Genomic DNA, 42,606 nt, shown 5'->3' on the forward strand with positions numbered 1-42,606 from the left:
AAATATATTACGTCGGGGGCGGCTGCGGTGATTGTGGCTACTGAACCGCTCTGGTTTGTTCTGCTGGACTATTCGCGCTGGAAGCTGTATTTCAGCGATAAAAAGGTAATTTCGGGTCTCTTACTTGGCTTCGTGGGTATCGTTTTATTCACCCGCTTTTCGCCTGCTGGTCCGCACGTAAATCAATCCGAGAACTTACTCTTAGGCACAGCCCTTGTACTGGCGGCTTCGGTTCTGTGGGTGGTCGGCACTTTGTTTGCGGCACGCCGGATAAAGCCGGGTCGCTATACGTTTTGGCATCCCACGATTCAGCTACTGGCCGCTTCTTGTTTTGCGGGACTGGTTGCTTTAGTCAATGGAGAATGGTTGGGCTTTGATCTGCAAGCGGTACCGTTGCTAGCCTGGGGCGGACTGGGTTTTCTAATCATCTTTGGTTCGCTCATTGCCTATTTGGCCTTTGGCTGGCTGGTTACGGTTCAGCCGCCTGCCTTAGTCAGTACGCACACGTATGTCAATCCGATTGTTGCCGTATTCATCGGTTGGCTCGCGGCCGGTGAGCCGGTTGCAGGCCAGCAGCTAATTGCCCTCGCTGTGGTGTTAACGGGAGTAGTGCTGACCCAACTGAGCCAGGTTCGGGCGGAAGCATAGCTGTAGGCGAAGTCGCGATCAGAAACCGGAATGCGTTCACAAGTTGGGCAAACCTGTTTTTTTAGCCCTCAACCATTTCAGATCAATTAAAATTAAACCATTTTTGATTTTGAGATAACTGATCCGGCTTACTTTGCTTCCTACCTATACAAATCATGAAACAATTCGTCTTTTGCTTGCTGGTCCTGTTGTTGGCAGGAGCTTGTCAGCGCATGTCTATTCCAGCGACAAAACGGGTAGTCATCACCGGTATCGATGCCTCTAAAAAACCCGGAGATGATTTCTTTGCGTACGCCAACGGCATTTGGTACGATACGGCCCGCATACCAGCCTCCCAGGCCGGTGTTGGTTCATATTCCTTTTTGAATTATCCGCAACGCATACGGCTACAGGCGATTCTGGACAGCGTTTCCGCAGGTCGTAATTCGCCGGGGAGCCTTGAGCAAAAGGTAGGTGATTTTTATGCGTCGGGCATGGATACCACGGCCATCAACAAACGCGGGTACGAACCAATCAAGCCGCTACTGGCCCGAATCGATGCCGTCAGCGACGTAACGTCACTGTTGACGCTGGTCGCCGAAGAACAAAAAGCGGGAAATGGCTCAATCATTGGCTTTTACGTTGGTCCCGATCAGAAAAAGAGTACGGTGAATATTGCTCAGTTTCGCCAGACCGGAATTGGCCTGCCCGAACGTGCGTATTATTTCAAGACCGATTCGTCAACTCTCGGCATTCAAACGGCTTATAAAAATTACCTGACCCGCTTGTTTGAACTGATTGGCACTGCGCCGACTACTGCCGCCCAGAATGCTACAATTGCGTATACGATTGAGAAGCAATTGGCTACGGCCCATCGAACCAACATTGAACTCAGGGACGTAAAGGCCAACTACAATAAGTTGGCGGTGGCTACCCTGAGCCAGAAACAGCCTACTCTCCACTGGACAACGTTGTTAACCAACTTAGGTCTTCAGGTCGATTCAGTTAACGTAGGGCAACCGGCTTATTATGACCAATTGAACACGATGTTGACCTCTGTTGCCATCGACGACTGGAAGGTTTATCTGAAAGCCCGCGCCTTAACCAATTACGCCAATTTTCTGAGTCAACCGTTTGTGGATGCTACGTTCACTTACGGCAAAGTGCTGACCGGGCAGGCGGTTAAGCAGACCCGCGCCGAAGAAATGACCCAGGCCGTTGACCGCTCGCTCGGCGATGCGCTGGCCCAGTTGTACGTAAAGAAATATTTCCCCGAATCGGCCCGACAACGGATGGCGGTCCTGGTCGAAAACCTCAAAAAAGCATTCGAAACCCGCATCAACCGCCTGGACTGGATGAGTGATTCGACTAAGGCTAAAGCGAAAGATAAACTGTACGCCTTCTCGCAAAAAATCGGTTATCCGGATAAATGGCGGGATTACTCCAGGGTGGCCATACAACGAGACGCCTACTTTGAAAACCGGTTGGCGGCTACGAAACATGACTACCAGGATCGGCTGGCCAGAGTCGGTCAACCCGTCGACAGAACGGAATGGCACACCACGCCACCGACCGTAACGGCGTATAACAATCCTCCGCTCAACGAGATTGTGTTTCCGGCTGGCATCCTGCAACCGCCTTATTTCGACGTAAATGCCGATGATGCCCTGAACTATGGCGGCATCGGGATGGTCATTGGCCACGAAATTACCCACTCGTTCGATGATCAGGGTGCCCAATACGACAAATATGGCAACGTAACCAACTGGTGGGCCCCGGCAGACTACGCCAAATTCAAAGCAAAAACGCAACAGGTGATTGACCAGTACAATTCGTTTACGGTGCTGGATTCAGTGCACGTAAAGGGGGCTTTAACGGTGGGCGAAAACACGGCTGACATTGCGGGGGTTGCCATTGCCTATGACGCCTTTAAATTGACCGAGCAAGGCAGAGACACGACAAAGCTGGATGGGTTTACCCCCGACCAGCGCTTCTTCATTTCGATAGCCCGTATCTGGCGCGTCAAAACAAGAGATGCTTACATGGGCATGTACGTTAATACTAATCCGCATTCGCCGGCTCGGTGGCGCGTGAACGGGCCGCTGATGAATTTCACGCCTTTTTACAAAGCCTTTAATGTACAGCCCGGCGACAAAATGTATAAACCCGAAACGGATCGGATAAGTGTTTGGTAACGTAGGTTAGATCATGGGTAAAAGCTGATGCGAAGTCTCACCACGGGGGCTTCGCATCGGCTTTTTATTCATGATTCGCGTAGTATACGCACAACACTTGTGCTACGTATTAGCCTTCGATTAGCCGGTAAAACGCTTCGCGGTACGTATCGCCGATGGGGATAACGGCTTTACCGATGTAGATCCGGTTACGTTCCACCGATTCAATGCGGTTCAGGGCAACAATGTAAGACTTGTGCACCCGCACGAATCGGTTAGCCGGAAGCTTCTCTTCCATACTTTTCATCGTCTGCAAAGCCAGAATCCGCTCGGTCTCTGTATACACCGATACGTAGTCTTTCAGGCCTTCGCAGTACAGCACCTCGGCCATACTAACCCGTTGCAGGCGGTATTCGGTTTTGATAAACATAAAGTCTTTGGTACCCTCATTACCCGATGCAGGCGGATGGGAGCCGGCCAAGGACTGGTCAGAAGATTCGGCTACCGGGCGTTGGCTGACCGGGCCGTTTGAAATTAACTTTTGCACCGCGCGATAAAACCGCTCGAACGACACGGGCTTAAGCAGATAATCGACGACTTCATGTTCGTATCCTTCCAGCGCGTATTCAGAATAAGCAGTTGTCAGAATAACCCGGCATTGCATCCCGACAACTCCGCGCCGGACCAGATTCAGGAACTGCATACCCGTGAGCTCCGGCATTTGGATATCCAGAAACACCACGTCTACCTCGCCCCGCTGCACCTGCGTCAGGGCGTCGATAGGGCTCGTCGTAGCTCCGACCAGTTCCAGAAAAGGCACTTTGCGGATATAATCGCTCAGGATGTCGTGGGCTAGCGGTTCGTCGTCAACAATCAGGCAGCGCATAGGCATGGCAGGCTACAAGTTTAACTCCAGTGAACAGGCGTAACTGGTAGGCTCGTCGGTGATGTGTAAACTGTGCCGGTTGGGATACAGCAGGGCGAGTCGGCGCTGTACGTTGGCCATTCCGATGCCCCCGGTTGCGTCGGTTTGCCGACTCGTCTTTTTGTTCAGCGTATCAAACCGAAGGATGCCATTCCGCACGCTAAGATCCAGTACCAGCGGGTGGCTCGGATCGCTCAGATCGCCGTGTTTAAACGCATTTTCGACGAACGATACCAGCAGTAACGGCTCAATCCGGAACAAATCCGTATTGCCCTCCACATTGAACTGGACCTGCGGATTCGCCACCCGGAGTTTCTCCAGTTCAACAAAGTGCTCCAGATACGCAACCTCTTTGGCGAGCGGCACCCGAACGGACCCATCCACACCCGGCGACCGCTCAGCCGCGTTGCTCTCGTATAACATATAGCGCATTAGCTCCGACAACTTCAGAATGGCCCCCGGTGCCGCGTCCGATTTGGTATAGGCCAGCGCATAAATGTTGTTCAGGGTGTTGAACAGAAAATGCGGATTAACCTGCGACTTCAAAAAAGCCAGTTCGGCGGTATTCCGTTCGCTCAGGAGAGCGGTACGTTCCTGCTGATGCACAAACCAGTCTTCCACAATCTTAAACACCAGCCCAACCAGCACCGAAGGCACAGCGTAGTACAGATTATCGATCACGAAATGACTGAACGGCGTACCCGGAAAGTAGTTCTGAATACCGAACAAGGCCAACGACAGCACCTGGTCGATCAGATACCGAATCCCAATAAAGGAAGCGATACAGCCCAGCATACCCAGCATAGCCCAACCGTATTTCCTCCGGGCAAACAACGGATTCAGCACCACCACATGCGTCAGGTAGATGGTCAGCCATTGGTAAACGACCGACAAAACCGCGTAGACAGCATAAAAATGTGGCTTGCCAGAGGTCAAAAATTGCGTAATGCTGAGGGCCAGGTACAGCACCAGACCACCCAGGTAAAGCAAGGTACGGGTACGATGTTTCATAGTGCAAAAAACAAAGGACATGCGTTGGTCGGCAAATCGGTTCGACCAACGCCCCGTTTTAACCGACCAACGGGTTCAGAACTGTTTATGCCTGTTGATCGGTGCCGCGGCCCGTTAGCCGATATGTTGAGCAGGTTGGTCGAATAGAGTAGGCGAAGGCTGAACCGAGGCTACACCTTTGTCCCATTCTTAGCGCAACAGCACCAAAACCATGAAAACAATACTCTCTGTTCTTCTTCTGTTAACGCCCGTATTCAGGAGTCAGGCGCAAAAAGCGACCAATCAGCCACTCGAAATTCTCCTGATCGGTGCAGCGCATAATTACGGAAAAACGCCGGTCGAACACTTCGATTACCCGCTGAATAAAGCCCTGGCCTTCCGACCAGACGCCGTTTTTGGAGAAGACTTGTCGCCCGAAGATTACGACGCGCTCACCGACTATTGGAACAAGGCCGCCGTTGAAAAACGACTGGCGTATATCAAGCAACATACGTATGCAGACCCCAACCAGCCGGATCTGTTCATCCAGCAAACCTATGAGCGCCTGCGGGCGCAGCCAGCACTGCATCGGGAGCGCATGAAACTGGCCCGGGCGCTCTACCTTAACCACGATTTTGGCAACGCTCGCTACCAGCTCTACCGGCTTGATCTGGCCCGGCCTCAGTTTACCAACGACGACGACGTAACGTACCGCAGCGTCCTGGGTGAACCCGATTCACTGTATCGCTCCCGATCCAGCGAGTACCACAACATCTTTTTCCCCCTGCTGGATAAACTGCACCAGGACCGAATTCTACCCATGGACAACCAGCAGTATGACCTGCCCTGGCAGGCAGCCTGGGATTCAGTGGCCACAAAGACCGAGCGAGCCGTTGCCGCCGAGAAAGACACGACCTCTGCCAATTATCAGGTATGGAAATCGTTCCTGGACTGGCAAACTTCGTTTTTTAAGCGGGAGAATCAAATGCAGCAGGCCGGTCAGATTACCCGCAATAGCAATACGGATTTGTATAGCGCCCGCGTGGACTCCATAAATTTTGGGGGCGACCTACTGCTCAAACAGCTTAAAGGCTTCCCCGCTCAGGAAGCGGCTCAGATGCGCCACTACTGGCAACTGCGCAACGATGCGATGTGTCGCAACATCGTCAATCGCGCCCGGGGCGGTTGGAGCCCGGCGGGTTGTGGTGGGCGTTGGGTCGGCCCATCGCAAAACCATGATCGACATTCTGCGTACCATGCCCAACGTTACGGTCTATACCCTGAACGAGTACGAGCCCGAACGGGCGCAGAATAAATAAGCCGTCAATCCTAGCTAACTGGTCAACAGTGCCGACGTGCTACGCCCTCTATCGCTTTCTTATTCATTCCATAAAATCCAATCACCAGTAAACCAATTCATCCCATGAAACCAATTCGTTTTACCCAGATTACCTGTATTGCTTTGTTCATGACGCTTTCGTTTGCCGCCTGCAAGAAAGAAGCCGACCCCAATCCTGAATTATCCGCTAAAGTGGTTGGCAATTATACCCTGACGGGCATAAAGCAAAACGGAACGTTATACAACGTGAACGCGAAAACAACCGGCCGACTGAATGTCGTTCGCGAATCCGCTACGTCCGTGCAGATGACGGTTGATGTTACCAATGGTAATGCCGCCGACGATATTCGGTTCACCGTCAACAACGTTACCGTACAGGATGCGGGGAATGGCGAAGTCAATTTACTTAAAGACAATTCGGCCTTTGCGAAAGGAGGTAATAACAAATTGTCCATCAGCGTAGCTCCCACGGATGGCAGCACACCTTACGAATTAATCGGTACGAAATAAGCACTCGTAATTGACAGGCACTTTTCCAGAGTGCCTGTCAATTATGTATCGTGTACAGCTTCGTCTATTCACCCAGCTTTCTATCAAGCGTATGTTCTCAACCGACACCCTCCTGCTCCCTCATTTCACCAGCAAGCGTTACGTGCCTATTTCGTCCATCGAATATTTAGAAGCGATGGGTAACTACACGACCGTTTACCTGACCGACCAGAAACCGATGCTGGTCGCCATTACGTTGAAACGGTTGGCCGAACGCTTACCTACATTCGTACGGATTCATAAAGGAACGCTGGTCAATCCGACCCATATTGTTGCATTCCGAATTCGCTACGAGGTTCCCTGCGTTGAGCTGTCTCAGGCCCGGCAACTCCCCATATCCCGTCGGCAGGCCAAACGACTTCGGCCAATCTTAATCGCCCGGGCGGTATAAAGTGTTTGGGGACGGAAAATCTGACGTAGTTTTGCAGGGTCTGGCGAATGCATTACTACGTCAGATTTATTACAGCAGCATTGAATGACAGACTATCGGCCACTTTCCATCCTGTACCAATCCGCCGATCTGGTTGCGATTAACAAACCGCATGGCTTACTCGTACACCGCTCGCCCATCGCCAGCGATGCCAGCGAGTTTGCCGTCCAGCTTCTCCGCGATCAGTTGGGCCAACGGGTCTATCCCGTCCACCGGCTCGATCGCAAAACGGGCGGTGTGCTTTTGTTTGCGCTGAACGAAGCCATGAATGCGGCTATGCAGCAGCAGTTTGCCGATGGGCTGGTCGATAAAACCTATCTGGCCATAGTTCGGGGCTATACCGATGACACGTTTGACATTGACTACCCACTGCGTCGCGACGATGGTACGGTACAGGACGCCTTTACGGCCGTAAAAACCCTGCAACGTACCGAAGTTCCGATTCCACTCGGTAAACACGCTACGTCCCGTTATTCGCTCGTTGCGTTAACGCCGACCAGGGGCCGGATGCACCAACTTCGCAAGCACATGGCGCATGTTCTGCATCCGATTATTGGCGACCGACCGCATGGCTGCAACAAGCAGAACAAGCTCTTCACCGAACGATTCGGCATGAACACCATGCTCCTGCACGCGCATCAGATCGCCTTTCGGTATCCCGTCACGCACGAACTCATACGTATTACGGCTCCGTGGCAGGATGAGTTTGCCCGTATGCTCACGACGTTATTTGCTACCGCTACCATCGACACATCGCTTATTCCAGCCTGATTGGCTTTATATTGCCGCTTCACGAACTAAAGCTCATTGATGGAAAACCGACCACCCGAAACTGTTACCGGCCCCGTTACGGATACTGAACGTACCTACGCCATCGATGCGTTGAGAACAACCCAGGCTCATTTACATCAGTCGCTCGAAAACCTGTCTCCCGCACAACTTGCTCATAAGCCCAGCGCTGATCGGTGGTCAATTGGCGAATGCGTAGAACACATTGCGCTAGTGGAAAAAGGCATTGCGAATGCTATCCTCACCAGCATGAGATTACCCGAAGATCCAGACCGGAGAGCGGCTATTCGGGTGTCCGATGTTGATGTGATCAAAGCGGTACGCAGCCGAAAAGTAACCCTGCCCGCGCCAGCCCCCTTCGTTCCGACCGGTCGCTTTGCCACGACTGACGCGGCTTTGCAGGCATTTGACGAACAACGTAACGCCGTGATCGACTACGTTCAGCATGTGCAGGGGAATCTTCGTCTGCATTACTTTGAACACCCGGCCCTGGGCACGCTGGATGCGTATCAGGCAGTTCTGGTGATGGCTTCTCACGCGGAACGTCACCGAAAGCAGATTGAGGAGTTAAAAGCCGCTGTGGACTTTCCCCAATAAACACGGTTTATGGTGTCTATCGGGGAAGGTGTCTTTGCGCGATCTACCACGTAATGGCCTTCAATCGAACGCCCTGTGGGGCTTCGGCATCCGATAGCTTAATTCCTGTTTTTCCAGCTTCAACCTGGTAGTTCATTTGCTCCTGCTTCAGTTCATTAGACTTGGCCGCCCGGTCGATGTTACTCTTCGGCGCACAGGCGTAAAACCCACGATACCGACCGCTGGTGGGCGTAATCACAAATGACTGATTGGCTGCATTGACGGTTACCTTTCCTTTGAAGTACGTGTAGGCTTCGGTCCGGCAATTGTAGCTGGTGGTCGAGTTTATAACATACTCCTCGTACGTACCGTCGGCATGAAATTCAAAAACCAGCGCCTGCTCGTAGGCATTCCCGGCATACGTACCATTGTAATTCCAGAAGTTGGTTGGCGAGAATGTACCGTATGACCACTTACCGACGAGCTCGGCCGGAATTTTGCCTCCTGAAGAAGGGGAATCGGCGGGTGAATTTTCAACCGGATCAATTCCAGCTGTTTCATTTTTCTTGCAGGCGGCAGATACCATCATTAATCCGAAGAGAGCCATAAAAAGCGTTTTCATCAGCATGTTGTCGTTTTGTTTAGTCCTTAATGGTACTCACAAAACAAAGCAAGACGCGCCCCCTGGCCTACAAGCGTACTAACCAACGGGCTAAACCAACGCCTGAGTTGACCGAAACAACACCTGAGTTGTCGAGCGACGCGCGTTATATACCAGCGTTTCAGCTATACGCCCGCATTAGTCATATACTTGAGTAGACTATTTACTCAATCAGCCGGTAAATAAACCCGTCGGTATTCTTTTGTAAGCGAATTGCAAAGCTCAACGAGCAGATCGTTTACATGACATTCTTTTCAAGCGTACGAGTAACCGCGGTTTTACTTGGTCTGGCGACTTTTCTGTCGATGACCAAGGTGCCCTATTGGGACAAACCTGAAGACAATCGATTTAGCCGGGTCGTGCTGGCCGAGAAACTGGACGAGCCTATGGCATTAGCTCCGTTAGCTGACGGTCGCATGCTGTTTATCGAACGGAAAGGCGCTATTTACCTCTTCAATCCGGCCACGAATCAACGGAAACGCATCGCAAGCATCCCGGTAAGCACGAAATACACCAATCGCGAAGGTAAAGTACGGGAAGCCGAAGATGGGCTAATGGGCATTGTCCCTGATCCGAAGTTCGAGCAGAATCATTGGCTTTACGTGTATTATTCGCAGGAAGGCGAGAAAGCGCAGAATGCAATTGCCCGGTACGAAATGCGTGGGGATACCCTGCTGATGGACTCTCAGAAAATTCTGCTGGAGATTCCGACTCAACGTGAAGAGTGCTGCCATACGGGTGGCGGCATGGTATTCGACCCGCAGGGCAACCTGTATCTGCTTACCGGCGATAACACCAGTCCGTTCAGTAGCCTGGTAGCTGGTTATGCTCCCATTGACGAACGGCCGGGCCGGAGTCCCTGGGATGCCCAGAAATCAGCGTCGAATACCAACGATTTACGAGGAAAACTAATCCGCATTCATCCTGAGCCAGACGGTACGTATACCATTCCCGAAGGAAATTTATTCGCAAAAGGGACCGACCCGTCGGACCGTGCCAAAACCCGTCCGGAAATTTACGCCATGGGGCTACGTAATCCCTGGCGACTTTCGCGCGACAGCCGAACGGGCTATTTGTACTGGGGCGAAGTTGGACCGGACATGAAAGATTCCGTTGGGCTGGGTCCCTATGGGTACGATGAATTTAATCAGGCCCGGAAAGCTGGGAATTTCGGATGGCCTTACTTCGTCGGTAATAATGCCGCTTACTGGGATCGGGATTACGAAACGGGCAAAGCGGGCGAACAATTCAATCCAGCCAAACCGATTAACGACTCCCCCAACAACACCGGTTTACGCGAATTGCCACCGGCCCAAAAATCCCTGATCTGGTATTCATACCGGGCGTCGGATGAGTTTCCGCTCATGGGCAATGGCGGACGTAGCGCCGTGGGCGGCCCTATCTACCATAAAGCCGACTTCACAAATCCACAACGGCCGTTTCCTGATTATTACGAAGGCAAATGGTTTATCACGGACTTCATGCGGGGCTGGATCATGGCCGTAACCCTGGATGAACAAAGTAATTATGTGTCGATGGAGCGGTTTCTACCAAACGAACGCTTCGACAGCCCCATCGACATGAAGTTTGCGGCCAATGGCGATCTGTATCTGCTGGAATACGGAAGTGCCTGGTTCCGGGGTAACGACAATGCCCGGTTGATTCGAATTGAATACAATAGCGGTAATCGCAAACCGATTGCGCAGGCCACGGTCGATAAAACAACTGGAGCGATTCCGTTTAAAGTTGCTTTTTCATCGGCTGGCTCAACGGATTTTGACCATGATGCCCTGACCTACAACTGGACCATTACGCCAAACGCAGGTGGTTCAGCCCAGACCTTTACCACGGCTAATCCTACAGTTACGTTCACCAAAGCAGGTCTGTACACTGCACAGTTAACCGTAACTGACGCTAAGAGTGCGAAAGCCAGTAAGACCCTAGAGATAAAAGCCGGTAACGAACCACCTCAGGTAACGTTCGACATCCGACGGGGCAACAAAACTTTCTTCCTGCCTGGTCAAACGCTCGACTATGCCGTTCAGGTAACCGACAAGGAAGATGGAAGCCTCGCTAATGGCAAGATTCAACCCAACCAGGTAGCGGTGAGCATCGATTACATGCCCGAAAGTTTCGACCGGGTGGCCGTTGCCATGAACCACCGCAGTGCCGATGCTTCGGCAGGCTATGCCACGGGCCAAAAGCTCATGGCGGAGAGCGACTGTCCGGCCTGTCATACGCTCAACAAAACATCAGTCGGGCCGGCCTACCAACGTATCGCGCAGAAGTATAAAGGTGATCAGGGTGCCGTTGGCCGCTTAGCCCGGAAAGTAATTTCAGGAGGCAGTGGTGTATGGGGCGAAGCCAGTATGAGCGCCCACCCTCAATTTTCGGTCGACGATGCCTCCGCTATGGTGAAATACATCCTAAGCCTTTCGCAGGAAAACAAGGTAACGAAATCACTGCCTGTAGCGGGTACATATACGACGAACATTCCCCAGGGTGAGAGCGATAAAGGCTACTTTATCGTACGAGCAGCCTATGCCGACAAAGGCACAAAGGCCTTGCCTTCCATTACGTCGGAGAAAGTCCTGTACCTGCGCAGTCCGGTTATTTCGCCCGAACAGGCCGATCATGCCAAGGGGACCGAGGTGACACCCGCACAGAGCCGGCCCTTTTATATGATTGGTTCTGACTCGTATCTAGGCTATTCGCAGCTCGACCTGACAGGCATTGGTCAGATTAACTTCGCAGCCCAGGCACCGGTCCGGGCCGATGCCGCTGGTGGCACCATTGAAATACGACTGGACTCTCCAACGGGTAAACTGATTGGTGAAACCTCATTCATCAGTGATCGATCACCTGCTCCTTCAACCGGCGCTCAAACCGCGGGAGGCACTGGTCGCCGACGCGCTCCGGGTGCAACGGCTACGCTGATACCAACAACCGGTACACATGACGTTTATTTCGTCTTTAAAAACCCAAAAGCCAACCCCAGGCAGATACTGGTGCAGGTAAGTTCCATTGAATTTAAACCATCCGAATCAACTCACTCAACCCGATAATCATCATGAAATTCGCTCTGTTAACCGTTTCGTATTCTGGCCTTTTCTACAAAGGGAAAGCGTTATCTCTTGAAGAACAAATCCATAAGGCTAAAGAACTTGGTTTCGACGCCCTATCAATCGAAACGAAACGGCCGGTAGCCTCGCCACTCGATCTGAGCAAAGCCGATCGGGAGCGGATCAAAGAAGTTGCCGCTGAGGAAGGCATTGCTCTTTGCGCAGTCGAAAGCATGTCCAATTTTGCGAGTCGACTTATGGAAGATCGGGAGAACAATCTGGCCATGATGCGTATGGTGCTTGAACTGGCTCGTGATCTGGGCATTGACCTTGTCAAGGTGTTTGCGGCCTGGCCAGGTATTATTAACGACGAAGAGGAAATTGCGCTTTACGCACCCTACGAAAAGGGGTATTACTACAAAAAGCTTTACCCAGCCGATTTGCGTAAATGGCATCATGCCGTTAATGGTATCCGCGAAGTAGCCGCGTGGGCCGCCGATATGGGCATTACGTTGGCGTTGCAGAATCACGCACCCGTACTGACACCAGGATACGAAGATTTACTGGCCATGACGCAGGAAATTGACCGGAACAATGTGAAACTATGCCTGGATGTTCCCCTCTTTCAGGAGCGTCAAAGCGATGAATACATCCGGGAGGCTGTACAGAAATGTGCTCCTTACACCGTGCTGTCGCACTTCGGTGCCTGGAATTTTAGCGAGAACAGTAGAGGAGAAGTTGTGCAGGACCCAGCCCCTTCGTTCGGTGGCAAAACCAATTACAAAACCTTCCTGGCTGAACTGCAGCGAAATGATTATTCGGGGTATCTGGTCTCGGAATGCTGCCTGCCCGTACTACGTAATCACCAGATCGGCGGCATTGAAGAGGTGGATTACCTGACCCGTATCTCGCTGGACTACATGAAAGGGTTAGTTCGCAGCTTCGAGCCGATGCCTGTCTAACACCCAGTGATGCGGTGACTTTTCGGTAGCCTATTTTCTTTACAGGCTACCGAGATTCAGATGCCTGATGAATCACGATTTGTAAGCCTACCTCACCTGTTCTCTATGCCTGGTTTTCTGAAAGGTCGCCTGCGGCTGATGATGTTTCTTCAGTTTTTCATCTGGGGTTCCTGGTACGCCACCGCCGGGAACTTCATGAAAAACAACGGCATGACCGAGCTTATTTATCTGGCCTATGTCGTGAGCCCGATCGGATCAATCGTAGCTCCATTTTTCATGGGCTTACTGGCCGATCGTTTTTTTGCCGTACAGAAGGTGATGGGTGTCATGCATATACTCAGTGGTTTATTTGTGTTCTGTGCGCCTTTTGTGGTTGCCTCTCCCCCATTGTTTCTGGCGTTTCTGTTGTTCCATATGCTCTGCTACATGCCTACGCTGGGACTCGCGACCGCCACTGCCTTCCATTTGCTCAATGATCGCGAAAAAGAGTTTCCGCTCGTTCGGGTCTTCGGAACCATCGGTTGGATTGCGGCAGGTATTCTCGTTAGCCGGGTGTTGCAGGGCGATACAACGGGCATTCCTATGCGAGTTGCCGGAACAGCCGGTATTCTGATGGGACTGTACAGCTTTACGTTGCCCAACATACCTCCACAGAGCGCGATCAAGAAGGTATCGTTTCGGGACATCCTGGGTGTCAATGCAATCCGGCAGCTGAACTCGCGCCCATTCATCGTTTTTATGATCAGTGTGTTGCTGACCAGTATTCCGCTGGCGACGTATTTCTCCTACGTCCCTGTTTTTCTAAAAGCAGCCAACGTGTCGGAACCAGCCTTTAAGATGACCTTTGGTAATATGTCGGAAGCTATATTCCTGCTTTTACTGCCCTGGTTTTTCCGCAAGCTCGGTGTGAAGTGGGTACTGATCATTGGCATGACGGCCTGGGTTCTCCGGTATACGTTATTTGCCTTGGCCGCCCCCGATGCGGTGCTGTGGATGATGATGACCGGCATTTTACTGCATGGCCTTTGCTACGACTTTGTCTACGTGGCTGGTCAGATTTACACCGATCAGGTTGCGCCCGTGTCGATTCGTGCGCAGGCGCAGGGGCTGTTTGTCCTGGTTTCCTACGGCATTGGGCATGGGTTAGGCGCTCTGGCCGCGGGCTGGGCCTTCAACCGGATTGTGACGGGCGAAGGCAGTCAAGTACTTCACCAGTGGCAAACCTTCTGGACTGTCCCGATCATCTTTGCGACCGTCGTTACCATTGCCTTTGTCTTGGGCTCTCGATCAAAACCCGCATTAACTGCATCCGAAGCCCCGGCACCAATATCTTAAGAACAAGTCACGTATCGCTTAAAAACCTGTCATTATGAATAGCAATCGTCGTGAGTTTATAAAAAATCTTAGCCTGACAACCGCTGGCTTAGGTCTGGTTACCAGCCTTCCGTCCGAGTTACTAGCCGCCACCAACGCGAAGAAACCGTTTTTCAACATTTCGCTAGCCGAATGGTCGCTGAATCGAACCATAAAAGCGGGCAAGCTGACGAACATGGAGTTTCCGGCCAAAGCCAAAAATGACTTTGGCATCAGCGCCGTTGAATACGTCGATCAGTTTTTCCGTGATAAGGCCACTGATCAACAGTACCTCAGCGAATTAAAGAAGCGAGCCGACGATCTGGGCGTACGAAATGTCCTGATTATGGTCGATACAGCGGGCCCATTAGCCGAACCCGACGATGCCAAGCGCAAAGCAGGCGTTGAAAGCCATTACCAGTGGATCGACGCGGCTAAGTTTCTCGGCTGTCATTCGATTCGGGTTAACCTACGCGGGAATGGCACTGCCGAAGACGTTGCCAAAGCGGCTATCGACGGCTTAGGTCGGCTCTCGGAGTACGGCGCTAAAAACAAAATTGGTGTGATTGTTGAAAACCACGGCGGCTACTCATCCGACGGCAAATGGATTGTTAATGTAATGCGCCAGGTAAATAATCCGTACTGCGGCACCCTACCCGATCTGGATAATTTCTGCCTCGTCCGGGATACCAATGGCCCAAACCCACAAGCCTGCATTAAGCAATATGACCGCTACGAAGGCACCGAGGAGATGATGCCGTTTGCCAAAGGGGTAAGCGCCAAAAGCCGTGCGTTTGATGCCGAAGGAAATGAAACAACTATCGACTATCAGCGTATGCTCCAGATCATCAAAAAAGGCAAAACAGCGGCTTTTCTCGGCTATTTAGGCATCGAATACAGCGGCAACACGCTCAGCGAAGACGAAGGCATCCGGGCCACCAAGCAATTGCTGGAGCGAGTAGGCCAAATGGTTTCCTAGATCAATCAATTCCATGAGATTAAAGCTCCTAACGCTACTGCTCCTTGCAATCGGATTGATACCTGACGGCCATGCCCAACGCGTATTTATTCAACAAACCGAACCGTCTCCACAAACCCAGTACGCAACCGAGCAGTTGACGAAGGCATTGACCGCTCATAAGTACGTTATTAAAACGGATGCGAAATCGGTAAATTACACGATACGTCTGGCACCGGTCAACCAGCAGCTGGGCTCAGAGTCCTACTCCATTGAGCGGAAAGGCAATCAACTTATTATTACGGGCGGTGATGCCAGAGGGCTGATCTATGGATGTCTTTCTCTGGTCGAAGACATCCAGAACGGGATAACTGTCCAGAAGTTAACCGCACGAAAGGAGCAGCCGCATTTTGCGCTACGTGCTATAAAGTTTGACCTGCCCTGGGACACGTATCGACATAGCTACGCATTTGATCTGCATTACGAAACCTGCCGCGATACGTTGTACTGGAAAGCGTTTCTGGATATGATGGCGGCCAACCGCTTCAATGCGCTGAGTCTGTGGAATCTGCATCCGTATACATTCATGATCAGGCCAACTAACTTCCCAGCCGCTACTCCGTTCAATGATCAGCAGCTACGCGAATGGCAGACGCTGTTCCATGCAATTTTTCGAATGGCGAAAGAGCGGGCGATTGATACGTATCTGATTCCGTTTAACATCTTCACCAGTCCCGAATTTTCAAAAGCATACAACGTAAATCCAAAGCTAAACAACCTAACTCACCACCATTTTATCGATGGTGATACGTCGGCCATTGTCAAACGCTATACCCGTGAGTGCGTAACGCAGGTGCTACAGGAATACCCTGATCTAACCGGGTTTGGTCTGACGTTAGGTGAGGCTATGGGCGGTATGACGCCCCAACAGCGCGAAGACTGGATGAAGGCAACCATCATTGAGGGCATGCGGCTGGCCGGACGAAAAACGAAACTGGTTCACCGCATTCCGTTTTCCAGTACGACCGGTTCACTCGGCATTACCAGCGTTGACACCGAAAAGCTGACCCGAAAATCGATAGAAAGCGAAGGCGCTTTACCGTTTATAGAAGGGCCGATCTGGGCGGACCTGAAATACAACTGGTCGCACGCGCATTCAACGCCTACCTTAGTAAAAGTGCATGGCGGCAAGCTCTTCGATACGTATTTTAAACCTGATCCTAAAGCGTATAAAATCACATGGACAGTTCGCAACGAAGACTTCTTTTGCTTGCGGTGGGGCGTACCTGATTTTGTGCGAGCGCATATTGCTGCCAACAATCAGTCGTACGTAGGCGGTTATTTTCTGGGGTCGGAAACGTACATTCCAGCTAAAGATTACTTCACACAACCCGGCGCTTCCGTCGACTGGAGGTATGCCTTTGAGCGGCAATGGCTGTTTTACAAGCTGTGGGGGCGGATGCAATACAATCCGCAAACGCCCGACGCAGTTTTCAAGGCTGAATTTGTTCGTCGGTACGGTCCACCGGCTACTAATCTGCTGGAAGCGTATGCACTAGCCTCCTCAACTCCGTTACGGTTGGCTTCGGCTTTCGACTTTACCTGGGATTTTTCGCTGTACAGCGAGGGCATGATGGCGCACGATGCCAACAAGAACGTTTCCTACATTTCGGTCAATCAGCAGATCACACAGCCAACGCTTGACCCAAACTACGTATCGGTCAGCGATTACGTTAAGACGATCACCGCGGGCGGCTCGTTCGGCAAAGACAAGATCACCCCGCCCCAATTAGCTCAGATGCTCGAAACCGATTGTCAGAAAGCTCTGCAACTGGTACGGCCCATTAATGCATCAGCGAACCGTTCGCTTTTGTACGAAGTAGCCGACGTAAAAGCTTGGGCGAACTTGGGGCTGCATCTGGCGGAAAAGTTGAAAGCCGCTGTAGCGTTACAGACCTACCGCACTACAGGCAATGAAGCGATGAAGCAAGCGGCTATTCAACATTTGAAGGGTGCGCTACGCTATTGGGATGATGTCATTGCCATCACCCGACCGCTTTACAACGACATGCCTTTAGTGCACTTCACGGAGCAAAAAGGACATACGTGGGAAGAAAACGAAAAGCTTCGATTCCATTGGGCAACACTTCGCCCAGCCGTAGCCAAGGATATTGAAATTGCAGAGAAAGCACAGCCCATTTCGGACAAATAGCTGACGCTAGGCCCTACACATATACTATTTACTGAAAACAAGCTATTTAACCTACCGCTTTACAACATATCAATAAGCCACTAACAACCCATTTTACAAACTTAAATCTTTCTTAATTATACCGAAAATATACTGACATAGGGCTGTCACAGGTGCCTGTTTATTTTGCAACATCAACCAAATATAAACAGCGCATGTCACTTATTCAGATGTTAGTAAAGGAAATGGAGCAGGAAGCCATCACCACTCGTAAGATGCTGGAACGGGTACCAAACGACAAATTCGACTGGCGGCCACATCCTAAAAGCATGAATATCGAGTCGCTGACGACCCACATTGCCGAGTTACCAACCTGGGTGACCCTGGTTCTGAATACCGACGAGCTTGATTTTGCAACGGCCCCCTACGGGCCAAAGCACATTAGCAGTACAACCGAGTTACTCAATTTCTTCGAGCAATCCCTGGCCGACGGCAAAGCATCAATCAGTCAGGCGACAGAGGAGCAGTTAGAACCGGTGTGGACGTTACGTAACGGCGATGAGATTTATAGTAAGTCATCAAAATACGAAATGATTCGCACTACGTACAGTCAGGTAGTCCATCACCGAGCTCAGTTAGGCGTTTACCTCCGCTTATTAAACATTCCGATTCCCGGTAGCTACGGCCCCAGCGCCGACGAACAGTGATTTTAACTCCAATAAAAAAGCCGACGGATCGTCGGCTTTTTTATCCTTTTGTCATTCCGACCGCAGGAAGGAATCTTCTGTATCTGGCAGATTTGTTATCCGAGAAGATTCCTCCCTGCGGTCGGAATGACAAAAAGTAGACTAATAACTCATTACCTCAGTAAGCCCTCGTCAGGTTTGTAATTACAGATTCCGTTGCCACACTTCACGCAGCTGTACCTGCTGTGGAGTCGCCTGTGGGTCAACGGCAAACACGTATTGCTTAACAACCTCTTTCTCCAGCATGGTATTTTTAACCGTTACCTCCTGGCCATTCCGCCGAACGGTTACATCGTACGTATCTCCTGGCTTCAATTGCTTCAGATCGCCCTGAATTTTGCCGACGGTTTGCATGCTAACGGGTTGGCCATTGAACCCTATCCATTCGTCATTCTCCTGTAAGCCCGCTTTCAGCAGCGGCTCAGCCAGTTTTGTGAGATAAAATTTATTGTCCGAAAACGCAGGTTTCATGCCTAGCCAAGCCGTTTTCTCACCGGTCGGGATAGCTGGTGTGTAGGAGATACCGAGCTTGCCGTAATACTCTTTGTAAGGCAGTGGTTCGGCAGCTTTTACGTAGCGATTGAAGAAATCAGCAATCTCCGGATACGTCTTCTGCGCAAAAATGGCAAAGAACTCTTTCTCGGGGAACGCCTTATTGGGTCCGTACGTAGCGGCTAATTCGTTGATTACTTCACGCAGTCCTCGTTTACCGCCCGACAACTCTAACAGTCGAATGTCCAGCAGGCCAGCAACCAGGGCACCACGGGAATAAATATTACCGTACTGCCGCTGACCCTCATCCGTGTAACACGTTAAGCCGAGTTTGCTTAAGCTGTACGTCGTATCGACGCTTTTGTCATAAGTAATCTTCTGGCTAAGCTCGTCGAAATAGGTTGGCAGGTCCATAATGCCGCCCCGGAGCTGCATGGCATCACTGGCCCATTCGGTTACGCCTTCGTACAACCACAAATGCTCCGATGGTGTGGGCGTAACGAAGTTGAACTGTTCGATAATTTCGCTATGGATGTTCAGCGGAGTAACCACGTGGAAGAATTCGTGCGCGGCAATCGACGTCATGTTGTCGGCCAGTTTCTTCGAAAACTCTTCTTCTTTGATCACGTATTCCGAGCTGTACGAATGCTCCCAGGCTCCCCAATCCTGATCTTCAAAGTGGTACAGAAATGTATAGCGTTTTACCGGTAACTGCTTCAGAAACTGACCAGCTGCGTTGAGCATCGACTGCATATTCGTCAGCAGTTGATCGGATTTGATCTTGTCACTTTTCGAATACGTGTACACGTCGACCTGCGCGCCGGCTACGGTCGTGGTGGCTTTGGTCAGGCGGCCCAGTAGAATGGGCGAATCCACAATCCGGTCGTAATTGTCAGCCGTAAAGTTACCCTTGTTGTTTTTATCCAAAGCTGTGCCGACCGACCACTGCATGGGGTAATCGAGTTTTACCTCGATGGGAGCCGATTGCATACCACTCGGGAAGCCAAACACGCCCTGTCCATTGATCAGCACGTGATCATTTTCAATCGACGTACCACACATGTTATAGGGCTTGTGTTCGTTCACGGGCGTATCCCAGGTCTCAGCAATACTATACCGGATGGTGCGCACCTTTTCAGGCTGATCCAGTTTCCACTGGTTGGTCGAAACCTGTTGCGTTTTCAACTCCTTGTCCTTGGCATCATAGGCCTTAAATGAGCGAACGTAGCGGCCAATATCCATGATCTGATACGTACCTGGAGCCGTAGCAGCGAACTGATAAACGGCGTTGTCGGCGGTCAGACCGTTGACGTGTAACGTGACCTTAAACTGATCGTCGGCCCGATCATTCAGGTTCACTTCGTATACTAAGGGCGTTGTGGGTTTAGCAGCTATGGCCTGCGAGAAAACCGCGCTTGCAAACAGGCAGAAAAAGCCTAATGTCTTCATATAGTTTCAGATAATCTGGTCGTCAAAGTCAATACGAACAGGCAAGTTAGCCTAGTCCGTTGCCCGACCGAAACGACACTTTTTCTACGGAAAAATTTGATGATGAATGGTTTATTGCAAAACGTTCGTAAACCAGTTAATTGAAGTATAAATGATTGCGACTCCGTGGTCGGTGTTCTCACCGACCACGGAGTCGGAGTCTTGGATAAAAGGTGATAATAAAACGTTTTTGTCATTCCGACCGTAGGGAGGAATCTTCTCGCATAGGAACCTCCGGCTACAGAAGATTCCTCCCTACGGTCGGAATGGCAAAAACACGCTCAAAATCGAAGCAGCTTCTACATAAAATTAATACCCCTGCAAATCAAACTCAGCGGAGTCAAGTATCTCCACGCGCTTGCCCATCTTTTTCTGGATGATCTTAAAATGATGTTCATCATCCGGTGTAATCAATGAAATCGCTTCGCCAGATGCTTCAGCGCGACCCGTCCGGCCAATCCGGTGTACGTAATCCTTCGGCGAACGGGGTAGTTCGAAGTTGATGACGTACGGCAGGAGTTCGATATCAATCCCTCGCGAAATCAGGTCCGTAGCCACCATCACCGTCAGCTTCCCGGCCTTAAACTGCCGCAGTACGTCGGTGCGGATGTTCTGCCCTTTCTGACCATGAATAGCAGCCGCCTGAACACCGTTCTTATTGAGTTTCACAACCAGATTGTCCGCCGTTCGCGTCGACGAAACAAACACCAACACCTGCTTCATCTGACCGGTTTTGATCAGGTATCGTAGCAAGGGTCCTTTACGTTCAGGGCTTACTTTATACGCCAACTGCTTAATCTGCTCGAGATTTGTCGGCTCCTCTTCAACCTCTATTTTTTGTGGAGTGCGTAGCAGCGATGCGTTGATGTCCTGAATGGCATCGCCCAGCGTTGCAGAGAACAAAATGGTCTGCCGTTTCTTAGGTATCTTCTCGATCACCCGATTCATCTCATCGGCAAAACCAAGCTCCAGCATTTTGTCGGCTTCATCGAGCACCAGAATCTCAATATCCGATAGACGTAACGCATTCTGATCGACCAAATCCAGCAATCGACCCGGTGTGGCAACAATAATATCAGCTCCGTGCACCGCAATCATTTGCGGATTGATCGATACACCGCCGTATACGGGCACCGTCTTCACCTTTGGAAACAAGTGAGCGCCTAACGTATCGAATACCTCGGCGACCTGCACGGCCAGTTCCCGCGTAGGCACTAACACCAGCACACTGGCATATCGGCTGTTAACGGTTTTTGTGCGGTGAAACAGTTCCAGAATGGGCAACACAAAACTGGCCGTTTTGCCAGAGCCAGTTTTGGCAATGCCCAGTATATCCTTCCCGCGCAGAATGGCCGGAACAGCGTCCTGTTGAATCGGGTAAGGTTTAGTATATTGTTGTTCGGCTACGGCTTTGACAAGCGGCTCCGATAACCCAAGAGATGCAAATGACATAGTTTTAAATTTTGTCATTAATGGTCATTACGTCATTGGTTGCTATTCCCAAAAATGACCGTTAATGATTATTTCTTCCCGCTGCGCTTGATAGGTCGGCCGTATTTTAAACGTTTTTCGGCGGCATGATCCCTGCGGACATTTACTTTTTTATTCTTATCCGTCTTTTCGTGAAAAGCCCCGCCCCCTTCCTCTGGTTTAGGCAACTTTACAGGAGGTGCTTTCATGTTCACCTTCGGCTTCTCGTCATCGGTTAGCTCATCCGAAATGACCAGGTTATGCGGCAGCGAGTGAATCGGAATTTCATAATTCATTAACTCCTCAATGGCCGCCTGATACGCCTTTTCTCCTTCCGAGATGAACGTAATAGCAATTCCTTTTTTATCGGCGCGGCCCGTCCGGCCGATGCGATGGATATAAGCCTCGGGCACGTCGGGCGTATCGAAATTGATCACGTGCGACACCTCCGCTACGTCGATACCTCGGGCAATAACATCGGTGGCAATCAGAATCCGGTACGTACCGGAATCGAACAGCTTAACAGCCTCGAACCTATGATTCTGAGCTTTATTGGAATGAATAACGCCAACCTGATCCGGAAAATCCTCGTCTAACTGGCCAAATAGATCATCTGCCTGCTGCTTAGTAGCCGCAAAAACCAGCACCTTGGTCATGTCCGCATCCCGACGAAGCAGTAACTCCAGGAGGTTTACCTTGGTATAAAAGTTAGGTACGTAATAAGCCGTCTGGCTAATGTTTTCAAGGGGCGTACCCACCGGTGCCGCTTCCACCCGAATCGGATTGTTAAAATATGTATTGATCAACTGCTCCACGTCCTCGCCAAGTGTGGCCGAAAACAACAGGTTTTGCCGTTTCGGCGGCAACAAGTCCAGGATAGTGGTTAGCTGAGCCCGAAAGCCAAGATTCAGCATCTCGTCGACCTCGTCAATCACCAACTTTTTAATTGCTTTCGTCTTTAAGATCCCGTTCGACAGCAGATCGACTAGTCGTCCGGGCGTGGCAATCAGCACGTCTACGCCCTGCTGTACCTGTGCTGCCTGTGGTTTCAGATTTACACCCCCATACACGCCCACCGTCACGACGTTCATGTAGGTGGTCAGCTTATTTACGGTTTCAACGACCTGCACCACCAGTTCACGCGTTGGTACAATGATCAAAATCTGAGGCAGCTTATCCTTCGAAAACTGAAACTGACGCAGACAGGGCAGCAAATAAGCCAGCGTTTTACCCGTACCCGTTTGCGCGATACCGCACACATCGCGTCCCGACATGACCACTGAGAAAACCTTCTCCTGAATAGGCGTTGGTGTTGTATAGCCCAAGTCATTCAAGGCGTTGATAAGCGGCTTATTCAGGTTTAAATCAGTAAACGTCATAATGCTTGTTGTTGAAACCGGACCACGAAGGTACGGCTATTTAGAGTGATTCACGTTAGCTACCTTTTCATAAGCCTTTCCGCATTCCGCCGTCGGCTAAAATTGTAACAATAAGCCGTAGATCAAGTTAGGCCTATACCATACACCTCTACTAGACTTAAGTATTAAGCTAAATCATTTTACCAACCAATTACGTACGGTACGGTTGCCCCTGAGCACATGTGGATACTCTTTTCATTACTGGCAGCCCTAGCTACCGCTATTGTGGTAACGCTTTCTAAAGCCGGCATTAAGCAAGTTGATTCAAGTGTGGCGTTTGCCATTCAGTCGGTGTTAATCCTTCTGGTTTCTTGGGGTTTCGTAATCAGTCAAGGCCGTTTAGCTGACCTAGGGCGAATTGATCGTCGGGTATGGATTTACTTAATCATAGCTGGCATTGTCACCTGTATTTCTTCGCTGCTTTCGTTCCGGGCACTTAAGCTAGGCGATGCGGCACGAACCTCTTCCCTGGATAAAGTTTCGTTGGTGTTTTCGATCATCTTGGCGGTTGTGTTTCTAAAAGAGAAAGTGAACTGGCAAGTGATCTTAGGTGCCTTACTAATGGCTGCTGGAGCTGTTCTAATTACGTTAGCTCGTAAATGAAGGGTTTTCCGTTCCCAACCTTCTGCATAAAGCTTACCCGATTTACCTTAACCGCTAATCTTATTGGGCTAAAAGCACGCGTGCTATAATCGGAATATGCCTTTTTACGTGTTGTTTTGTCAAATGATTACGTCTGAAGAGCAGAATCGGGTGTTAGCTAATCTTGGCATTACGACCCTCAATCCCATGCAGGAAGCCGCACAAACGGCTATTTTGCAGGATAACGACACCTTTTTGATTTCTCCAACGGGTTCTGGCAAGACCGTTGGTTTCCTGCTGCCAGTTCTTTCCTTACTTAAGCCGGATCAGAACACGGTGCAGTGCCTGATTCTGACCCCCTCACGCGAACTGGCGTTGCAGATTGAGCAGGTCTGGAAAAAGATGGCAACGGGTTATAAAGTCAACGTGTGCTATGGTGGTCATGCCATGGAAACGGAGATTAACAACCTGAGCAATCCTCCTGCCCTACTGATTGGAACACCCGGCCGCATCACCGACCACATTGACCGTCAGACGTTTGCACTTGACGGCATTCACACGTTAGTCCTCGATGAGTTTGATAAGTCGCTGACGCTAGGCTTCCACGAGGAGATGGCATTCATTGTGGGTAGTCTGCTGAATCTTCGCAAGCGTGTACTGGTGTCGGCTACGTCGGGCATTTCAATTCCTGCTTTCGTCCGGCTCAACAACCCCACTACGTTAACTTTCGGTGCTGATGAAGATCAGCCTGCCAGCTTAACGATAAACGTTGTTCACGCGACATCGTCCACGAAATTCGATACGTTGCTTCAACTGCTTTGTTCGCTGAATTCCGAGCCCGCGCTGGTATTCTGTAATCTCCGCGAAACCGCCGAGCAGATCAGCAGCTCACTCGGCGAAGCAGGAATTCACTCGCTCGTCTATCACGGTGGTCTTGAGCAGGACATTCGCGAACGGGCGCTGATTCAGTTCCGGAATGGCAGCGTCCGGTATCTGATCACGACCGATCTGGCCGCCCGAGGGCTCGATATTCCCGAGATGAAGCATGTTATTCATTACGACCTACCGCTTCATGAGCACGAGTTTACGCATCGCAATGGCCGCACCGCCCGGATGCACGCGTCGGGCACGGCCTACGTAATCCTTGCCCCCTCCGAAACGCGCAATTACTTACCCGACTCGCTTATTACGTTACGTTTGCCCGAGAACAGCCCGTTACCCGAACCACCCGATTTTCAGACCTTATACATCAGCGGTGGCCGGAAAAACAAGCTCAACAAAATCGATATTGTTGGCTTCCTGTCTCAAAAGGGTAAACTCGCTCCCGGCGATCTGGGGCTGATTGAAGTGAAAGATTTTATGTCGTTTGCTGCGGTTAGAGCAGCCAAAGTCAAGGCATTACTGGCACAGATTAAAGACCAGAAAATGAAAGGAAAGAAGTACAAGATTGAGGTAGCGCGGTAGCCGTTAAAAGCGGTTTCTATACGTAACGTAGGAGGCCATTTTCGGGGTGAGCGGCTTTGTAGCGGCCGTACCATGTACACAACGGATACAGCAGTACAACCAGACCGAACCAGACAGTATAAACAAGTTGGAGCGATACACCTGCCCCGGCCGGTCGACCAAAATTGAGCACGCCCGGCTGAATGGCTGATAAGCCATATCCCTGTACTACGACCATTCCGATCATGGCTAGGTGTACCAGATACCAGTGCAGGATGTAATAGAACATCGGCACTTTGCCATACACCGTTAAGAGTCGGGTTGCTACGTTATCGGCACCGTCAGCGAGTGACAGAAAAACCAGCGATATACCCAGCATCAGTAAGGTATAGAGCAACGAGGGCGGATACTTGCTGACGTTAATGAAGGACAGAAACGTATAGAGCGCATCTTTTTGGGAAGACCACGGAACCCCATCGCCGTATACATTAACAAAGCGGAGCAGGATGAACAACCCTAGTGCGCCTAAGCCGATCTGCAATACGCTACGTTTCCGCTGAGCCAATGGCTGCTCCATCAGTCGGCCAAATGCGAAACCAGCCAGCATAATGCCCAGCCACGGAATCAGCGGATAAGCCACGAACAGACCGAAATTCGGACTAAACTGAAAGAAATCGGGTCGGAACAGCAACGCCCACCCGAACCGCACAGCCTGATTCGTAAAGGGCGGCACCAGAAGCAGCAGGTCGTGCAGAAAAATGATAACCAGCCCAATCACGCCGAGCTTTCGGGCGGGAAGCTTGGCCAGGAAAGACAACACAATGAATCCGGCCCCGATTGCGTAGATCACTTGAATCAGTATGGACCGAAACTGAAGATCGAACCAGAACGCAAAGTTGACGATCGTAAGCTCCAGCACAATCAGTACGATACCGCGTTTGCGTAGAAACTGACGAGCCTCCGCCGTATTCCGTTTGCGCAGCGATAGATACGCCGATGTACCGGACAAAAACACGAACGTTGGTGCGCACAGATGCGTAATCCAGCGCGTCAAAAACACACCGGGCGTTGTCGTCGCCAGATCCGTCGGACTCTGGTTCATGGCCGTGATATGCAGCAAATCGCGCACATGATCCAAGGCCATGATAACCATAACCAACCCCCTTGTGACGTCAATAGCGGTGACGCGACTCACTTGGGTGGGATAAGTGGCAGCAAGCGAGCTACTTCTTTCCATACCGACACTGCGTGTTGTCCGACTTCACGTAATATGACTTATAGTTTAGGGCTTTGGGGTCGGTACATCCCTGTAGATTAAGTACTTCGACGCTGCGAAAATCGATGGGGTGGCTCTCGGCCTGTAAGGCGATATAACCTTCGTTTAAGGGTGTATTGGCCCGGCTTATCCAGTACGCGCTATTGTCGATATGAGCAGCCTTCCAGTCGTGATCCTTACTGACAAATCCCCCGCCTACTTCGGGACGCTGGTACGTTAGCACCGTATCGCCTTCGACCACGTGGTGAATCACCGAATCGCCATACACAATGGCTTCGGCCGTTACCCACTGATCACCATCGAACGTTTTGGATTCAGAGTCAATGCAGTGTGCCGGATTCAATTTTCCGTTCATGTAAACCTGCGTACCGGGCGTGCATAAGTTTGCGGTATGCCGAGGCCCTTTGCCCAGACCGCCCAGCAGTTGCACTTCCAGCGATACCGGAAAATCCTGACCCATCGACAAGCTGGCGGCTGACTGCGAGTGAATCATAACGCCACTATTGCGGACATTCCAGGCGGCTCCACCGGGAATCTGATTGCCGACGAAGCGATACGTAAAGCGGATGATGTAATAGGAAAACGGCTTATTGTAATACAGATGACCAAATTTATCGTCGAAGCGTTGGTACTGGTCGTAGGCGATACGTAGTATACCGTTCTCGACGCGGAAGGTGTTTTTGTAGTTGTCGTTCAGCGGCTGACCAGCGATTTTAATGTCCCAGCCACTCAGGTCTTTTCCGTTGAACAACTTCACCCATTCCTTTCGGTTGGCATCGGTCTGGGCAAACGTAGCAGAAACGATGCTCAGCAAAAGGAACAGGCTCGCAAAGGATGTAAAGAGGTTTTTCATTCGGTTCAAGGGCTAACTTTCTTTTAACGTAGCGGTCGAATAAATGCGACCGCTACGTTAAAAGAGACTATTTCATGACTTCTACGGTATTCAGTTCCGGCCCACCGCCGTGGTTTGCCGACCCGGCCACGATATAGATTTTCCCATCGTACACCACAGCCTGCGTGCCATGCCGCCCGATGTTTAATCTAGGTCCGGCTGTCCAGCGGCCGGTTTTCGGGTCGAGCGTTTCGGCTTCGTTGTGGGCCAGGAGTTGCGTCGTTTCCCCGCCAATAATCCACACCTTGCCGCCCTGCGTAACGGCCGTAGCGCCTGCCCGCTGGGTCGGAATGTTCGAACTGGCGGGTAACGTTTCCCAGCGTCCGGTCTTAAAGTCATACACATCGACCTCCGCGATTGTTGTCTCAAGCACCTTATTGATCCGGGCCGTCGAGTTACGACCTCCGGCCAGATACAGTTTATCATCGACTACGGCCGCACTGATGTGATCGCGAGTGCGGGGCGCATCCGGCAGGCGTTTCCAGGTGTTGGTTTTCGGATCATATTCATCCAGCCACGCTACGTGTCCATCGTAATGACCGTCGATGATGCCACAGGCCATATAAATCTTATTGTTATAAACTACTACCCCCGCCGAACCGCGCAACCGTTCTTTCGGAATTTCCGGCCCTACCCGCCAGGCTCCCTGTTTGGGATTATAAATGTAAATGTTCGGAATGGGCGTTTCGTGCGGATATTTACCCTGGAATGCGCCCATTACGTAAATCTCGCCGTTGTAGGTGATGGCCTGAAAATGATTCATCTCAACAGGCGGAACGGGTAATGTTCGCCAAGTTAATGTTTTCAGGTTAAGCGCTTCCAGGGGTTTCATGCCTCGGCCACCAATGGCGTACAGGCTGTCGCCTACCAGGGCCGCTGCGTTTTCGTGCCGGGTAGAACAGGTGTTACGGGTTGGCTGGGGCTGCCACCTTTGAGCTTGGGCGGTCAGGCCACAGCCAATCAGCCCCAGGCTAAAAAGCAGATTCAGTTTCATACAAATAAAAGGGAAGTAATGGGTTACCTGCTTTCAGTGGAGCAGGCTTACTGTTCAGGAAACAAAAAGGCAGTTTCCAGCGCTGACCTACTCAAACATATTATTCGCAATACGTATACACAAGCTCGTCAGAAAGCCAAATTCAGCGAATTCAGTACTCATAACCAATCCGCACATACCATGATACTTGCCTGATTTTAACCGATGCCGTCGATACGTAATAGAAAAAATTTATCAGCGGGATGACGAACCATTTAGTAGATTGCCCGTTAAACTCTTATCAACTTTATCTAGTGATGTTATGGAAAATAACAACAATGGCAATGGTCAACACGGGCAACAGCCTGCAGCTGATCAGACCCTAACCACCCGGCAGGGCCACCCCGTAACCGACAACCAAAACCTTCGCACTGTTGGCAACCGCGGTCCGGCAACCTTAGAGAATTACCAGTTCCTTGAAAAAATGTCACATTTTGACCGGGAACGGGTGCCAGAACGGGTCGTACATGCCCGTGGTGCCGGTGCACATGGTGTGTTTGAAGCCTATGGCACCGTAGGCGACGAGCCGATTTCAAAATACACAAGAGCCAAGTTGTTCCAGGAGAAAGGTAAACAGACTCCGGTTTTTGTTCGCTTTTCTACCGTCGGTCATGGCGGTCACTCTCCAGAAACCTTACGGGACCCCCGCGGCTTTGCTGTGAAGTTCTATACCGAAGACGGCAACTGGGATCTTGTCGGCAACAATCTGAAAATATTCTTCATTCGCGATGCCCTGAAATTCCCGGATCTGATCCACTCGCAAAAGCCCGATCCGGTCACCAACATTCAAAGCGGTGAGCGAATTTTTGATTTCATTGCCAATACACCTGAATCAACTCACATGGCAACGTTCCTGTTCTCGCCATGGGGTATTCCGGCCAACTATCGCCAGATGCAGGGTTCAGGAGTGAACACCTACAAATGGGTGAACAAAGATGGTGTAGCAGTACTGGTGAAATACCATTGGGAGCCGTTGCAGGGCATTCGAAACCTGACGCAGGCGCAGGCTTCGGAAATTCAGGCCAAGAACTTCAACCACGCCACGCAGGACCTGTACGAAGCCATCGAACGAGGTGACTACCCACAGTGGGAATTGTTTGTTCAGATTCTGGAAGATCACGATCATCCGGAACTGGATTTCGATCCGCTGGACGATACAAAACTTTGGCCGAAGGAGCAGTTCCCCTGGTTGCCGGTTGGTAAAATGACGCTGAACCGGAACCCCGTGAACTATTTCGCCGAAGTGGAACAATCGGCTTTCGGTACTGGCGTACTGGTGGACGGTCTGGACTTCTCCGACGACAAAATGTTGCAGGGACGTACGTTCTCGTATAGCGATACGCAGCGCTATCGGGTCGGCACCAACTATCTGCAACTGCCGATCAATGCGCCAAAAGTCAACGTAGCGACCAACCAGCGCGATGGTCAGATGGCCTATCACCAGGACCTGGTTCCCGGTCTGAATCCGCACATCAACTACGAACCATCGAGCCTGGGCGGGTTAAAAGAAGCCCCCAAAGCCGGTAAAGATTACGAGCCCGAATACAATGCAAAGCTGGTTCGTCAGAAGATTGACAGAACGAACGACTTTAAGCAAGCCGGTGAAACGTACCGCAACTTCGAAGAGTGGGAACGGGAAGATCTGATCAACAACCTTGTCAACACCCTGGCCAATGCTAACAAGGTGATCCAAGATAAAATGATTGAGAACTTCACCAAGGCAGATGCAGATTACGGTCGGCGCGTAGCAGAAGGACTGAGAAATGCTACGAAGAATATAGGTGAAGTAGGCGCTCCATCCGGTGCAACCATGACCGAAGAAGGCGTGCAGCAAGCCGAGCAGGAGTCACATCCCGCTCAGCCTTACTAAGCAGTCCTATTGTCCATAAAAAAGCCTTCATATTACGTATGAAGGCTTTTTTGTTATTCAGCAGTGCACCAATATTTGCTTACTAATCAGATCAAAATTCTAGGATTTCAGCCAATACGGTTTCAAATCCGATTAACACATTAGCCCCGTCTAGCTTTTCACTGAAGCTCTTTTGTTCGACTTCCTGCCCGGGCCGGTATACATACGTCTTCTGTTCACGGGTCGATACCAGCCAGGCCAATCGAACGCCGTTCGCCAGCCACTTTTCCATTTTGATCTTCAGCTCGTTTATGTTATCCGTATCCGACTCCAGTTCCAACACAAAATCGGGAGCCAAATGCGGAAAGGAATGCTTTTCCTGTTTACTCAATGACTCCCACCGTTCACGACTTATCCAGGCAACGTCCGGTGCCCGCATGGACTTGTCACGCAAAAAGAAACCACCGTTCGAGTCAATAACCTTACCCGCTCTGGTTTTGCGATTCCAGATAACAAACTCGCCATTCAATTCGCTATTATTAGAGCTAGTTAACAGGTGGGTCGGAGACGTATCAATATAGAGAACACCGTTTTCGTCACGTTCAATATTCAACTCTGGGTTAGCCAGACAAAACCTAACTAACTTCTCGTCGCTAAAACGTTCGCGTTGGGGTATGTACAAGGGGAGTTGCATAACAGATTATCAATTACACAAGCTAACAAAGCTAACGAATAAATAGCTTCTAATCACGGTCATATCATTTCCGCAACCGTTAAACGATCGGCAATACGGTTGAATTTTTGACTTCGTCCATCACGAAGAAACTGCTGATGTGCAACGTACCCGGGATGGCCGATAGTTGCTCCTGATAAAATCGGTTATAGGTCTCCATATCACGACTGACGATCTTGATCAAATAATCGAACGTACCAGACACCCGATTGCACTCCAGCACTTCGGGAAGTTCGCGCACGGCCGCATCAAAATCAGCAAACGTATCGCGGGTCTGCTTGTCGAGTGTCACCTGGCAATACACCATCAATGCGTTCCCGAGCTTTTTCTTATTCAGAATAGTCACGTAGCGATCTATAATTCCTTCGCGCTCAAGCCGCTTGATCCGCTCATGAACCGGTGTTTTCGACAGGTTGATGCGTTGCCCGATTTCCTGGATGGTAAGGTGGGCATTCTGCTGAAGCAAGCGCAGAATTTTGCGATCAGTGGCATCTAAAATTTCCATAACGGAATTTTTACGGTATTCGAACCGCGTACGAATCAATAGTAGACTATTTTCCGCTAAAAAGTTAGTCTACTTATCCGTATTTCCCAAATAACCGGCATGTATTAGAAAATAAATACGCTGAACGTAGCTTTGTAAGGCTAAGTGAAATTGTCACTTCATCGCTTTTCCACATTATGGTAGTTGGTGTTCCAAAGGAGATAAAAAATAACGAAAACCGCGTTGCGCTGACCCCGGCGGGCGTAACCGAACTGCGTAAATACGGTCATACCGTTTACGTTCAGGTTAACGCAGGCGAAGGCAGCGGTTTTGAAGATGAAGAATACATTGCGGCTGGGGCGATTATGTTACCGACCATTGAGGAGGTATACGCCATTGCCGAGATGATCATGAAGGTGAAAGAGCCTATCGCGGCTGAATACGACCTTATCAAAGAAGATCAGCTTTTATTTACGTATTTCCACTTTGCCTCTTCGGAAGAATTAACCCGGGCAATGCTCGCGAAGGGTGCTGTTTGTCTGGCCTACGAAACCGTAGAACGGCCCGACCGCAGTCTGCCACTGTTGGTACCAATGTCTGAAGTAGCTGGTCGTATGGCCATTCAGGAAGGTGCCAAATATCTGGAGAAACCGCTGAAAGGCCGGGGTATTCTGCTGGGTGGTGTACCCGGTGTAAAGCCCGCAAACGTCCTGATCCTTGGTGGAGGAATTGTAGGTACACAAGCCGCTAAAATGGCCGCTGGTCTGGGCGCACATGTTACCATCATGGACGTAAGCCTACCCCGTTTACGCTACCTGTCCGATATCATGCCGCCAAACGTGCAGACGATGATGTCGAACGAGTACAACATTCGGGAAATGATCAAGGTTTGCGATCTGATCGTTGGTGCCGTACTTATTCCCGGCGCTAAAGCTCCGCACCTCATCACTCGTGATATGCTGAAACTGATGCGGTCGGGTACGGTACTCGTCGACGTAGCGGTTGACCAGGGCGGTTGCATTGAAACGTGCAGCCCAACTACGCACGAAAATCCGACATTCATTATCGACGGTGTAGTTCATTACTGCGTGGCAAACATGCCGGGTGCGGTACCGTACACCAGCACAGTGGCACTTACCAACGCAACGTTACCATACGCTCTTCAACTGGCTAACAAAGGTTGGCAGCAGGCCTGCCGCGACAATCAGGACCTGAAACTAGGCTTAAACGTAGTGGATGGCAAGGTTGTCTACAAAGGCGTTGCCGAGGCTTTCGATTTACCGTTAACAGATGTCAGCGAGGTGCTAACCCCACAGGAACTCGCTCAATAAATCATTACTAATTCATCGACAGACGTAGGCCGCACCCCATGGGGTGCGGCTTTTTTATTAGGCCAGGTTTTGCTGAACCAGCTCGCTCCACTCGGCTTCCAGCGATCCGTTGAAGAATGTAGCCCCGGCCCGGCGGTACCAGTAGTTGGCGTTGAAGCGGTCACCTTCCTTGCGGTGCAGATACGCATGCAGCCGATCATAGGGTTGGTCTCCTTCCCGGCTTTGGGCAATCTCATGGGCCTGCTCCCAGTCGCCCTTAGCGTCATGCCATAGCGCCTGAACAACCGGGTGTACATCCGCTGGCGGCTGAATCTGATTCAGCGTAGCCGTAAATTCCTGAAGTGTCATTCCTGTAGCTGATTTAAATAGGGTCGATACGCGGGCGTAACATACACAGTATAAGCCTTCAGCCGATGCATATGCAGAGGCTGCTTCATCACTCGCGGAAACCGACTGCCCAGGTTTTGAAAATCATTGTTCGGTATGATCGCCAGATCTGCCTTTTCCCAATGCTTTTCGGTCGGCCAGATGTTGTAGTGGGTATGAAAAAATGGCGTTAAGTAGTCGAACACAAACACGTTGGAACGCGGGGGTATAACTTTGGCCAGTTGAGCCACAACCGCAACGTCCGCTTTGGGCAGCATAGGCTCCTTGTAGGGATCGAATCGATGCTGGAACGTTTCCCAAAGTACCGCCGACCACGTAAAGTCGGGCCGGGCGTATGGAACAATGGGTATCTGGATCAAGAATAAACCTAGTGCAAGGGCAATGGGCTGCCAACCAGCAACCGGCCGCATCTGCTGATAGGCGATGAGTATGATGGCTACTACGTAACAGGTGCTGAAAGCATAGGCCAGCACAAAGCGGGGTGGCCACGTTACTGACACCAGATAGAACAGCGGATTCGTGCCGTAATACGTAGCGCCCTGTACAAGGTTTGACAGCAGCAAAACCAATTGCGCTACTGCATACACAAGGGTAATAGAACCTAGCTGCTTAACCTTAAATCGCCAGGCAAAATATATAGCCAGCACGAACGACGGCAGCAGCAACAGAAGGGTATGGCCCAGGAATCGGAGGTGAATCTGGATAAAGGCCTTTTGGTGGATGCCCTGCCGAATAGCGTTTAAGGCCTGCTGCAAACGAGGCTCGGGGGCGGTAGAATGGTTCTTATACGCTAAAAACGCCATGCCCGCTATAAACAGGCCAGCCCAGATCAACAGGACCACCCAGAACTGTGAGCAGGTCGTTAGTCCAAAAACAGACCGTAACGGATTGTTCTTCAAATAGCGCAGACAAACATAAGCCAGGTGAATAATGCCGCCCAGCAAAGCCCCGTCTTCTTTAACCAGTACAATCAGCGCACCAGTTATCAGGATGTAAGCGGTCTGTCCGCTGTGCAGGGCCAGTATGAACAGAATCGACAACGGCAGGTACGTCAGTTCAGGGTGCCAGCCGATGCCAGGATGGTCGTTAAACCAGAACCAGACTGGTCCCAGTAAAACGGTACATAGCAGCGCCCAAGCTACCCAGGCAGGCAATGTGCTGGGCAGTTGCCTGAAAAGTAGCAGGTAGCTAAGCAGGTATAATCCAATTTGAACGGCAAACGCACCGTAAGCTCCCCATACATAAATCAGCGGTCCCCACAACAGCAGCCCGTAGTTGTTATGAATGCGATCATCGTAGCCCCAGATATTTTCATAAAGCAGCGGTCGCCCGTCCATCCAGCTACACGACTCCTGAAGAAAGATGTACATATCGTTAAATACGTAGTACAGCGCCTGAAAACGAATCACCTTAAAAGCAAGAAATAAGAGCAGAAGAAGGCTACTTATCAACGTAACATCCCTCCATCTTGACCTTAGGGCAGTCTCGGATACTTTTGTTTCTACCATTCTTGAGCCGGGCTAATCATTAGGCTTGTCAGCCGGAATACACTGCCGGGCCAGTTGCTCATACCCCGCTGCGGCATATATGTTGTACGCTTTTAACCGGATAATCTGATACGGTCGGCGCATCGGCAACCGACTACGTAACTGCTGTGGGTCGTCGATGGGTAGCACCGCCAGATCAGCTGGTCGATACTGTTTCCCCGTTGGCCAGATCTCATATTGCCGGTGAAAGAAAGGCACTAAATAATCAAACGCAAAAACGTTTGCCTGGTTCGGCAGTTTGTCCGCCAGGCACTTCACCGAAGCAATGTCTTCCGGCTGTAAATAGAGCCGGTTTTTGTAAGGGCTGTACTGGCCGAGCATGGTAGCGATCCAGTCGCGAGCGGCTATGAAATCGGGCCGGACAAGGTCCAGCACGGGCAGTTGAATCAAAAACAGCAGCCCTCCTAACACCCAGGCCTTGGCCAGCGGCATAGGCCTGAACCGGTCAGCAAACTCATCCAGCAGCAGCACCAGAAAAGCACCCGAAAACGCCCATACCAACACAAAACGGGGCGGCCACGTTAAGGAAACCAGGTAAAATAAGGGCTGATCGTAATAGTGCGAACTCTGCACGAAGTTCAGGATCGTTAGCAGACCGATTCCTACTCCCCACATCAATAGAAGCTGCACCTGCGGGCGTCCTGGCAGTTGCCTGACCAGGCCCGTTAAAACCACAATAACGGGCAGCAGCAGCAACAGTGACTTCCCGACCAGGCGAAGCGTCTGACTCCAAAACGCTCTACTGTATACGTTATCTTGAATCAACTTAAGGGCAACCTGCAAACGAGGTTCGGCAAAGTTATTTTTGTAACCAAGCCAGACCATGCCAGCCACGAACACCAGAGCCCAACCAATGGCAATAAACCAGACCTGACGCCTGCCCAACCAGCCTACTAACGACCAGTCATCCCGCTGACGAACGTAACGAAGTCGGTCGAAAGTCAGATGAATGAGCGCTGCCACTACGGCTCCGTCTTCTTTTACCAGGGCAATGCCTACGCCTGCCAGTACGGCTGCCCACGGTTTTTTCCCGCTGAGGGTCAGCGCAAACAGCAGGGCGAACGGAAGATACGTTAACTCGGTATGCCAGCCGATGTTCGGATGGTCGTTTAGCCAGAACGTAATGGGACCCAGCAAGATAACGAGCAATACAGCCCCGCGTGTCCAGGTGGGTGCTTCCTGTTGGTTCAGTCGTTGGTTTACCCAGGCGTAGCTAATCAGCAACAAGCTGGTTTGTGCAGCAAACAGACCGTATGCGCCGAAAAAATAGCACAAAGGCCCCCATAGCAATACGGTATAGTAGTTGTGAATTTTGTGGTGATAACCCCAGATGTTCTCATACATAAACGGCCGGCCGTCCATCCAGCTGTGAGACATCTGAATGAAGGCGTACATATCGTTAAACGTATAGCTCAGAGTTTGGAAGCGCAGGATTTTAAATACGAAAAGTCCGAGTAAAGCCAGGCAAATCCAATAAGTTGAACGGAACATGAATGGATACATTACAAACGCAAACATACTAGTTTTCGGTTTTTTCACCGAAAACTAAGCCCGGCCATTCGATTGGGTCGTCTTTTTTATAAAATTGCAATGTACTTACCCGAAAGCATATAGTCTGACTTTTACTTCTATTTGAACGCATGAGTGGTCCCGAACGCGATCGTTGGATTCGCCGTAACCAGTACTATTACCGTTGCTTACTTCATTTTCTTCACTACAACATCCCTAAAAATAGCTCTGTTCTGGAGATTGGCTGCGGCACGGGATATGTCCTCGACCAGCTTCACCCATCGCGGGGAGTGGGTATCGATGTCAACAGCGATTTTATTACGCATGCTCAACAGAAGTACCCGCAATACAGCTTCTATATTTCAGATGCTAAAGAGCTATTCGTCAACGGCGAGGTATTCGACTACGTAGTCATCAGCGATACCATCGGTGCCTTTGATGATGTACAGCAGGTACTGGCACAACTTCATAAGGTGTGCCACGCCGACACCCGGATTATAATTACTTACAAAAATTTCCTTTGGACCCCCGCGCTTAATCTGGCCGAAGCTGTCCGGCTGAAAATGCCCGAGCAGCGGCAGAACTGGCTCGACCGGAACGATATTGTCAATCTCCTTGAAATAGCCGATTTAGACGTGGTTCGTACGGGCCGCAAGGTTCTTTTACCGTACTACATCCCGATTTTATCCTGGCTTTTCAACCGCTACATCGTTAACCTGCCTTTGTTCAACCGACTGGGCTTATTCACCTTTATCGTGGCACGTAGCGTTCGGGACTTAAGGCCCGCCCACGAACATAGCGTAAGCGTAATTGTTCCGGCCCGCAACGAAAAAGGCAATATAGAAGCCATTGTACAGCGCACCCCTCAGATGGGCAGGCACACGGAATTAATTTTTGTGGAGGGTAACTCCACCGACGATACTTGGTCCGAAATTCAACGCATTTGCCAGAAGTATAGCCACGTCCGTGACATAAAATGCGTACAACAGGATGGTAAAGGTAAAGGCGATGCCGTGCGGAAAGGCTTTGGTATGGCCACGGGTGATATTCTGATGATTCTGGATGCGGACATGACCGTTCCGCCCGAAGATCTGCCCAAGTTTTTTGAAGCCATCTCCACCGGAAAAGGCGAATACATCAACGGTACGCGGCTGGTATATCCGATGGAAAAAGAAGCCATGCGAACGCTGAACCTGATCGGCAACAAATTCTTTTCGATTGCCTTTTCGTGGCTCCTTAACCAACGTATTAAGGATACGTTATGTGGCACCAAAGTATTATCGAAAGCCAATTACCAACGCCTGATTGCCAACCGTGCTTACTTCGGCGACTTCGATCCATTCGGCGATTTTGATTTGATTTTTGGGGCTGCTAAGCTAAATCTAAAGTTTGTGGAGATTCCGATCCGGTACCGGGCACGGACGTATGGCGAAACGAATATCTCTCGCTTCAAACACGGCTGGCTCCTGCTCAAAATGACCTTCTTTGCCCTGAACAAAATCAAATTCGTTTAGGCATCTGGTCATTCCTGCTGAACGGTATACTACGTATTGCATAACCTATCGCCAGTTATCGCGGAGTATGCCATTCAGTTGTTCGTAGGGAACAGTTACCTCAATGGGCCCGACGGCATAGGCCGCAATTTCATAGGGATTGTAGTAAAAAACCATTCCTTTAGCCCCCAGACCAACGTTGGCAGGTAGAAAGAACCGGCCATCGCGCAGGAAGTACCCCCGCTCCTCAAGATTGTACTGAGGCAAAAGCTCCTGCTGCTTCCGGAATGCTTTTTCGACGACACCCAGTAAGGCAGTGGTGTCGGCCACCATATCGTTCAGGGCCAGTGACCGGCCCGTTTCCCGATCGAATGTGTAGAACGACAGATTCGAATTGGGATGCGCTCCACCCGTATAAGCATACGTTTCGTACTTCACCGTCAAGGCTTTCGATCCGGTGTAGACCGTATCAGCCGTTGTTTTAAGCTCCCAGCAGCCACCCAGTCCGCCCATTTCTTTCAGCATCGCTTCGTAATCGGCGGCAAACAGCGAAGTAGCTTCGGCCAGGCTGGTCTTTGCCGACGGATTTTGCGCGATAGTAGCGCTGTCCAGCCAGCTAACTACGCTGCCTACGGCCAGCGCTCGCAGGCTGTCGTTTATCTTCAGGGCGCTTGATGACTCATCTTTCAGCAAGACATACGACACCGATACGTCTACACCGGTATTGGTAGCGGTGTCACAGCGGGAAGCGCCTGCGAATGCGTACTGCTGACGCTCCAGCACGGGGGGGCCAGAAGGCCGTGAGCGACAGGCTGAAACAATAAGGAACAGGGCAACAGATATAGCGACGAGCAGAGACTTCATGCGGAAATAGACCATGTATTACTGAAGGTCAGGTGTGTTGACTTCAGGCAGAGTACGGCCTTATCAACAGCATGCCGCACTGGCTTCTACAAACTTAGTAAATCTTTAAACCGAATTGCCTGCCGACGGCTTATTTCGATTTTATCGCCCCCGCGTAACGTAACGAGCAGCCCCCCGCTAAACCAAGGCTCAATTTTCTCGATCCATTGCAAATTAATGATATGCTTGCGGTTGGCCCGAAAAAACGTCGCCGGGTTCAGTCGGTCTTCGAGCGCATTCAGCGACTTAAGCACCAATGGTTTCTGATCGTCGAAATATAGCCGGACGTAGTTACCCATCGACTCAAACAGCCGCACTTTCCCCAGTTTAACGAACCAGCACTTTTCGCCGTCCTTCACGAACACTTGGTCATTTTCGCCCAGAATTTTCGTGGATGAGCCCGGCGTCGTACCGGATGATTCCGGCGCGTGCTGCTCTTCTTCAACCCGGTGAATGGCTTCCGACAGGCGGGCAAGTTCGACAGGCTTCAAGAGGTAATCAAGCGCATTGAACTCAAATGCTTTGATGGCATATTCGTCAAAGGCCGTGGTAAAAATCACTTCGGGCGTTTTTCCTTCGATGGACTGTAGCAACTCGAAACCATTCTTTCCAGGCATCTGAATGTCCAGAAACAACAATTCAGGTTCAAGCTCTTCGATCATGGGCAACGCTTCGTCGGCATTAGCGGCTTCGCCAATAACCTGAATTTTAGGAAAGTTTTCGAGAAGTCGGCGCAGTTCGTTACGGGCCAGGCGTTCGTCGTCGATGATCAGGGTTTTCATACGTAAGGATTACAGATGCAATGCGAATAAGATACGTTTTTACTACGTGTGGGTTAACGGGAATCATTCACTACTTTGGCCTCCGGGCTTCGTCGGAAGATACCTTCGGATTGCGACGGAATAGTAATTTCGGCGCACACGACCGGCCCCTCGTTCGGGCTGTCGTCTTCCTGCAAAATCTGAAAATGGGCTTCCGGACCGTAGAGCAGTTCGAGCCGCTGGGATGTGTTGGCCAATCCAAAGCCACCCGACGCTTCTTTATCACCCAGAACGCCCGTGTTTCGAATCGTGATGTGCAGCTTGTCCGAAGACCCATCAGGCTGCGTAATGAGCGTGGACTTCACTTCCACGAAGCCCCCGCCTATGGCCGTCGATACGCCGTGCTTAATGGCATTTTCGACCAAGGTTTGCAGCATCATGGGCGGCACCTGCCAGAACAGCGTTCGACCATCCAGATCGACTCGGGAGGTTAACCGATCTTCGTAGCGCACTTTCTCCAGCGCCAGATAGTCTTCTACCGTTTTTATTTCTTCGCGCAGTTCAACTGTCTTGCGTCGGTCGGCCAGCAGGGAGTTCCGGAGCAGGTTTGAGAGCTGCGTGATACTCTGCTGCGCTTTGGTCGGATTCTCATACACCAGTGCCCGGATGCTGTTCAACGCATTGAACACAAAGTGCGGATTCAACTGCGAACGTAACACCTTGGCTTCAGTCTCGCGGATGCTGGTTTTGAGCAGGATTTTTTCAATCTCCGCGTTCCGGGACTGTTCAACGTAATGGTAAGCTGTATAGCTCAGCACCCACGCCAGCATCGATTTGCCCCAACTCATCAGATAGCCAAAAAAAAGCCACGGCTCGTTCACCATGTACTGTGGCACAATAAGCTGATCTATGGGCAGGTTAACCATGGTCATAATCAGGGCCAGCACGAGCACCGACAGCAGCACACGGGGCGCTAACCGAAAAAACGGTAACCGTACCCAGTTCCAGCGCTTAATCATGAGCCGATACAGATGCGTTAGCGTAATGCCCAGAAAAATGTTGGCAATGGCTAAATACAGCGTATCAGGATCAAAACCAAATTCAAGCAAATAAGCCAGGTACTCTACCAGGATGAGTAGAGTCCAGCCGAATAACTGACAAAACCAATATATTTTTTGTTTAGACATATCCATTCCTATCCATACCCACTTCCGGACAATGAGCGAATATAACGGAATTGGTCAGTAGTTATCAGTCATCCGGTATCAATGGCCCTATAAAGGGATTATCGGCTGATGGCACTCATTGACCGGACGCGTGCAGTTACGTCCCTTTAGGCAAGGGCCAGCGACAACAGATGCGACGTATCGTTGGCCAGTTCGATCGTGAACGTAGCGGTGTCGTACTGGTAACGAAGTTTGTACAGGCAAAGATTACTGTGTTCAAACTGATCCATCTCTGCCAGCGACCGATTGGTTAGCCAGCACAAGAGTATGCGCATAGCCCGGCCGTGCATCGCCACGAGTACGGTTTCTTCCTCAGGATGAGCGAGTATGGCATCGATAGCCTCCCGCTGACGGGCCACCACCTGTTCGGGGCTTTCACCGCCGTCGGTCGGTAAAGCCGTGTTACCTGATGACCAGGACTCGATCAGATTCCGGTAATATTCGTTATCCAGATTACCGGGTACTTTGCCTTCCATGACACCCCAACTGATCTCATTCAGGCCGGTCAGTTTCTCGTATGGAATACCCAGTCCAATAAACAGTTCGGCCGTCTGGTACGTACGCTTCAGGCCAGAGATATAGATTTTGTTGAACGGAACGTGCTGATAGGCCTGAAAAAAAGCCATCGCCTGGGCCCGCCCCATATCGTTGAGGTCCGAATCAACGCCACTCCCCTGCACTACGCCCCGCCGGTTGTAGTCGGTCTCGCCATGGCGAATTAAATAGATTGTTTTTTGTGTCAAGCGTATCGCGTTGCCTATTGGCAAATTTACCTCAAATTTGAAGCGCAAAATTACGCAAAACGCACTCATTATGAAAGCTGGCTTTGATCTATCCAATCTCGATTTCATTCATACCGATTCTATTGTAAATCACCTGGGCATTGAGTTTACCGAGGCTGGCGAGGGCTACTTGACAGGACGTATGCCCGTCGACAAGCGAACGCACCAACCGTTTGGCATACTCCACGGTGGCGCTTCTGTGGTGCTGGCCGAGTCGCTGGGCAGCGTTGCATCGTTCATGCTCCTCGACGACCCGACCAAACAACGGGCGGTAGGATTGGAAATCAACGCCAACCACATCCGGTCAGTCAAGAGCGGCTGGGTGTACGGCCGGTGTACGCCGATTCACACTGGCCGCACTACGCACATCTGGGACATCCGCATTACTGACGAGGACAATAAGCTGGTGTGCATAAGCCGCTTAACTGTGGCTATTATTACGGTTTAACCGGCATCTACGGCTCAGTATTCAGGTATAAATACAACGTAGCGTTGCCTTGAGCGATCAAACAAAATTAGTTACCTACTGTTTCACTAGAGAAATCGCTGACTCTTTGTATAAAGAGTCAGCGATTTGAGTATTCAGTAAGGTATATAACAGTAAACTAACTCAACCGTTATGCGATTCATCCCGACAAACGTTCACGGTATTCTAGATTACGCGAGTGGTGCCCTGTTCCTGGCTTCGCCCTGGTTGTTCGGCTTTGCTGATAAACCAGCCGCTAAATGGGTACCCTTAGCTGCGGGTGGTGCTGCCCTCGGCTCCTCGCTGTTCACCGATTACGAATTAGGCGCAGTGCGTAAAATTCCGATGCCTGCCCATTTGGGCCTCGACGTAGCGGAAGGCGCTCTACTAGCGGCTTCACCCTGGCTGTTCGGTTTTGCGAAAAAAGTATACGTGCCGCACCTAATTTTCGGTGCTTTTGCCATCGGTGCCGGCTTGCTGACACAGAAATCGCCGGATAAATAAACAACAATTCTTTCATGAACCGGGCGACCTATATATAGGCCGCCCGGATTTCTTTGTTGCGTATGTGCGAAACGAATACTATATAAATCCAAATTTCAGACTCATTCACTTTCAATCGCTCGGCTAACGGCAACGTGAGCCTGTTTAAAACTAGGAAAGCCTCGATTCTGTAACATGTCTTCCTTAATGGTGCGGTTCACTCGCT

At 50.7% G+C, this 42,606-nt stretch carries 39 protein-coding genes (1 of these 39 only partly in view); 21 read left to right on the forward strand and 18 right to left on the reverse strand.

Translation table 11 applies throughout. The features are described 5' to 3' along the window. Positions 1–648, forward strand: the 3' portion of a protein-coding gene (locus ACYVIY_RS20395; RefSeq protein WP_460978248.1) for an EamA family transporter. The gene continues 276 nt to the left of window position 1, outside the view; the window shows 648 of its 924 coding nt (coding positions 277–924); its start codon lies off the left edge, out of view; its stop codon occupies positions 646–648. A 155-nt stretch (positions 649–803) separates the two neighbouring features. Beyond that, on the forward strand, positions 804–2,822 hold the full coding sequence (locus ACYVIY_RS20400; protein ID WP_460978249.1) for a M13 family metallopeptidase: 2,019 nt from the start codon (positions 804–806) through the stop codon (positions 2,820–2,822). Positions 2,823–2,931: 109 nt separating this feature from the next. Here ACYVIY_RS20400 and ACYVIY_RS20405 read toward each other — a convergent pair whose 3' ends face one another. Both ACYVIY_RS20405 and ACYVIY_RS20410 read right to left on the reverse strand, forming a co-directional pair. After that, on the reverse strand, positions 2,932–3,687 hold the full coding sequence (locus tag ACYVIY_RS20405) for a LytR/AlgR family response regulator transcription factor (protein ID WP_460978250.1): 756 nt from the start codon (positions 3,685–3,687) through the stop codon (positions 2,932–2,934). Positions 3,688–3,699: 12 nt separating this feature from the next. Further along, complete coding sequence (locus ACYVIY_RS20410) at positions 3,700–4,737, reverse strand: sensor histidine kinase (protein WP_460978251.1); 1,038 nt, start codon at positions 4,735–4,737, stop codon at positions 3,700–3,702. Positions 4,738–4,948: 211 nt separating this feature from the next. Here ACYVIY_RS20410 and ACYVIY_RS20415 point away from each other — a divergent pair, with 211 nt between their 5' ends. The 5 genes from ACYVIY_RS20415 to ACYVIY_RS20435 all read left to right on the forward strand — a co-directional run bounded on the left by ACYVIY_RS20415 (position 4,949) and on the right by ACYVIY_RS20435 (position 8,420). Next, complete coding sequence (locus ACYVIY_RS20415; protein ID WP_460978252.1) at positions 4,949–6,031, forward strand: DUF5694 domain-containing protein; 1,083 nt, start codon at positions 4,949–4,951, stop codon at positions 6,029–6,031. Positions 6,032–6,139: 108 nt separating this feature from the next. Then, positions 6,140–6,565 (forward strand): hypothetical protein, encoded by a 426-nt coding sequence (locus tag ACYVIY_RS20420; protein ID WP_460978253.1) that lies wholly within the window; start codon positions 6,140–6,142, stop codon positions 6,563–6,565. Positions 6,566–6,656: 91 nt separating this feature from the next. Next, entirely contained in the window at positions 6,657–6,995 is a 339-nt protein-coding gene (locus ACYVIY_RS20425; protein ID WP_460978254.1) for a LytR/AlgR family response regulator transcription factor, read from the forward strand. 84 nt (positions 6,996–7,079) lie between these two features. Continuing rightward, positions 7,080–7,805 (forward strand): pseudouridine synthase, encoded by a 726-nt coding sequence (locus ACYVIY_RS20430; RefSeq protein WP_460978255.1) that lies wholly within the window; start codon positions 7,080–7,082, stop codon positions 7,803–7,805. Between the two features lie 39 nt (positions 7,806–7,844). Beyond that, the gene (locus ACYVIY_RS20435; RefSeq protein ID WP_460978256.1) at positions 7,845–8,420 is read left to right on the forward strand and encodes a DinB family protein; all 576 of its coding nucleotides are present in this window, start codon (positions 7,845–7,847) and stop codon (positions 8,418–8,420) included. Between the two features lie 43 nt (positions 8,421–8,463). Here the strand turns inward: ACYVIY_RS20435 and ACYVIY_RS20440 are convergent, their stop codons facing one another. Then, complete coding sequence (locus ACYVIY_RS20440) at positions 8,464–9,021, reverse strand: hypothetical protein (RefSeq protein WP_460978257.1); 558 nt, start codon at positions 9,019–9,021, stop codon at positions 8,464–8,466. Between the two features lie 29 nt (positions 9,022–9,050). Here ACYVIY_RS20440 and ACYVIY_RS20445 point away from each other — a divergent pair, with 29 nt between their 5' ends. The 7 genes from ACYVIY_RS20445 to ACYVIY_RS20475 all read left to right on the forward strand — a co-directional run bounded on the left by ACYVIY_RS20445 (position 9,051) and on the right by ACYVIY_RS20475 (position 18,293). After that, positions 9,051–9,218, forward strand: a complete 168-nt coding sequence (locus ACYVIY_RS20445) for a hypothetical protein (RefSeq protein ID WP_460978258.1) — start codon at positions 9,051–9,053, stop codon at positions 9,216–9,218. An 84-nt stretch (positions 9,219–9,302) separates the two neighbouring features. Beyond that, positions 9,303–12,125 (forward strand): PQQ-dependent sugar dehydrogenase, encoded by a 2,823-nt coding sequence (locus ACYVIY_RS20450; RefSeq protein WP_460978259.1) that lies wholly within the window; start codon positions 9,303–9,305, stop codon positions 12,123–12,125. Between the two features lie 5 nt (positions 12,126–12,130). After that, positions 12,131–13,084, forward strand: a complete 954-nt coding sequence (locus ACYVIY_RS20455; protein WP_460978260.1) for a sugar phosphate isomerase/epimerase family protein — start codon at positions 12,131–12,133, stop codon at positions 13,082–13,084. Between the two features lie 105 nt (positions 13,085–13,189). Then, positions 13,190–14,419 carry an MFS transporter gene (locus ACYVIY_RS20460; RefSeq protein WP_460978261.1) on the forward strand — a complete coding sequence of 410 codons (1,230 nt, stop codon included), beginning with the start codon at positions 13,190–13,192 and terminating at the stop codon, positions 14,417–14,419. 34 nt (positions 14,420–14,453) lie between these two features. Further along, positions 14,454–15,416, forward strand: a complete 963-nt coding sequence (locus ACYVIY_RS20465; protein ID WP_460978262.1) for a sugar phosphate isomerase/epimerase family protein — start codon at positions 14,454–14,456, stop codon at positions 15,414–15,416. A 13-nt stretch (positions 15,417–15,429) separates the two neighbouring features. Then, entirely contained in the window at positions 15,430–17,607 is a 2,178-nt protein-coding gene (locus ACYVIY_RS20470) for a glycoside hydrolase family 20 zincin-like fold domain-containing protein (protein ID WP_460978263.1), read from the forward strand. Between the two features lie 194 nt (positions 17,608–17,801). Further along, entirely contained in the window at positions 17,802–18,293 is a 492-nt protein-coding gene (locus tag ACYVIY_RS20475; RefSeq protein ID WP_460978264.1) for a DinB family protein, read from the forward strand. Positions 18,294–18,476: 183 nt separating this feature from the next. On the opposite strand, the gene ACYVIY_RS20480 is transcribed toward ACYVIY_RS20475, so the two are convergent. The 3 genes from ACYVIY_RS20480 to ACYVIY_RS20490 form a co-directional block, all read right to left on the reverse strand. Continuing rightward, positions 18,477–20,273: a M61 family metallopeptidase gene (locus tag ACYVIY_RS20480; RefSeq protein WP_460978265.1), complete on the reverse strand. Its 1,797-nt coding sequence runs from the start codon at positions 20,271–20,273 to the stop codon at positions 18,477–18,479. 348 nt (positions 20,274–20,621) lie between these two features. Continuing rightward, entirely contained in the window at positions 20,622–21,764 is a 1,143-nt protein-coding gene (locus ACYVIY_RS20485) for a DEAD/DEAH box helicase (RefSeq protein ID WP_460978266.1), read from the reverse strand. 68 nt (positions 21,765–21,832) lie between these two features. Continuing rightward, positions 21,833–23,161 carry a DEAD/DEAH box helicase gene (locus tag ACYVIY_RS20490; RefSeq protein WP_460978267.1) on the reverse strand — a complete coding sequence of 443 codons (1,329 nt, stop codon included), beginning with the start codon at positions 23,159–23,161 and terminating at the stop codon, positions 21,833–21,835. 219 nt (positions 23,162–23,380) lie between these two features. Here ACYVIY_RS20490 and ACYVIY_RS20495 point away from each other — a divergent pair, with 219 nt between their 5' ends. Then, positions 23,381–23,803 carry an EamA family transporter gene (locus ACYVIY_RS20495; RefSeq protein WP_460978268.1) on the forward strand — a complete coding sequence of 141 codons (423 nt, stop codon included), beginning with the start codon at positions 23,381–23,383 and terminating at the stop codon, positions 23,801–23,803. A gap of 123 nt (positions 23,804–23,926) precedes the next feature. Continuing rightward, positions 23,927–25,246, forward strand: coding sequence for a DEAD/DEAH box helicase (locus ACYVIY_RS20500; protein ID WP_460978269.1), 1,320 nt, complete (start codon positions 23,927–23,929; stop codon positions 25,244–25,246). A gap of 16 nt (positions 25,247–25,262) precedes the next feature. Here ACYVIY_RS20500 and ACYVIY_RS20505 read toward each other — a convergent pair whose 3' ends face one another. From ACYVIY_RS20505 to ACYVIY_RS20515, 3 genes are all read right to left on the reverse strand, one after another. Then, a complete protein-coding gene (locus tag ACYVIY_RS20505; RefSeq protein ID WP_460978270.1) occupies positions 25,263–26,462 on the reverse strand; it encodes a DUF1624 domain-containing protein in 1,200 nt (399 codons plus the stop codon). Beyond that, entirely contained in the window at positions 26,449–27,354 is a 906-nt protein-coding gene (locus ACYVIY_RS20510; protein WP_460978271.1) for a 3-keto-disaccharide hydrolase, read from the reverse strand. The genes ACYVIY_RS20505 and ACYVIY_RS20510 overlap by 14 nt, the downstream gene beginning before the upstream one ends. A gap of 67 nt (positions 27,355–27,421) precedes the next feature. After that, positions 27,422–28,387: a Kelch repeat-containing protein gene (locus tag ACYVIY_RS20515; protein WP_460978272.1), complete on the reverse strand. Its 966-nt coding sequence runs from the start codon at positions 28,385–28,387 to the stop codon at positions 27,422–27,424. A 301-nt stretch (positions 28,388–28,688) separates the two neighbouring features. Between ACYVIY_RS20515 and ACYVIY_RS20520 the strand changes: the two genes are divergently transcribed. Further along, positions 28,689–30,296 (forward strand): catalase, encoded by a 1,608-nt coding sequence (locus ACYVIY_RS20520; RefSeq protein WP_460978273.1) that lies wholly within the window; start codon positions 28,689–28,691, stop codon positions 30,294–30,296. Positions 30,297–30,387: 91 nt separating this feature from the next. Here ACYVIY_RS20520 and ACYVIY_RS20525 read toward each other — a convergent pair whose 3' ends face one another. Both ACYVIY_RS20525 and ACYVIY_RS20530 read right to left on the reverse strand, forming a co-directional pair. After that, positions 30,388–30,969, reverse strand: a complete 582-nt coding sequence (locus ACYVIY_RS20525; protein ID WP_460978274.1) for a Uma2 family endonuclease — start codon at positions 30,967–30,969, stop codon at positions 30,388–30,390. A gap of 79 nt (positions 30,970–31,048) precedes the next feature. Next, positions 31,049–31,513: an Lrp/AsnC family transcriptional regulator gene (locus ACYVIY_RS20530; protein WP_460978275.1), complete on the reverse strand. Its 465-nt coding sequence runs from the start codon at positions 31,511–31,513 to the stop codon at positions 31,049–31,051. A gap of 176 nt (positions 31,514–31,689) precedes the next feature. On the opposite strand from ACYVIY_RS20530, the gene ald reads away from it, so the two are divergent. Beyond that, on the forward strand, positions 31,690–32,823 hold the full coding sequence (ald, locus tag ACYVIY_RS20535) for an alanine dehydrogenase (protein ID WP_460978276.1): 1,134 nt from the start codon (positions 31,690–31,692) through the stop codon (positions 32,821–32,823). A 57-nt stretch (positions 32,824–32,880) separates the two neighbouring features. Here ald and ACYVIY_RS20540 read toward each other — a convergent pair whose 3' ends face one another. From ACYVIY_RS20540 to ACYVIY_RS20550, 3 genes are all read right to left on the reverse strand, one after another. Beyond that, positions 32,881–33,171 carry a hypothetical protein gene (locus ACYVIY_RS20540; RefSeq protein ID WP_460978277.1) on the reverse strand — a complete coding sequence of 97 codons (291 nt, stop codon included), beginning with the start codon at positions 33,169–33,171 and terminating at the stop codon, positions 32,881–32,883. Then, positions 33,168–34,619 carry a hypothetical protein gene (locus tag ACYVIY_RS20545; protein WP_460978278.1) on the reverse strand — a complete coding sequence of 484 codons (1,452 nt, stop codon included), beginning with the start codon at positions 34,617–34,619 and terminating at the stop codon, positions 33,168–33,170. The genes ACYVIY_RS20540 and ACYVIY_RS20545 overlap by 4 nt, the downstream gene beginning before the upstream one ends. Positions 34,620–34,730: 111 nt before the next feature. Beyond that, positions 34,731–36,152 carry a glycosyltransferase family protein gene (locus tag ACYVIY_RS20550; protein WP_460978279.1) on the reverse strand — a complete coding sequence of 474 codons (1,422 nt, stop codon included), beginning with the start codon at positions 36,150–36,152 and terminating at the stop codon, positions 34,731–34,733. Between the two features lie 245 nt (positions 36,153–36,397). Here ACYVIY_RS20550 and ACYVIY_RS20555 point away from each other — a divergent pair, with 245 nt between their 5' ends. Continuing rightward, positions 36,398–37,780 carry a glycosyltransferase gene (locus tag ACYVIY_RS20555; RefSeq protein WP_460978280.1) on the forward strand — a complete coding sequence of 461 codons (1,383 nt, stop codon included), beginning with the start codon at positions 36,398–36,400 and terminating at the stop codon, positions 37,778–37,780. 45 nt (positions 37,781–37,825) lie between these two features. Here the strand turns inward: ACYVIY_RS20555 and ACYVIY_RS20560 are convergent, their stop codons facing one another. The 4 genes from ACYVIY_RS20560 to ACYVIY_RS20575 form a co-directional block, all read right to left on the reverse strand. Then, positions 37,826–38,623 (reverse strand): DUF3298 and DUF4163 domain-containing protein, encoded by a 798-nt coding sequence (locus tag ACYVIY_RS20560; protein WP_460978281.1) that lies wholly within the window; start codon positions 38,621–38,623, stop codon positions 37,826–37,828. Positions 38,624–38,709: 86 nt separating this feature from the next. After that, the gene (locus ACYVIY_RS20565) at positions 38,710–39,444 is read right to left on the reverse strand and encodes a LytR/AlgR family response regulator transcription factor (protein ID WP_460978282.1); all 735 of its coding nucleotides are present in this window, start codon (positions 39,442–39,444) and stop codon (positions 38,710–38,712) included. A gap of 53 nt (positions 39,445–39,497) precedes the next feature. Next, positions 39,498–40,610, reverse strand: coding sequence for a sensor histidine kinase (locus ACYVIY_RS20570; protein WP_460978283.1), 1,113 nt, complete (start codon positions 40,608–40,610; stop codon positions 39,498–39,500). Between the two features lie 146 nt (positions 40,611–40,756). After that, positions 40,757–41,392: a histidine phosphatase family protein gene (locus ACYVIY_RS20575; RefSeq protein ID WP_460978284.1), complete on the reverse strand. Its 636-nt coding sequence runs from the start codon at positions 41,390–41,392 to the stop codon at positions 40,757–40,759. A gap of 70 nt (positions 41,393–41,462) precedes the next feature. On the opposite strand from ACYVIY_RS20575, the gene ACYVIY_RS20580 reads away from it, so the two are divergent. Together ACYVIY_RS20580 and ACYVIY_RS20585 are read left to right on the forward strand one after the other, a co-directional pair. Further along, positions 41,463–41,879, forward strand: a complete 417-nt coding sequence (locus ACYVIY_RS20580) for a hotdog fold thioesterase (RefSeq protein ID WP_460978285.1) — start codon at positions 41,463–41,465, stop codon at positions 41,877–41,879. A gap of 171 nt (positions 41,880–42,050) precedes the next feature. Continuing rightward, the gene (locus ACYVIY_RS20585) at positions 42,051–42,401 is read left to right on the forward strand and encodes an SPW repeat domain-containing protein (RefSeq protein WP_460978286.1); all 351 of its coding nucleotides are present in this window, start codon (positions 42,051–42,053) and stop codon (positions 42,399–42,401) included. Positions 42,402–42,606: the final 205 nt, after the last annotated feature.

It is taken from the genome of Spirosoma knui (genome assembly GCF_054780635.1).

Excerpts from the sequence above, each read along its gene's own strand:
- ACYVIY_RS20495 (WP_460978268.1), top strand. The coding sequence starts at position 23,381 with ATGTGGATACTCTTTTCATTACTGGCAGCCCTAGCTACCGCTATTGTG.
- ACYVIY_RS20510 (WP_460978271.1), bottom strand. The coding sequence starts at position 27,354 with ATGAAAAACCTCTTTACATCCTTTGCGAGCCTGTTCCTTTTGCTGAGC.
- ACYVIY_RS20585 (WP_460978286.1), top strand. The coding sequence starts at position 42,051 with ATGCGATTCATCCCGACAAACGTTCACGGTATTCTAGATTACGCGAGT.
- ACYVIY_RS20420 (WP_460978253.1), top strand. The coding sequence starts at position 6,140 with ATGAAACCAATTCGTTTTACCCAGATTACCTGTATTGCTTTGTTCATG.
- ACYVIY_RS20405 (WP_460978250.1), bottom strand. The coding sequence starts at position 3,687 with ATGCGCTGCCTGATTGTTGACGACGAACCGCTAGCCCACGACATCCTG.
- ACYVIY_RS20470 (WP_460978263.1), top strand. The coding sequence starts at position 15,430 with ATGAGATTAAAGCTCCTAACGCTACTGCTCCTTGCAATCGGATTGATA.
- ACYVIY_RS20515 (WP_460978272.1), bottom strand. The coding sequence starts at position 28,387 with ATGAAACTGAATCTGCTTTTTAGCCTGGGGCTGATTGGCTGTGGCCTG.
- ACYVIY_RS20415 (WP_460978252.1), top strand. The coding sequence starts at position 4,949 with ATGAAAACAATACTCTCTGTTCTTCTTCTGTTAACGCCCGTATTCAGG.
- ACYVIY_RS20505 (WP_460978270.1), bottom strand. The coding sequence starts at position 26,462 with ATGGAAAGAAGTAGCTCGCTTGCTGCCACTTATCCCACCCAAGTGAGT.
- ACYVIY_RS20410 (WP_460978251.1), bottom strand. The coding sequence starts at position 4,737 with ATGAAACATCGTACCCGTACCTTGCTTTACCTGGGTGGTCTGGTGCTG.
- ACYVIY_RS20540 (WP_460978277.1), bottom strand. The coding sequence starts at position 33,171 with ATGACACTTCAGGAATTTACGGCTACGCTGAATCAGATTCAGCCGCCA.
- ald (WP_460978276.1), top strand. The coding sequence starts at position 31,690 with ATGGTAGTTGGTGTTCCAAAGGAGATAAAAAATAACGAAAACCGCGTT.
- ACYVIY_RS20525 (WP_460978274.1), bottom strand. The coding sequence starts at position 30,969 with ATGCAACTCCCCTTGTACATACCCCAACGCGAACGTTTTAGCGACGAG.
- ACYVIY_RS20460 (WP_460978261.1), top strand. The coding sequence starts at position 13,190 with ATGCCTGGTTTTCTGAAAGGTCGCCTGCGGCTGATGATGTTTCTTCAG.
- ACYVIY_RS20465 (WP_460978262.1), top strand. The coding sequence starts at position 14,454 with ATGAATAGCAATCGTCGTGAGTTTATAAAAAATCTTAGCCTGACAACC.
- ACYVIY_RS20490 (WP_460978267.1), bottom strand. The coding sequence starts at position 23,161 with ATGACGTTTACTGATTTAAACCTGAATAAGCCGCTTATCAACGCCTTG.
- ACYVIY_RS20565 (WP_460978282.1), bottom strand. The coding sequence starts at position 39,444 with ATGAAAACCCTGATCATCGACGACGAACGCCTGGCCCGTAACGAACTG.
- ACYVIY_RS20550 (WP_460978279.1), bottom strand. The coding sequence starts at position 36,152 with ATGTACGCCTTCATTCAGATGTCTCACAGCTGGATGGACGGCCGGCCG.
- ACYVIY_RS20435 (WP_460978256.1), top strand. The coding sequence starts at position 7,845 with ATGGAAAACCGACCACCCGAAACTGTTACCGGCCCCGTTACGGATACT.
- ACYVIY_RS20560 (WP_460978281.1), bottom strand. The coding sequence starts at position 38,623 with ATGAAGTCTCTGCTCGTCGCTATATCTGTTGCCCTGTTCCTTATTGTT.
- ACYVIY_RS20570 (WP_460978283.1), bottom strand. The coding sequence starts at position 40,610 with ATGTCTAAACAAAAAATATATTGGTTTTGTCAGTTATTCGGCTGGACT.
- ACYVIY_RS20400 (WP_460978249.1), top strand. The coding sequence starts at position 804 with ATGAAACAATTCGTCTTTTGCTTGCTGGTCCTGTTGTTGGCAGGAGCT.
- ACYVIY_RS20450 (WP_460978259.1), top strand. The coding sequence starts at position 9,303 with ATGACATTCTTTTCAAGCGTACGAGTAACCGCGGTTTTACTTGGTCTG.
- ACYVIY_RS20530 (WP_460978275.1), bottom strand. The coding sequence starts at position 31,513 with ATGGAAATTTTAGATGCCACTGATCGCAAAATTCTGCGCTTGCTTCAG.
- ACYVIY_RS20520 (WP_460978273.1), top strand. The coding sequence starts at position 28,689 with ATGGAAAATAACAACAATGGCAATGGTCAACACGGGCAACAGCCTGCA.
- ACYVIY_RS20445 (WP_460978258.1), top strand. The coding sequence starts at position 9,051 with ATGGTACTCACAAAACAAAGCAAGACGCGCCCCCTGGCCTACAAGCGT.
- ACYVIY_RS20485 (WP_460978266.1), bottom strand. The coding sequence starts at position 21,764 with ATGTCATTTGCATCTCTTGGGTTATCGGAGCCGCTTGTCAAAGCCGTA.
- ACYVIY_RS20500 (WP_460978269.1), top strand. The coding sequence starts at position 23,927 with ATGATTACGTCTGAAGAGCAGAATCGGGTGTTAGCTAATCTTGGCATT.
- ACYVIY_RS20430 (WP_460978255.1), top strand. The coding sequence starts at position 7,080 with ATGACAGACTATCGGCCACTTTCCATCCTGTACCAATCCGCCGATCTG.
- ACYVIY_RS20425 (WP_460978254.1), top strand. The coding sequence starts at position 6,657 with ATGTTCTCAACCGACACCCTCCTGCTCCCTCATTTCACCAGCAAGCGT.
- ACYVIY_RS20455 (WP_460978260.1), top strand. The coding sequence starts at position 12,131 with ATGAAATTCGCTCTGTTAACCGTTTCGTATTCTGGCCTTTTCTACAAA.
- ACYVIY_RS20480 (WP_460978265.1), bottom strand. The coding sequence starts at position 20,273 with ATGAAGACATTAGGCTTTTTCTGCCTGTTTGCAAGCGCGGTTTTCTCG.
- ACYVIY_RS20440 (WP_460978257.1), bottom strand. The coding sequence starts at position 9,021 with ATGAAAACGCTTTTTATGGCTCTCTTCGGATTAATGATGGTATCTGCC.
- ACYVIY_RS20475 (WP_460978264.1), top strand. The coding sequence starts at position 17,802 with ATGTCACTTATTCAGATGTTAGTAAAGGAAATGGAGCAGGAAGCCATC.
- ACYVIY_RS20555 (WP_460978280.1), top strand. The coding sequence starts at position 36,398 with ATGAGTGGTCCCGAACGCGATCGTTGGATTCGCCGTAACCAGTACTAT.
- ACYVIY_RS20580 (WP_460978285.1), top strand. The coding sequence starts at position 41,463 with ATGAAAGCTGGCTTTGATCTATCCAATCTCGATTTCATTCATACCGAT.